The sequence below is a fragment of the Streptomyces sp. NPDC026417 genome (genome assembly GCF_055567695.1).
This window is the reverse complement of the sequence record NZ_JBVHPY010000008.1, coordinates 105,901-162,566: the sequence shown is the minus strand read 5'-3', so window position 1 is coordinate 162,566 and position 56,666 is coordinate 105,901. Positions and strand designations below refer to the sequence as shown.

Below are 56,666 nucleotides of genomic sequence, written 5' to 3'. Positions count from 1 at the left end.
GCACCCTCGCCGAACACCTCGGCATCCCCCACCTCGCCGGACTCTTCGTCATCTCCGGCGCCGCCTACGCCCTGGCCGCAATCGTCCTCGCCCTCTGGCTGCGACCCGACCCGCTACTCCTGGCCCGCACCATCGCCCGGGCCAAGGAAGCCGACGCTGTAGCCAACCCGGCCGCCGCCGATGACGCCGACACCAGCGAGGGCCGCGGAGGCGTAGTCCTGGGCGCGCTGGTCATGATCCTCACCCAGCTCGTCATGGTCGCGATCATGACGATGACGCCAGTCCACATGCACGACCACGGCCACCCCACCGCCGCCTCCGGCCTCGTCATCGGCATCCACATCGGCGCCATGTACCTGCCCTCACCCCTGACCGGCTGGCTCGTCGACCGCTACGGCCGCATGAGGATCGCCGCAGCCTCCAGCATCACGCTCCTGGCCGCCGGCCTCCTCGCCGCCGCAGCCCCCGGCGACTCCGTCGCCCTCCTCGCGCTCGCGCTCGCCCTGCTGGGCCTGGGCTGGAACTTCGGCCTCGTCTCCGGCACCGCGATCATCACCGACACCGTCCCGCTCGCCACCCGCGCCAAGACACAAGGACTGGTCGACGTCTCCATCGCCCTCGCCGGCGCCACCGGCGGCATCACCTCGGGCATCATGGTCGCCGCCACCAGCTACCCCGCCCTCGCCCTCACCGGCAGCGCCCTCTCCCTCGCCCTCCTGCCCGCCGTCGCCGCCACCGCCTACCGCCGATGACCGCGACGAGCCCCGACATCCCCGCGCCCGACATCACCGTCGACGGCACCGGCCTGCTCTGCGTCACCCTCCTTCTCCGCCTGCGCAAAGAGATCGACGGCGCGAAGCCGGGCATCGTCGTCCACGTCATCGCCACCGACCCGGCCGCACCACTCGACCTGCCCGCCTGGTGCCACATGACCGGCCACGAGTACCTGGGCCCCGTTACGGATGACGACCGCTATGTCTACGCCCTCCGGCTCACCAGCCAGGCGCATGTGACCCGTCCTGATGCGCCATGGCGTCGGGCTGAGCCCGACCGCTAGACGATCTCGACATTATGTCGCCGGACGGTTGACGAGACCTCCAGTTCAGACACGCCTTCCTCGGGCGACGTCCCGCCCGGAATCTCAGTTACGCCCCTGTAAACGTAGGCAATCCACCGTGCGCTCGGGGCGAGCAACGCCGACGTAGAGATCGTTCCCACCTTGACCTTCGAGTCGAACCGAAGGTTTACCGTCGACGGCGTGACGACCTCCCACATGTCACAGCTCGCCGAGCGCTCCGGCCACGACGTGCGCTTCTACGAGGAACTGGCCGCGACCACAGGACTCTGACCTCATCATGGCCGACGTCTCACCGGGGCAGTCTGGTGGTGCGCTCAGGGTGGGCGGCGGCGACGTACCGTTGGAACAGAACGGTCGGTGATCTTGCCACTTACCGGGAATGAAGACAGAGCCTCTGGTGCAGCTCGTTGTCGAGACCGTGGACTCTCGCAAGGACAACGGCTTCTGACTTGGACCGGCTCCTCAGGGGCGGTTGTCCCAGCGGACGGGACGGCTCATCGCTGAATCAGCCAGATCAGCCAGATCAGCCAACCGATGATCGCCGCCCCCGCTGCCGAGGCGGCCCCGCCGACGGCGTTTCGAAAGATGAGCCGGAGCAGGGGGCTCAACCGTCGAGACTGCCTCTTCGGCGGCTGGGAAGTGGTGCATTGCTCGGTGGCAGGCTTAGGGTCGTTACGGTCGGCACTCATCGTTCTCTCCTGAATGTGGTGTCGCATGGTCAGGGACCTGCCCGCGGCGGTGCCGGCAAGCTCAGGCCGCTGGTAGGTCCCTGATTTCATTGCTGAGCCTACGAATTGGAGCTCTCGAGAAGTACGGGTAAGCCGCTCGGATCCGATGTAATTTCCAGAGGTGATTAGCGAACCGGGCACGATCGACGATCTGGTCGCCGATGCTGCGGCGGTAGGTCACCAAGTGACCAAGCGCCTCGTCCATGACTGGGTGGCCAGGGGGCTGCTGGCTCAACCCCAGCGCCGGCGGACGGGACAACGCGGCTCAGAGAAGGCGCTGCACACCGGTGCTCAACGGACGCTCTTCCTTGACCTGTTGCGCAGGAGGCAGTCGTCATCCGTCCGGCCGTTGGCTGAATTCGTGCTTGTGTGTTGGCTGTTCCTCGGTGATGACGATGTGGTGAGCACGCGACAGGCCCTCCGTGCTCTCCGCACGTACGTCGGTGACCCTCGCGGTAGCCGAGCGTGGGCGAAGACTAGGGCTGCTCAGTTCGTGCATCCGCTGTGCGACCCGAGACTCGGCACCGCTCGTAGCCGCCGCGAACTCCTGAAGGCTTTTACCGAAGCCTTCTACGCGGGCACCTACAACCGGGAAGACCTCATTGCGAAGTGCGCCCCTCAGTTCGAAGACAAGAGCGCATTCGGGGACGTGCTCCGGTCACTCAAGCGTGGACCAGTCCCAGGGCAGCCCGAATCGCTCCTGATGCACCTTGATGTCGTCCTCCAAGCAGGAAATGCAGTTCAGGCTGGCGAGGTCGATCAAGATGTCCTGGAGGAAGCCAGGGTCCAGTACCTGCAGATGCGTAGGGCCGATGCTGACTGGCCGACGCAGAGCGACTTTGAGGACGCCATGTCCCTGCTGCTTGTGGGGCTTGGCCTTGTCATCCTCACCCGATCAGGCGGGCTGTCGCCTGTCTGACCCGAATCGGGATGTCCGCTGCAGCTCCTGGAATCTGAGAAACCATTGTCGTGACGATCTTGGTGGATGAGTTCCTGGCACAGTTCGATCGGGTGATCTTGCCGCTGGGCGGACATGAAGACAGGGCCTCGGGTGCAGTTCGGGGCTGTCGAGACGGTGAGCACGCCAATCGCGATCCGCGATGCCGCCTGACCGGCCGCCCCGCCTCACGGCAGGGCGGGGAATCCAGGCCCTCGGTTCGATCTCATCGTTGTCCTGGTGCGAGAGTCCAATGCGCGTCGCCTGAGTCGGGGCAGATCCGCCAGGCTTCCAGAACGCCACTGTCCGTCAGGCGGGCCATCTCGCCGGCTAGTTCTGGACCGGGCATACCGCAGTCACGCAGGACTTGGTCGCATTCGCGCATTCCCTCTCCTGAGCACGGATCGCTGTGAGCCGTGAGGTAGATACCCAGCAGCCGCTGGCGGGGCTCCGCCCCACCCGTCCGTGCCGGGCTCCCTCTGCGCAGCGCCCAGTCCGCAGCCTGCCGCCGGTCGGGACGGGCGGGTGGCTGAGCCAGCAGCGCGGGATCGCGCAGCTGCGCGGCAATCCCTTCCGTGCCGGGGTCGTCCACCATGCTCAGCCACCGCGCCTGCTTCAGCTCGCGGCAGGCTTCCGCCGCGTCGACGCCAAGGCTGCGCAGCATGCCCGCGGGGAGATCGATCCGCATCCACGTGTTCATGCGCAGTGCACACTGAAGGGCGAGAAGCCTTGCCTCGGCTGTCACGTCCGCGGGCAGGGCCACGGCGAGGTAGCTGAGGATCTCGCCCACTCGCACGCGCTCGCTCGGTCCCCTCGTAGGCCGGGGGCGGCGCGGCCGCGCGGAAGGCGGGCGGAGGGGACCGGCGAGCAAGGTGTTGGGGACGACGGCGGCCCGGGCTGTTGCGGCGGCGCAGGCGCCGCAGGCATCGGCGAGGCGCCATACACGGCCGCCGCGTTCGCAGGCCAGGAGCAGGCGGATGGGCCCGTCGCACCCGCGGTGGCGGCGGTGCCAGCGGCAGCCGCGCTCATGGCAGTGGCACGTCCGCAGATGAGGCGCTCTCAGATCGCCGCGGGCGTGCCGAGCGAGGTGGGCCAGTGCCGCCGAACGAGCGGAGGCTGCGGTGACTGGCCTGTCAGCCAAGGGGCACTGCTGACACGTCAGGACCAATCGGCCGGACTGGGACCGCAGCTCCACCGTCCAGGCGCGCGGCGCCGCAGGACTCGCTGTGCGCAGTCGCATGGACAAGCGCCCCTCCTTCCCGATCCCGCACCGGCCCCTCCTCGCGTGTGGCGGGCGGCCGTCACCGTAGTGCAGACCTCTGCCCTCGCGCCGCCAGGACTGTCGAGAGAAATAGGGCAGAGGTCTGCACTGACAGGGCAGGGGTCTGCACCGTCGGATGGTCTGGTGACGATCTTGCCGCCCGATCCGGACCTCGACGCGCTACGGCTGGAGCTGGCGCGATTGCGGGCCGCCCGCGGGTGGAGCTACGACGAGCTCGCGGCCCGCAGCGGCCTGGCCAGGCGCACTGTGATCGAGATCGAACAGGGGCGCACCGTCGGCACGCTCAAGACGTGGCACGCCCTCGCCCATGCATTTGGCACGCCGTTCGACGAGCTCTTCGCCGCCCTCTGCCACGACCATGAGCCGCCTATGGGCACCGACGGCTGATCAGGGGGTGGCTGGGCTGGCGCGAATCACCCGAACCGGCAGCGCGGCATCGAACACGTGATCAGTAGTTCGCACTGCTGTCGCCCCACTTTGGTCTGTCCGGGGGAGCCGGCGGGCCAGGTGCTGTCGGCGCGGCGTGTTGGCTGACAGCTTCGCCCGCATGTGCTCTTCGCCTCATCCTTCTGCGTGGCGCTGGGACGGCAGCCGCGCGAGCGCCCCTTTGCGCAGGTCCTTGCGGGTCGACCCGGAGGGCGTCAGCCGGCTGCTGCGCTGCGGCCAGACCGCGTCCTGCCGCGAGTGCGGCAATCCGATCGAGTGGTACGTGCGTAGCAACGAGCGCCGAGTGCGGCTGCATCCGCACGAGATGCCCGCCAACCGGGTGCCGGAGCCCTGCCAGTGGCACGTCAGCTCTGGTGTCGCTCATCCCTCTGGCGACGGGAGCAACTGGTGCCGCCTGCCGCATGCCGTGCTGTGTCCCGCTCGTCCGGCGCCGCCGGAGGCACCGCAGCTATCCGGGCTGCGGCGTTCTCTTGCGCTGCGCACGCGCAGGCTGCTGGATGCGGGGGTCTTCGTCCCGTCCGCGGCCCCGCCACCGAACGGCCAGCGACCGGGTGAGGAGGTCTGCCGCCCGGCCAGGCCTGTGGTGCAGCTGCTGTACCTCCGCTACCTGGCGTCCTGCCCGGTCGAGGAGATCCAGTGCGTCACCCAGACCCGGCGGCGCGTGCGCTGCAGCGCCAAGGTCCTCGGCCCTGGTGCTCTGCGTGGCGCGTGGAGTCTGGTGCCCGTGAGCGTGCAGCGCGGTCAACTGGCACTGCCGTCGGAGGTCATGGCCGTCTACAGCCTGTCCGCGCTGCCGTACCAGGAGCAGTTGCGCTGGCGCAGTCAGCGGTGTCTTCAGCATGACGCCAGCCCTACTGCCGGTGATCTCGCCGTGGCGGACTGGGAGCCCTTCGACCCGCTTCGCCACCACGAACACATCCACACCCGCCTGCCCGCATACCGGCGCCGTCAAGGTCCTGGCAGTCCCGCACGACGGCAGGCCCACTCGTGACGATGCGCCAGTATGCCGTCGAGATCTCCCTGACCAGACCCGCTACTACCCGGGAGCTCGACCGGGCCCGTCGCAGGGTGTTGTTCGCCGCGAACGCCGATCGCATGCGGCTTATGACGGTGCACAGCAGCACGAGTCCGGGCCGCGCGCTGCACCGGCTGCGGCGCCGGCTGGACGACGTTCTGCCGATCGACGTGCTGACCACGCACTACCCCGATCGCGATGGCCGTGTCCTGCTCAATGTCGCCCTCAGCCGGGACGTCGATGCCGCGATCCGCCGGGAGGCGACCGCGAGCGGCCGACGCCCTCGGAACGTCCTGAGCGAGCGGATCACAGCCGGCCTCGCGCGCGAGCGACGCGAGAGGCAGCACCGTCTTGAGTCGCAGTTGCACGGCTTGCTCGCCCAGCACACTCCGCAGGACGTGCTGGCCTGCGCGGCCGCGCTCCTTACGAGGGCACCGGACTGCGTCAGCCCACCCAGCCCACGTCGATCACCTCGATGCCACCGAGGAACGCGGTGAACGACACCCACGAGCGCGGCCCGAACACCACCGCCGCATGCCACCCGCCGGGCTTGGGCCACGCGCGTGGCCGCACCAGCGCCGCGGCAATCGTCTCCATGACCTCCTGCCGTCCCTCCGGAGGCAGTTCATCCAGCGCATCCTCCGCCCGGATGGCCAGGTCAACCTCGTACGGCACAACGCACCCCCGTGCTTGTGATCAGCGAAGCCCACACCGTACGGGCCTGCCGCCAGTTACGCGCCAGCCTGTGGATAACCGTGCTGCGCGAGACTTCAGGCCCCCTCCCACGCAGCAACTCGGCCAGGGGCCGCGGGCGAATGCCCCGCGACGCACCCGTTGTGTCCTGACAGTGCGGTATGCCGGCGGTGGAGGCAGGCAGCCGGCGCGGGACGCTATGGCCCGCCGACGTAGGGCTGTTGGAGCTGGCCGAACCAGATGCGCCAGGCGAGGTGAGGGTGGACAGGCCGACCGAGAGAACGGGGATCCACAGAGCCCAGGGCGGCCTCCCTGTCGACCGCGTGGCCCCCGACCACTAGATTTAGAACGAAAGTTCGAAAATCGAGGCGAGGAGAACGGTCGGCAACTGCCGCAATACCGAGCAACAGGCCCCGGTACTCCCGGGATGCGGGCATCGTTGGGCAGCACGCCGCGCTTGTCCCTGGTGACGGGTGTGAAAACGCGCATGGCAGGAGGAAACCGGTGAGTGACCGCAGCACCATCGAGTGGACCGAGGCGACTTGGAACCCGACCACTGGGTGCGATCGCGTGTCGGCTGGCTGCGACAACTGCTACGCGCTCACGCTGGCAAAGCGCCTGAAGGCGATGGGGTCGGCGAAGTACCAGAAGGATGGCGATCCACGGACCTCTGGGCCGGGGTTCGGCCTGACCGTGCATCCGGATGCTCTCCAGGTCCCTTACGGCTGGAAGAGTCCGCGGACGGTGTTCGTCAACTCGATGTCGGATCTGTTCCATGCTCGCGTGCCACTGGACTTCGTCCGTCAGGTTTTTGAGGTGATCAGCGACACGCCGCAGCACACCTATCAGGTGCTGACCAAGCGGGCGCGGCGGCTGCGGCAGGTCGCCGGCCGGCTTGAGTGGCCGGCGAACCTGTGGATGGGGGTGTCGGTGGAGAGCGAGAAGGAACTCGCCCGGGTCGACGACTTGCGCCAGGTGCCAGCTGCTGTGCGGTTCCTGTCGTGCGAGCCGTTGTTGGGGCCGTTGGAGGGCCTGGACGTTTCCGGCATCGACTGGGTGATCGTCGGCGGGGAGTCCGGGCCACGCTTCAGGTCGTTGGAGGCGGAGTGGGTGACCGGTATCCGAGACATCTGCCAGGAGGCCGGTGTGTCATTCTTTTTCAAGCAGTGGGGCGGCCGGACCCCGAAGGCGGGGGGCCGTCTGCTGGAGGGACGGCAGTGGGACCAGCTTCCGCTGACCGCGGCGGTCAGTTCAGGCTGACCCGGCTTTTGCGGGTGAGTTTGCCGGTGCTCAGCACCGTGGCGACGCCATCGTTACGCAGTTCCTGGACAGCGGCGAGCGCATGCTTGGGCAGCCAGCGGGAGGTCTCGGTCAGTAGCCACTGACCGATATCCTCCACCGTCGCGACTCCCTGGGACAGGCGTTGGTGGACCAGTTCCAGCAATTCGGGGTCGACCACGTCGGCGCCGGCGAACAGCGTGGACTGACCGGGGAGGACCCCGTCGCGGGTACGAGGGTCCTTGAAGCTCATGCCGTCGCTGACGTCGACCTTCCACATGGCCTCTTTCATCGCCTCCAGGCCCTTGGGGTGGCCGGTGCCGAAGACGAGGTACAGGGGCTGGCCGGTGCGGGGCAGGAGCCGGAACTGCAACTGGGAGCGGAACCCGGCCCGGCGCAGGGCGTCACGGTAAGTGGACAGCCACACACGCCACCGCTCGTCAGACCGGAGCTCTGCATCAGCGGGAGACCAGAACTTGCGGCCGCCGAAGACCCTGTCAAGGATCTCGGGGTTGAAGTCCTCACTGGCCATCTGCCGTCCCTGCTCGCGGCTGAACCAGTTGGGACCGAAGGTGGTGATGACCTCGCTGGAGGGGTTATGGGCGATGCGGGCCATGAGGGACAACGGCACGTTGATGTTGCCCCAGCTGTCGAAGATCCCCAGGATGGGGTGGCCCCAGGCGTCCAGTTTGGTCAGCAACTCGCCGCTGTCCTGTCCGGCCTCGCCATGGTGCACTTCGACGTGTACAGGCAGGTTCTCCAGCGGCCCGAAACAGCGGACGAGCTCGGCACACAAGTGCTCGTACCGCGGGCGCTCCTTCTCGATGAAGATCAGACGCACACGCTGCCGACTGAGGTTCATGCGGTCGACCGCAGCGTGATTCAGCAGCTTCCTCAGGATGAAGACGGGCGAGCCCTCTTCCCCGCCCAGATAGCGGCCCGGGCCGGCGAAGGCGTCCAACAGCGTGACGCGAGGACGGGAGTATCCGGTGCGGGCGGAAGTCTGCAGAAGGATCGGCCACCAGGCATCCAGGTACTGCTTGTACAACCGGTGCTTCGCCTCGGTAGCTGGTTCCAGCTTCCACAAGACGCCCATTCCGACCCCCTACACGCGTTGTCCCCCGGGGCAGTCGGCAGCCCGACTGACCAGACCCTGGTCACCGATGGTGAGTGCATATGCGTTTCGGGTAAAGACCGCGTACATAAGCGGCGGACCGGTCGCGCTGACATGGCGACAACTCCGACCTGGCCAGGCTCAGAGCTGCGGACCAAGAGGGACCTCCAGCCGACCGCCCGCGATGAGCCTCTCCACGGTATGGCGGCCAGAGAGCTGCCGTGATCATCTGGCAGATCTCCCCGCCCCACACGAAGATCATCGTGAAGGGCGGCGGTCTTCGGAACACGGCCTAACCAGCCCGCCCCGGTTTCGTCCACGAAGTCACTCGCGGACAGGACCTTGAGTGCTGATCAGCGTCGTGGCGTCCCTCCCTCCACCTCCTGGGCAGCGCTCGTTCTCATACGCGCATGAGGTCGGCGGTACCCGCCGCTCGGAGCTTCCTCCGTCCTGACCGTGCAGGAGGAGCACGAGAAGTGTCACGACGACGGCCCCCACGGTGAGGGGAGTTGCCAGATCCTTCCACTTGTAGGCCGCGTAAGCGGTCAGCAGACCGACCAGGAGCAAGACAACGAGGTCTAGGTCGACGTGCCAGGTATCCATCCCTGCACCTCTCGGCTCGTGCCTGCTCACAGCGCTGTCCAGGCGGGGAGCGAGCAGGCTCTGCTCGTAAGCACCTGGCCGGAAGTGCCAGGAGCCCTGCGCTAAGGCTCGCGACCATCACCGGCAGATCCTGGCCGACAAAATCGGGGGTCTTCTGCAGGACGACGGAAGGCCATCGGACACCGGACACTTGCGATAGTGGACACGTGGCGTCGGGAGCATTGACCAACCAAGGCCTCGTCCTGCGAGACCTCTGCGGGTGGCCGGGGTGGGTAATCGAGGTCGATATCAGCTGGCGGACCTGGAGCGCCGGGGAGGTTCGGGACATCCCTCCACCGCGCACCAGGCGCAACGCCCGGCGGCCATGCGACGACCCTGAGCTGGTTCAGCGGATCAAGAAGGCTGCCGAGGCGTCCTATGAGGCGCCCCGCAGCTCGATCTGGCTTGTCTCACTGGGACTTCCCTCGCCCCACGGGAAGAAGAAGAACGGGGTGCGGCTGCGCGCCGAGACCATCGCAACCCTGTACGGGTACGCGCTGCACCTTGGGCTCTCTCCCAAGCGCGCTATCTCCGAGGTCTACGGGCTCCCCGTCACAGAAGCGCCCGGTGAACGTGCGCAGTACTCCCGCAAGTTGGAGCGGTGGATCGAACAGGCCCGCAAGACGGTTAACCCGGTAACAGGCCGACCGTACCTGTCGGCCTACGACTCCGAACGGCATGCGCCGCGATTGTGGCCTATCGGCCGAGGGCACCCACTTGAGCCCCGCCGCGCCCAGCCAGCGCTGCCGGAGCCGGTCCGGGAGGGACCATACGTCGGGCACACACTGACCTTGCGAGTGACACGGACGCCGCCGCCCGCACGGCAGGCCCAGGAGGCTCACGAGCAAGGGTGGCGAATGATCGGTCCAGACCTGGTCGTCGAGGGGCAATGGTCGAGCGGCGAGGAACCGCCATCCCTTCCACTGCTGTGCGGAGTCAGCCCTGGTGAGACACCCCTCCGGGTGCAGTCTCTAGTCAAGGAACTGGAAGAGCGCTACCCCGGAGCCAAGGTCCTGGCAACGGTCACCGCGCAGGCGATGGGGCAACCCGGCAACGTGAACTGACCTTGGCGAGCGTCGATCGTTGACAACCTCCTAGGCCCCGGAGCTGGCCTGTCAGGCGAACCACGGTCGTCTTATCGGCGAACGCTGCCGCTGCGCAGCTCAACCGGCTCCCCACCATGATCACAGCGCCGAGCGGTATCCCCATTACCGGGTCTTACCTTCACGTCCACGCCCGATGGACCACAATCACCCTGGGTGAGCGCACTGAAATCTTTTGTGCGCTACTGAAATCTCCACTGAAATGAATCTTGCGCTACTGAAATCTTCAGAGCCATCCGACAGCAGCCGCCCTCGTGCCCCGTGTTCAACGCGGCCAGCAGCGCCACGACTTCGGGTCCCCGCACCTCGCCGACGACCAGCCGGTCCGGTCTCATGCGCAGCGCCTGCCGCACCAGATCCCGCAACTCGACCTGGCCGACACCTTCCTGGTTCGCCGGCCGGCCTTCGAGGCGGACCACGTGCGGATGGTCGGGGCGCAGTTCGGCCGAGTCCTCGGCGAGCACGATCCGCTCACCGGGGCCGACCAACCCCAACAGCGCGCTCAGCAGGGTCGTCTTGCCCGTCCCGGTGCCGCCGCTGATCAGGAAGGAGAGCCGTGCGTCCAGCAGCGCCCGGAGCACCCGGTCCCCACCGGGCGGGACCGTGCCCGCGGTCACCAACTCGTCGAGTGTGAAGGCCCGCGGACGGACGACCCGGAGCGAGAGGCAGGTGGAGCCGACCGCCACCGGTGGCAGGACCGCGTGCAGGCGGGTGCCGTCCGGCAACCGGGCGTCCACCCAGGGACGGGCGTCGTCGAGCCGCCTTCCGGCCACGGCCGCCAGACGCTGCGCGAGGCGCCGTACGGCCGCCGCGTCCGGGAAGGAGACGGCCGTCAGCTCCAGGCCGCCGCCCCGGTCCACCCACACCCGGTCCGGCGCCGAGACCAGGACGTCGGTCACCGACGGATCGGCGAGCAGCGGGTCGAGCGGGCCGCTGCCGATCAACTCGGACCGCAACGCATCGGCGGCACCGAGCACTTCGGCGTCCCCGAGCACCCGCCCCTGGGCGCGGAGCGCCTGTGCCACACGAGCGGGCGTCGGCTCGGCCCCGCTCTCGGCGAGCCACTGCCGGACGCCGTCCAGCAGCCCGGAACACGCGCCTGCGCCTCCAGGCGCGTCGAGTCCCGCCCGCATGCCCGGCCTCGTCGGCGTGCCCGGCACCGCCCAGGCGGCCGGACCGGCGGTGCCGCCCGACCCCGAAGCGGAATCGCCCCGGACTCCGCCCACCGCTCCGGTCTCCCTCCTGGTCCGGCGTCCTCCACCGGTTTCCGCGCGCGTGTGGCGCCCGGTGGCTACGCCCCGACCCGGCTCCAGGCGCCCGGTCATACGCCCCCTCCTTCGGCCGGCATGCGCTCCCAGAAGGCGGTGCAGAAGCGGGCGAGGGGGCTCCGGGCCGCTCCGCCGGGCGGCACGCCGCCGTCCGGGCGCGGGGTCTCGGCCGGCACCTCACCGATCAGGGGCAGTCCGAGCAGCCGGGCCACCTCGCGGTCGTCAAGACCCAGTCCGTACGGACCGCGGACCGCCACACGCAGGTCGCGCAGGACCATGCCGACGGCCGAGGCGACCCGGCCGGCGGACGCGACGGCGCGCAGTTCGGCCGGGACGACCAGGACCCCGAGGTCGAGTTGGGCCAGTGCCTCCGCCGCGCCCTCGTCGATCCGCCGGGGCAGGTCGACGACGACCGCGCCGCCGCGCCGCCTGGCCGCGGCGAGGACGGCCCGGACGGCCGGGGGCGGGATGGCCACCGCGTCTCCGCGGTCCCAGCTCAGGACCCGCAGCGCGTGCAGCTCGGGCAGCGACTCCTCCAGTGCGCCGCCGCCGACCCGGCCGCGCGAGGCGGCGAAGGCAGGCCAGCGCAGACCTTCGGCGGTCTCGCCGCCGAGGAGTACGTCGAGTCCGCCGCCCAGGGGGTCGGCGTCCACGAGCAGGGTGCGCCGGCCCTGCCGCGCCGACGTGACCGCGAGGGCACACGCCAGAGTGGAGGCCCCTGCACCGCCCCGGCCGCCGATCACGCCGACGGTGAGCGCGGGCCTGCCGACGCCCTCGGCCACGTCGGCGATGCGGTCCACCAGCCACCGCTCCCCGTCGGGCAGCATCAGGACATGGTCGGCGCCGATCTCGACGGCCCGCTGCCAGACCCCGGAATCGTCCTGATCCCGCCCGACGAGCACCACGCCCCTTCTGCGGGTGGCCCCGCGCACCCGGGCGGCGGCATCGTCCCCGACGAGGACGAGCGGTGCCGCCTCCCATCCGCCGCCGCGCTCCGGCACCCCGGGATGGACCTCCGGCCTGGCGCCCGCCGCCGCGCACAGGCGCAGCAGGTCGTCCAGCAGTTCGACGTCCTCCGTGACGATCAACGGTCCGCCCTGCCGCCCTTCGGCGGTGGGCGGCCGGCCGTGTGTGATGGCTCCGGCCACGATCTCCAGCCCCCTTCGCTGCTGCCTCGGCGGGGCGCTGAGCGACCCCGCGATTCCCACTCCCGTGAAGGACCGGCAAGCGGCCTCCATATGAACGGCCGATACGAACCGGCCAAACGCATCCGGCAAACGGAACCGGCCATGAACTCGCCACGAGCGGACGCGCTGGAATCACGGTGCAACGAACACGGAAATCGTGTGGATCTTGGTCGGTAACTGTGGACAACTCGATGGCTGTGAATATCGCCTTCACCCAAACCGGTGACCGTTGTACGACTTCCACAGAGCAGCGATACAACTACGCACAGTCACGAATCATGGGCGCACGACGGCACCCCCGAGGATGGTCAGGGGGTGCGGACAGACTGCGAACGTAAAGGGGAAAACCCACCCGGACATGCGACGACCCCCGCCGGGGGGGAGAGCGGGGGTCGTCCCCACGGCCGACTCGGGGGGGGAGGAGTCGGGCCGGGTTAGCACGGTCGCGAACGATCCGTGACTTCCATGGTGTACCCGAGAGCCCCCTCAGGCAAACCCACACGCCCCACACTACGCCGAATGGTGGGCGCCTATGCTCAGCTCGTGGAAAACCACTCCTTGCCCCGTACAGCGGCCTTCTTTGACCTGGACAAGACGGTCATTGCGAAGTCGAGCACCCTCACGTTCAGCAAGTCGTTCTACCAAGGCGGCCTGATCAACCGAAGGGCCGCGCTGCGCACCGCATATGCGCAGTTCGTGTTCCTGGCGGGCGGCGCCGATCACGACCAGATGGAGCGGATGCGGAAGTATCTGTCCGCCATGTGCCGCGGCTGGAACGTCCAGCAGGTGAAGGAGATCGTCGCCGAGACGCTGCACAGCCTGATCGACCCGATCATCTACGACGAGGCCGCCTCCCTCATCGAGGAGCACCACACCGCGGGACGCGACGTCGTGATCGTCTCCACCTCCGGGGCGGAGGTGGTCGAACCGATCGGCGAGCTGCTCGGCGCGGACCGCGTGGTGGCGACCCGCATGGTGGTGGGCGACGACGGCTGCTTCACCGGCGAGGTGGAGTACTACGCGTACGGCCCCACCAAGGCCGAGGCGGTCAGGGAGCTGGCCGCGTCGGAGGGGTACGACCTGGAGCGGTGCTACGCCTACAGCGACTCGGCGACGGACCTGCCCATGCTCGGCTCCGTCGGTCATCCCCATGCGGTCAACCCGGACCGCGCGCTGCGCCGGGAGGCGCTCGCCCGGGGGTGGCCGATCCTCGACTTCCACCGGCCGGTCCGGCTCAAGCAGCGGCTCCCCGCGCTGTCGGTTCCACCCCGTCCCGCCCTTGTCGCCGTCGCGGCACTCGGGGCGGCAGCGGCCACTGCGGGGCTCGTCTGGTACGCGAGCAGGCGCCGGGCCCCGGCCGGGTGAGGCCCGGCAGCGAGCAGCGAATCAGGCCCCTCCGCACCGCGGTCCCATTCGCACCCTTTTGACGCCAATAGTAAAGAAGTACGGCGAGGGGTTCCGCTTCCTCCGGACCTGGAGTACAAAGGGGTTAACGGCCCGCGAGACCAAGGACATCCGAGAGGATCACCTTCAAACGCAATCAAGGCCCCACGGACCGAGCATGGACACCAGGCACCCACGCGACGTCGACCCGTCGATTACGGGCCAGCCGCACCAGGTGACGGGCCACAGTTCCCGACCTGATGGGCAACACTACGAGGACGCTTGGTAACCCGGTGGACATGCCAGCGGCGGTACGAGAACTCGTACCGCCGCAACCCTGTTCAGCGCCTTTTCCGCTCTCCTGAGGGAGGGCTTTTTCGTGCTCTACGCCGCGCCGCGCTGCAGCGCCTCGCACACCGCCGTGGACTCCCGGGCGCCCAGCTCGACCGCCCTGCCGCAGTGGGCGATCCACGCCGCCATGCCCTCCGGGGTGCCGGAGGCGTAGCCGTCGAGTGCCGCCACGTAGGCGGCCCGGCCGAGCTCGCCGTGACCCACCTCCGCCGGACACACCGACTTCGGGTCCAGGCCGCTGTTGATCAGCACGATCCGTTCGGCGGCGCGTGCCACCAGGCCGTTGTGCGAACCGAAGGGCCGCAGGGCGAGCAGCTCGCCGTGCACGACCGCCGAGGTCACCAGGGCCGGTGCCGAGCCTCCGGCGATGATCAGCCGGGAGAGGCCTTCGAGGCGTCCGGCGACCTCGTTCGCGTCCGGCAGGGGCAGCTCGACGAGCGGTTCGTCGACCGGCTCGCCGTCCTTGCGGGGCCGTCCCACCTCGTCCGCGGCGTCGGCGGCGGCCACCAGGTGCAGCCGGGCCAGCACCCGGAGGGGCGACTGCCGCCAGATGGAGAGAAGCTGGCCCGCCTCGGCGGTCAGCCGCAGGGCCGCGCCGACCGTGCGGGCCTCGTCGTCCCCGCTGAAGTCCGTACGCCGGCGCACCTCTTCGAGGGCCCAGTCCGCGCCGGACAACGCGGCCGAGCCGCGCGCGGCGCGCAGCGCGGCCTCGGAGGTGATCTCGGTGCTGCGGCGGCGCATGATCCGGTGCCCGTAGACCCGGTCCACCGCCTTGCGCACGGACTCCACGGACTCGGCCACGCCCGGAAGCGAGCCGAGGGCCGCGAGCGGATCTGCGGTCGCTCCTGTCGTACTCATGAGTACGACCCTACGCACCCCGGACGTCCTCCCCACGAAGGAGTGGTCTTCTTCACGTCCTCACGCGCGTGGGCACCCCCTCCGCACTATGTTCCTGAACATGAAAATTGCTTTCGTTGGGAAGGGCGGCAGCGGCAAGACCACCCTGTCCTCCCTTTTCGTCCGCCACCTGGCGGCCGCCGGCGCGCCCGTCGTCGCGGTGGACGCCGACATCAACCAGCACCTCGGAGCCGCGCTGGGGCTCGACGAGGACGAGGCGGCGACGCTGCCTGCGATGGGGGCGCATCTGCCCCTCATCAAGGACTACCTGCGCGGCTCGAACCCGCGGATCGGGTCCGCCGAGGCGATGATCAAGACGACTCCGCCCGGCGCGGGCTCACGGCTGCTGCGGGTGCGCGAGGAGAACCCGGTGTACGACGTCTGCGCGCGGCCGGTGGAACTCGACGGCGGCACGGTCCGTTTGATGGTCACGGGACCCTTCACCGAGGCCGACCTCGGGGTCGCGTGCTACCACTCCAAGACGGGAGCGGTGGAGCTCTGCCTGAACCACCTGGTCGACGGCCCCGGGGAGTACGTGGTGGTCGACATGACGGCGGGTTCGGACTCCTTCGCCTCCGGCATGTTCACCCGCTTCGACATGACGTTCCTCGTCGCCGAGCCGACGCGGAAGGGGGTCTCCGTCTACCGCCAGTACAAGGAGTACGCCCGCGACTTCGGCATCACCCTCAAGGTCGTCGGCAACAAGGTGCAGGGCCGGGACGACATCGACTTCCTGCGTGCCGAGGTCGGCGACGACCTCCTGGTCACGGTCGGGCACTCCGACTGGGTGCGTGCCATGGAGAAGGGGCGCCCGCCCCGGTTCGAGCTCCTGGAGGACGCCAACCAGCGGTCCCTGCGCACGCTGCGAACGGCCGCCGACGCGACGTACGAGCTGCGCGACCGGGAGCGCTACACCCGCCAGATGGTCCACTTCCATCTGAAGAACGCCGGGTCGTGGGGCAACGCGAAGACCGGTACGGACCTGGCGGCCCAGGTCGACCCGGGGTTCGTCCTGGGCGAGGAGGCGACGGCAGCCGTGTCACCGGCCGCCGTCGACGCCACCGTGTAGCCGCTACGGCCGGACCGCAGGGGCCCCGGGGACTCCCTTGGGTGCCGGGGCCGGGTGGCCGGAGAGATAGGACGCCCAGCCCTCCTTCGGGGCCTCGCCGATCTTGAGGCCGCGCAGCTTCTCCAGGGTTGCCGGGTCCTGGGCGTCGAGCCAGTCGGCGAGCTGCCGGAAGCTGACACAGCGCACCTCGGACTTGGTGCACACCCGCTCGATGACCTCGTCCAGGGCACGCATGTAGGTGCCGCCGTTCCAGGACTCGAAGTGGTTGCCGATGACCAGCGGCGCGCGGTTGCCGGCGTAGGCGCGCTCGAATCCCTGGAGCAGGCCGTCACGCATCTGGTCGCCCCAGTACTGCTGCTTGGCGGGGTCGCCCTGGGTCGTGGTGCCCGACTGGTTCACCATGAAGTTGTAGTCCATGGTGAGCGTCTCGAAGCCGCGGCCCGGGACCGGGACGAGCTGCATGGACAAGTCCCACAGCCCCTCCTTCTTCTTGGGCCACACCTGGTCGTTGACGCCGCTGGTGTCGTAGCGGAAACCCAGCTGGCGGGCGGCCCGCATGAAGTTCTTCTGCCCCTCCAGACAGGGGGTGCGGGCGCCGATGAGCTCCCGGTCGTAGTCGAAGGGCAGCGGGGACGCCTTGGTCAGACCGGTGTTGGTCTTCCACGACTTCACGAACGACTTCGCCTGGGCGATCTCGCTCTTCCACTCCTTGACCGACCACTCTCCGACCCCGCCCCCGCTCCCGCAGAAGTGGCCGTTGAAGTGGGTCCCGACCTCGTTGCCCTCCAGCCACGCCAGGCGCAGCTGCTTCACGGTCTCCTCGATGCCCTCCGTGTCGTTGAAGCCGATGTCGGAGCGCCCGGGGGAATGCTGCGGCGGCTTGTACAGGTCGGCCTTGTCCTTCGGCAGCATGTACACGCCGCTGAGGAAGTACGTCATCGTCGCGTTGTTGTCCTTGGCGACCTTGCGGAAGTGGGAGAACAGCTTCTGGCCGTCCTCACCCGCGCCGTCCCAGGAGAAGACCACGAACTGCGGGGGCTTCTGGCCGGGCTTCAGCCGCTCGGGCCGGGGCAGATGCGGCTGGGCTCCGGTGTACGCGGTCGAGCCGTCGCCGATCAGGCGTACCGCGCTCTTGGGCGCCTGGACCGCTGCGGGCTTCTTCGCGCCGGGCGCGCCCTCATCGGAACCGGTGGTGCCGGTGGCACAGCCGGCGAGTGCCGTGGCGCAGGCCGCGGCGAGTGCGACGCCCGCGGCGATCCTCTGGGTGGCGGCCATCTTCCGCCCACCTTCTTCCTTCAGTCAGGGCAACGCTGCTCAGGCGTTCCGGGTGATGTGCAGGGACATGCCGTCAGCGCCGTCAAGGTCGCACGGACCTCGGAAGAGGTTTGTATGACAAGCCGATGAAAATCCACATTCACTCGGGTGAGTGATTTATTGACCTATTTGCCGGTATTGCCCGCACCTGCCCTTTACTCGGCATTACGATCCATTTACCGAGCGTTGAATCATCCCGCCGCTGCACGCCGTGACCCACGGCCGCGACCCGCCCCCCGCCGTCGAGCGGGGGACCACCTGTTCCGCGACCGCGCTGCCCCGGAGGAGACGGGAACCATGTCTGCCTGCGTCCCCACCCGCGCCGCCGACCCCACTCGGCCCCCGCGCATCCACCAGTCCCCCAGCCCCCCGCCGACCCCGCCCCGCCGATTCCGTATCGCGGGCGCCGACGTGTCGGCCTCGATCGCGGTCTTCCTGATCGCCCTGCCCCTGTCCCTGGGCATCGCCCTGGCCACCGGCGCGCCGCTCCAGGCGGGCCTCGTCGCCGCGGCCGTCGGCGGACTCGTCGCCGGCCGGTTCGGCGGTGCGCCGCTCCAGGTGAGCGGCCCGGCCGCCGGTCTCACGGTGGTCACCGCCGAGCTGATCCACCGCTACGGATGGCGCACGACCTGCGCCATCACAGTGCTCGCCGGCGTCGCCCAACTGGGTCTCGGCTGCCTGCGCGTGGCCCGCACCGCGCTCGCCGTCAGCCCCGCCGTGGTGCACGGCATGCTCGCCGGCATCGGTGTGACCATCGCCGTCGCCCAGCTCCACATCGTGCTGGGAGGCACTCCGCAGAGTTCGGTCCCCGACAACCTGCTGGCCCTGCCGGCGCAGTTGGCCCGGCTGCATCCCGCCGCCGTGTCGGTGAGCGCGCTCACTCTGACGCTGCTGTTCGCCTGGCCGCGGCTCCCGGGCCGCGTCGGGCTCACCCTGCGCAAGGTGCCCGCCGCGCTCGTCGCCGTCGCCGGAGCCACCGCGATCGCCTCGCTCCTCGGACTGAGCCTGCCCATGGTCGACCTGCCGTCCTGGAGCAGCCACGCGCTGGCGGGACTGCCCGAGGGCCCGGTCCTCGGTCTCGTCGCCGCCGTCCTCACCGTCACCCTGGTGTGCAGCGTGCAGTCGCTGCTCGGCGCCGTCGCGGTGGACAAGCTGGCGGCCGGACGACCGGAACTGCACGCGCACGTCGGCCGCTCCGACCTCGACCGCGAGTTGCTCGGCCAGGGCATGGCCAACGTCGTCTCCGGAGCGCTCGGCGGACTGCCGGTCGCCGGAGTCGCCGTGCGCAGTTCCGCGAATGTGCACGCGGGTGCCGTGAGCCGGAACTCCACGATGCTGCACGGCGTTTTCGTAGTGTTCGCCGCGCTGTTGATGGTCCCGCTCCTGGAGCTGATCCCGCTCGCCTCGCTCGCCGCCCTGGTGATGGCCGTCGGCATCCAGATGGTGTCCCTGCACCACATCCGCACGGTGACCCGCCACCGCGAGGTGCTGGTGTACGCCGTCACCACGCTCGGCGTCGTGGCCTTCGGCGTCCTGGAAGGCGTGTCGCTGGGGGTCGCGGTGGCCGTCGGCGTCGCGCTGAACCGCCTGGCGCACACCCGGATCACGCACGAGGAGAGGGAGGGAGTCCATCACGTAGGAGTACGGGGGCAGTTGACGTTCCTCGCCGTGCCGCGGCTGAGCCGCACGCTGCATCTCGTGCCCCGCGGCTCCTCGGTCGTCGTGGAGCTGGACGGCTCGTTCATGGACCACGCGGCCTACGAGACGCTGCAGGACTGGCAGAACACGCACGTCGCCCAGGGTGGCGAGGTCGAGCTCGCCGGGCGCCGGCCCGGGACCCGGATCGCCGAGCCGACGGCCGGGTCGCACTGCCGCTGCCGCCCCTGGACGCCGTGGCGCAACCACCACTGCGAACCTCCGGCGAGCCCTCAGTCCGCCGCTGCCGACTGTCGCCGGGACGACCCGCAGGGCTCCGACGGGACATCCGCGTCCTCCGGGCGCAGCAACCACCAACTGGCCCGTGGCATCAGCGCGTTCCAGCGCAACACCGCACCCCTGGTGCGGGGGGAGCTGGCCCGCCTGGCACGAGAGGGGCAGCGGCCGTCGCAGCTCTTCCTGACCTGCGCCGACTCGCGTCTCGTCACGTCCATGATCACGTCCAGCGGCCCCGGCGACCTCTTCGTCGTGCGCAATGTGGGCAACCTCGTACCCCCGCCCGGCGAGGAGAGCGGCGACGACTCGGTGGCCGCCGCGATCGAGTACGCGGTGGACGTGCTGAAGGTGCGGTCCATCACGGTGTGCGGGCACTCCGGGTGCGGGGCGATGCAGGCCCTGCTCAACGCGGAACCCGGCGGGGCGCAGACGCCGCTGAAGCGGTGGCTCCGGCACGGGATGCCGAGCCTGGAGCGGATGGCGGTGGCGGACCGGCCCTGGCCGCGGCTGGCCGGGCGGGCCCCGGCCGACGCAGTGGAGCAGCTCTGCCTGACCAACGTGGTGCAGCAGCTGGAGCATCTGCGGGCGCACGAGTCGGTGGCCCGCGCCCTGCAGGCAGGGGCGCTGGAGCTGCACGGGATGTACTTCCACGTGGGCGAGGCGCAGTCGTATCTGCTGGCCGACGCCGACGCCGACGACGGTGCCGACGCGGCCGAGCTGTTCGACCACGTGGACGCGCCGGAGGACCTGCCCAGTCCCGCGTGAACACGCCGGGGCGCGGCCGGACGACGGCCGCGCCCCTCCCCCCACGACCTGTGCAGGCGCACCCGGCCGTCCAGGACCCGTGCAGCCGCACCCGGCGGCCTCGCTCCCCCGGATGCCTCGTTCCCCCCGGATACCGCACCCCGCCCATCACGGCACACCGCTCCCGGCGTTCGCCGCACCCTCACCGGGCGGACCGGACAGGCGCGCCACCCATGCCCCCGGCTCACGGCGCCACCGCGACGACCACGACCCCTCGGACGCCCGCGCGCCCCGTGGCGCTGCCGGGCCGGTGCGTCCCGGCGGCAGCAGACTGAACCCGACCACCCGCCCGTACGTGCCCCTGAGTGACCTCACAGCCTGAATAGGTCTAAACCAATTTCGGATCGGCCCTTGTCATCGGGCCCTCCGGTCTGATGAGCTGTGGCCTGGGACACAACGGACACCCTGGGAAAGGGAGATGTCGTGAGCAACGAAAGCCTGGCCAACCTGCTGAAGGAAGAGCGCAGGTTCGCGCCGCCCGCCGACCTGGCCGCGAACGCCAATGTCACCGCGGAGGCGTATGAGCAGGCCAAGGCTGACAGGCTCGGCTTCTGGGCCGAGCAGGCCCGCCGGCTGACCTGGGCCACCGAGCCCACCGAGACCCTCGACTGGTCGAACCCGCCGTTCGCCAAGTGGTTCAAGGACGGCAAGCTCAACGTCGCGTACAACTGCGTGGACCGCCACGTGGAGGCCGGCCACGGCGACCGGGTCGCCATCCACTTCGAGGGCGAACCGGGCGACAGCCGCGCGATCACCTACGCCGAGCTCAAGGACGAGGTGTCGAAGGCCGCGCACGCACTGACCGAGCTGGGCGTCCGCAAGGGCGACCGGGTCGCCGTCTATCTGCCGATGATCCCCGAGGCCGTCGTCGCGATGCTCGCGTGCGCCCGCATCGGCGCCGCGCACTCCGTCGTGTTCGGCGGGTTCTCGGCCGACGCGATCGCGGCCCGGATCGCGGACGCCGACGCCAAACTCGTCATCACCTCCGACGGCGGCTACCGGCGCGGCAAGCCGTCCGCGCTCAAGCCGGCCGTCGACGACGCGGTGAGCCGCTCGGCGGGCGTCGAGAAGGTGCTCGTCGTGCGCCGCACCGGGCAGGAGGTCGACTGGACCGAGGGCCGGGACGTCTGGTGGCACGAGATCACCGGCAAGCAGTCCACGGAGCACACGCCCGAGGCCTTCGACGCCGAGCACCCGCTGTTCATCCTCTACACCTCCGGGACGACGGGTAAGCCCAAGGGCATCCTGCACACCTCCGGCGGTTACCTCACGCAGGCGTCTTACACCCACCACGCGGTCTTCGACCTCAAGCCCGAGACGGACGTGTACTGGTGCACGGCCGACATCGGCTGGGTCACCGGGCACTCGTACATCACGTACGGGCCGCTCTCGAACGGCGCGACGCAGGTCATGTACGAGGGCACGCCGGACACCCCGCACCAGGGCCGCTTCTGGGAGATCGTCCAGAAGTACGGCGTGACGATCCTCTACACGGCGCCGACGGCGATCCGGACGTTCATGAAGTGGGGCGACGACATCCCCGCGAAGTTCGACCTGTCCTCGCTCCGCGTCCTCGGCTCCGTCGGCGAGCCGATCAACCCCGAGGCGTGGGTCTGGTACCGCAAGCACATCGGCGGCGACCGCACCCCCATCGTGGACACCTGGTGGCAGACCGAGACCGGCGCGATGATGATCTCGCCGCTGCCGGGCGTCACCGAGACCAAGCCGGGTTCGGCACAGCGGCCGCTGCCCGGCATCTCCGCGACCGTCGTCGACGACGAGGCGAACGAGGTGCCGAACGGCGGGGGCGGTTACCTCGTCCTCACCGAGCCGTGGCCGTCGATGCTGCGCACCATCTGGGGCGACGACCAGCGGTTCCTCGACACGTACTGGTCGCGCTTCGAGGGCAGGTACTTCGCCGGGGACGGCGCGAAGAAGGACGAGGACGGCGACATCTGGCTGCTCGGCCGGGTCGACGACGTGATGCTCGTGTCCGGGCACAACATCTCGACCACCGAGGTCGAGTCGGCGCTCGTTTCGCACCCGTCCGTCGCCGAGGCGGCCGTGGTCGGCGCCGCGGACGAGACGACCGGCCAGGCCATCGTCGCCTTCGTGATCCTGCGCGGGACGGCGTCCGCCGAGGACGAGGGACTCGTCGCCGCTCTGCGCAGCCACGTGGGCACCGCGCTGGGCCCGATCGCCAAGCCCAAGCGGATCCTGCCGGTCGCGGAGCTGCCGAAGACCCGTTCCGGCAAGATCATGCGGCGGCTGCTGCGCGACGTCGCGGAGAACCGCGAGCTCGGTGACGTCACCACGCTCACGGACTCCACGGTGATGGACCTGATCCAGGCGAAGCTGCCGGCGGCGCCGAGCGAGGACTGAGGCCGCGGCCGAGAGGCCGAGCAGCCACCCGAAGGGCACCCGGCAACGCGCCGGGTGCCCTCTTTGTAGCTAATGTGACGATCACCGGATCCGTCCCACAGCACCTTGGGTAGGCTGAAGAGCACGTCAACAACCGCATACGTGGACCCGAGGTGCGCCGGGAAGTCTGGTCGGCAAGTGCTCAGCCCTGCCCACCGACCGGAGGCCTCCCCCGTGACCGCGCCCAGCACCGCCACCCGCAAGTTCCTCGGCCGGCTCTCCCTGCCCGAACGGAACTTCGTCGCGAACGCGCTGCGCACCGAGACGGTCGGCGGCGTCCTCCTCCTGATCGCCGCGATCGCGGCACTGATCTGGGCGAACGTGCCCGCGCTGCACGACAGCTACGAGAGCGTCCGCGACTTCCATCTCGGTCCCGCCGCGCTCGGCCTGGATCTCTCCGTCGAACACTGGGCGGCCGACGGCCTGCTCGCCGTCTTCTTCTTCGTCGCCGGCATCGAACTCAAGCGCGAGCTGGTCGCGGGCGATCTGAAGGACCCGAAGGCCGCACTGCTGCCGGTCGTTGCCGCGGTCTGCGGCATGGCCGTCCCGGCTCTCGTCTACACCCTGGTCGTCGTCACCGGCGGAGGCTCCCTGCAGGGCTGGGCCGTGCCGACCGCGACCGACATCGCCTTCGCGCTCGCCGTCCTCGCCGTCATCGGCACGTCCCTGCCGTCCGCTCTCCGCGCCTTCCTGCTGACGCTCGCCGTCGTCGACGACCTCTTCGCCATCCTGATCATCGCGGTCTTCTTCACCGACCAGCTGAACTTCCCGGCGCTCGGCGGCGCCGTCGCCGGCCTCGCCCTCTTCTGGCTGCTGCTGCGCAAGGAGGTGCACGGCTGGTACGTGTACGTGCCGCTCGCCCTCGTCATCTGGGGGCTGATGTACAACAGCGGCATCCACGCCACCATCGCCGGCGTCGCGATGGGCCTGATGCTGCGCTGCCACCGCCGCGAGGACGCGGGCCCCCACGGGCAGCCGGAGGAGCAGTCCCCCGGCGAGCGCATCGAGCACCTCGTCCGCCCCGTGTCGGCGGGACTCGCCGTCCCGCTCTTCGCCCTGTTCAGCGCCGGCGTCGCGATCTCGGGCGGAGCACTGGGCGACGTCTTCACCCGGCCGGAGACGCTCGGCGTCGTCCTCGGCCTCGTCGTCGGCAAGGCGATCGGCATCTTCGGCGGCACCTGGCTGACGGCCCGCTTCACCCGGGCCTCCCTGAGCGAGGACCTGGCCTGGCCGGACGTTTTCGCCGTCGCCACCCTCGCCGGCATCGGCTTCACCGTCTCGCTGCTCATCGACGAACTCGCCTTCACCGACGACCCGGTGCTCGCCGACGAAGGCAAGGCGGCGGTCCTGGTCGGCTCGCTCATCGCGGCCGTGCTCGCCACGACGCTGCTGAAGATACGGAACGCCAAGTACCGCGCCCTGTGCGAGGCGGAGGACCGCGACGAGGACCTCGACGGCATCCCGGACATCTACGAACTCGACAACCCGGAGTACCACTTGCGCATGGCCGCCATCCACGAAGGGAAGGCGGCCGAGCACCGCAGGCTGGCCGCGGAGAAGGAGGCCGAGCGACGCGCGCTTGCCGAAGTGACGGGCGGGGCAGGCGAGGAGAACGCCGGTCCGGCATGATCTGACAGGACCGCACGATTACATGCAGAAGAGGGAGATCGCGATGAGCGCACCCGACGGCAGCCCGGTCGGCGCCGAACGCAGCATCGGCCAGCTGTTCGCCTCGGCGACGACCGAGATGTCCGCGCTGGTGCACGACGAGATCGCGCTGGCGAAGGCGCAGCTCAGGCAGGACGTCAAGCGCGGTGCGGTCAGCGGCGGAGCGTTCTCCGCGGCAGGCGCGGTGCTGATCTTCTCCCTGCCGATGCTGAGCTTCGCCCTGGCGTACGGCATCCGGACCTGGAGCGACTGGAACCTGGCCGTCTGCTTCCTGCTGTCCTTCGCAGCGAACGTGCTGGTCGCCGGGGTGCTCGCGCTGATCGGCACGGTCTTCGCGAAGAAGGCCAAGAAGAGCCAGGGCCCGCAGAAGGTCGCCGCCTCGATGAAGGAGTCGGCGGGCGTCCTGCAGAACGCCAAGCCGCACCCCCGCGAGGTGGCCGCGCAGCACCGTGTCCCGGAGGCCATCGAGGCTGTGGCACGCTCATCCTCATGACGGACCCCGCCACACCTTCGGCTCAGCCCGCCTCCTCGGTCGTACGCCTCGACGTGCCCGGCGGGAAGGAGCTCGTCCACCGGGACGTCGCGGCCAACGGCGCGCGCTTCCACATCGCGGAGCTGGGCGACGGGCCGCTGGTCCTGCTGCTGCACGGCTTCCCGCAGTTCTGGTGGGCCTGGCGCCATCAGATGGTGGCCCTCGCCGACGCGGGGTTCCGGGCGGTCGCCATGGACCTGCGGGGCGTCGGCGGCAGCGACCGCACCCCGCGGGGCTACGACCCGGCGAACCTCGCGCTCGACATCACCGGCGTCGTCCGTTCCCTGGGCGAGCCCGACGCCGCGCTGGTCGGTCACGACCTGGGCGGATACCTGGCGTGGACGGCGGCCGTGATGCGGCCGAAGCTCGTACGCAGGCTCGCGGTGTCCTCGATGCCCCACCCCCGGCGCTGGCGCTCGGCGATGCTCTCGGACGTCAAGCAGACGACCGCGGGTTCCTACATCTGGGGGTTTCAGCGGCCGTGGGTCCCCGAGCGCCAACTCGTCGCCGACGACGCCGCTCTGGTGGGCCGTCTGATCCGGGACTGGTCGGGACCGCGCCTTCCGGACGACGCCGCCGTGGAGACGTACCGGCGCGCCATGTGCATCCCGTCGACGGCGCACTGCGCGATCGAGCCGTACCGCTGGATGGTGCGCTCGATGGCCCGCCCCGACGGCATCCAGTTCAACCGGCGCATGAAGCGGCCGCTGCGGGTGCCGACGCTCCATCTGCACGGCTCGCTCGACCCGGTGATGCGCACGCGCAGTGCCGCGGGATCCGGGCAGTACGTCGAAGCCCCGTACCGCTGGCGGCTGTTCGACGGACTGGGGCACTTCCCGCACGAGGAGGACCCGGTGGCGTTCTCCACCGAGCTCATCAACTGGCTGAAGGATCCCGAACCCGACCGGTGACGCCTTTTCAGGGTCCGTTCGGTGACCGTTTGGACACGTTCGGCACCCACGGGTGAACGCTTGTCCTTCGAACAGCCAAATGCCTCGCGCATAGGCCAATTGGGGGTCCGGCGAGCGATTACCGACCATGAGGCCCGGGCAGACGTCGGGGTATGGGCTGGACGCACGACTACAGTGACGCAGCACGCACCCGTCGCTCGGCCATGAGCCTGAGCTCTCACCAGAGGGGTGCTCCGCAGCTGCCGGGCACGGACCTCAGGTTGGGGATCCCGCACATCCTGCGCCGCCGGGCCCGCTGGGTCTCGGCACGACTGCGCCACCCCCGCGGCTGACCGGCCGACCGGGCCTCACGACTCTCCGGCCCGGCCGACGGGGCGGCACCCGCCGACCCGCACGGCCGTCCCGCGCCGCGGCTGCTCGTGTCAGAGCGCGCAGCTGTCGCTGTCGACCTGCTGGTTGGCCGTACGCCCCTTGGTGACGTCCTCCCGGACCTCGTCCGCGGTGAGCGCGTAGCCGGTGTCGTCGTCGTCGAGGGACTTGGCGAACACCACGCCGTACACCTTGCCTTCGGGTGTCAGCAGCGGACCGCCGGAGTTGCCCTGCCGCACGATGGCGTACAGCGAGTAGACGTCGCGCCGGACCGTGCCGCGGTGGTAGATGTCCGGACCGTTGGCGGTGAGCCGGCCGCGCACCCGCGCGGGCTGCACGTTGTACGACCCGTTCTGCGGGAAGCCCGCGACGATCGCGCCGTCGTCCCTGGTCGCGTCCTTCGACGTGAACTGCAGGGCGGGCGCGCGCAGGTTCGGCACGTCCAGTACGGCGATGTCGCGCTCCCAGTCGTACAGGACGACCGTGGCGTCGTACTTGCGGCCCTCGCCGCCTATCTGGACGGTGGGCTCGTCGACCCCGCCGACCACGTGCGCGTTGGTCATCACGCGGCGCTGGCCGAAGACGAACCCGGTGCCTTCGAGGACCTTGCCGCAACTCTGCGCGGTGCCCATCACCTTGACGATGGACTTCTTCGCGCGGGCCGCCACCGGGCTCTTGGCGAGGGCCGGGTCGGGCGGCTGGACCTCGGTGATGGGCTCGTTCGCGAACGGGCTGAAGACCTGCGGGAAGCCGTTCTGCGCGAGGACCGAGGAGAAGTCGGCGAACCACGTGTCGGCCTGGGCGGGCAGCGCCCGCGAGACGCCGAGCAGCACCTTGGAGCTGCGCACTTCCTTGCCGAGCGTCGGCAGCGTCGTCCCGGCGAGGGCCGAGCCGATCAGCCAGGCCACGAGCAGCATCGCCACCACGTTGACGAGGGCGCCGCCCGTCGCGTCCAGGGCGCGGGCGGGGGACCAGGTGATGTACCGGCGCAGCTTGTTGCCGAGGTGGGTGGTGAGGGCCTGGCCGACGGAGGCACAGACGATGACGACGATGACCGCGACGACGGCGGCGGTCGTACTGACCTCGGAGTCCTCGGTCATGGCGCCCCAGATGACCGGGAGCAGGTAGACCGCGACGAGACCGCCGCCCAGGAAGCCGATCACCGACAGAATGCCGACGACGAAGCCCTGGCGGTAGCCCACGATCGCGAACCACACGGCGGCGACCAGCAACAGGATGTCCAGCACATTCACGGAGGCCACCCTGTCATGCGCGCCAGTCGAGAGGGACCTGCTTGTCGCGGTCCCAGGGCAGCTCCCAGCCCGCGAAGTGCAGGATCCTGTCGATGATGCCGGCGGTGAAGCCCCACACGAGGGCCGATTCGACCAGAAATGCCGGACCTCGGTGGCCGCTGGGGTGGACCGTCGTCGCCCGGTTGGCCGGGTCCGTGAGATCCGCCACGGGGACGGTGAAGACGCGGGCCGTCTCCGCCGGATCGACCGCGTCGACCGGGGTCGGACGGCGCCACCAGCCGAGCACCGGGGTCACCACGAAGCTGCTCACCGGAATGTAGAGCCGGGGCAGAACGCCGAAGAGCTGGACGCCGCTCGGGTCGAGACCGGTCTCCTCCTCGGCCTCACGGAGAGCGGCCCGCAGCGGCCCGTCGCCCTCGGGGTCGCCGTCCTCCGGGTCGAGGGCGCCGCCGGGGAAGGAGGGCTGGCCCGCGTGCGAGCGCAGCGAGCTCGCCCGCTCCATGAGCAGCAGCTCGGGGCCGCGCTCCCCCTCGCCGAACAGGATCAGGACGGCGGACTGGCGGCCCGCACCGTCGGCGGGCGGCAGGAAGCGGCTCAGCTGGCGCGGCTGCACCGTCTCCGCGGCGCGCGCCACGGGCCGCAGCCAGTCGGGCAGCCCGTCCGTGCTCAACGCGACCGCACCGGCGGAGACGCCGAGGCTCTGCTGCGCGCCATGGCCCTGGTGCGTGCCGTGGCCGTGGTGCGTGTGGCTCGCGTGCGTCATCGCCACCCCCGTTCTGCCGGTCTCAACGCGTGCGGGGCCGCGGATCGTTCCGCGCCGCACGTCATCCGTTGCCCAGCGGAGGTGCCGCGATGCCACCGGCGTCCAGGTAGGCCTGCGGGGGCTTGAGGCGCTGGCCCGGGAAGCCGCCCTTCTCGTACTTCAGGAGCTTCCCCGCCTTCTCGGGGTCCGTCTCGCCCTCCCCGTACGCCGGGCAGAGCGGGGCGATGGGGCAGGCGCCGCAGGCGGGTTTGCGGGCGTGGCAGATGCGGCGGCCGTGGAAGATCACGTGGTGCGAGAGCATCGTCCACTCGCTCTTCGGGAAGAGGGCGCCGACGGCCGCCTCGACCTTGTCCGGATCGGTCTCCTCCGTCCACTGCCAGCGGCGCACGAGCCGGCCGAAGTGGGTGTCCACGGTGATCCCGGGCCGCCCGAAGGCGTTGCCCAGCACCACGAAGGCGGTCTTGCGGCCCACTCCGGGCAGCTTGACCAGGTCTTCGAGGCGGTCGGGGACCTCGCCCCCGAAGTCGTCCCGCAGGGCCTTGGACAGCCCTATCACCGACCTGGTCTTGGCCCGGAAGAACCCGGTGGGGCGCAGGATCTCCTCGACCTCCTCCGGGTTGGCGGCGGCCAGGTCCTCGGGGGTGGGGTACTTGGCGAACAGCGCCGGGGTCGTCTGATTGACCCGCAGGTCGGTCGTCTGCGCGGACAGCACGGTGGCGATCACGAGCTGGAACGCGTTCTCGAAGTCCAGCTCCGGGTGCGCGTACGGATACACCTCGGCCAGCTCGCGGTTGATGCGGCGGGCCCGGCGGACGACGGCGGGGTCCGGCTTGGGCGGCTGCTGCGCGGAGTTCCTCGCCGCGGTCTTCGCGGCCTTCTTCGCCGGTGCCGCCTTCTTGGCGGGTGCGGCCTTCTTCACGGGCGCGGCCTGCTTCGCCGGTGTCGCCGTCCTGGTCGCCTTCTTGGCGGCGGCCTTCTTCGCGGGAGCCGCCTTCCCGGCAAGTGCCTTCTTCTTCGCGGGTGCGGGCGTCTTCTCGGCGGGCGCCGGCTTCTTCACGGTGGCCTTCGTCTTCTCGGCGGGCTTCGTCTTCTCGGCGGGTTCCTCGGGGGCGGCCTTCACCGGCGCCGAAGCTGCCGCTTTTGTCGGTTTGCTGGTTCCGTCCGTGGCCTGTTCGCCCACAGCGGAATCTCGACGTACAACCACCCGCCCAGCCCCCTTGGCCTGTGCTCTCACCGGCGATTTGGACACCCGGCCAGCCTAAAGCCCGGCACCGACATCCGCCCCGGACCCTGAAGATCGGCCCCCAATTGGCCCCCTGCCGCACTCCCCAGGGCGCCTGTGCGGCAGACTTGTGACTGATCACACTGTTTGGACCGCCCGGCAAAATGGGGAACACGGTCCCCTGGCACACGGGGGAGCAAGATCCCCTGAGCAGGTCGACAAGGAGAGAACTCGTGGACGACGTTCTGCGGCGCGCCCCGCTCTTCGCGGCGCTCGATGACGAGCAGGCCGCGGAGCTCCGCGCCTCCATGAGTGAGGTGACCCTCGCGCGCGGTGACGCTCTCTTCCACGAGGGCGACCCCGGGGACCGCCTGTACGTGGTGACCGAGGGCAAGGTGAAGCTCCACCGCACCTCCCCCGACGGCCGGGAGAACATGCTGGCCGTCCTGGGCCCCGGCGAGCTGATCGGCGAGCTGTCGCTGTTCGACCCGGGTCCGCGTACGGCCACGGCCAGCGCGCTCACCGAGGTCAAGCTGCTGGGCCTCGGCCACGGCGACCTCCAGCCCTGGCTGAACGCGCGTCCCGAGGTGGCCGCCGCCCTGCTGCGCGCCGTCGCCCGGCGCCTGCGCAAGACCAACGACCAGATGTCCGACCTGGTCTTCTCGGACGTGCCGGGCCGGGTCGCCCGCGCGCTCCTGGACCTCTCCCGCCGCTTCGGCGTGCAGTCGGAGGAGGGCATCCACGTCGTGCACGACCTGACGCAGGAGGAGCTGGCGCAGCTGGTCGGCGCCTCGCGCGAGACGGTCAACAAGGCCCTCGCCGACTTCGCCGGCCGCGGCTGGCTCCGCCTGGAGGCCCGTGCCGTGATCCTGCTGGACGTGGAGCGGCTCGCCAAGCGTTCGCGCTGACGCGTCCCTCGCCGTACGACGACGGGGCCCCGCCTTCCCAGGAGGCGGGGCCCCGTCGTCGTGAGGCGGAGGCGGGTGCGACCGGGGACGAGCCGTCGTGAGGGCAGAGGGGTCGGGCGCAGTGGTGGAGACGGCCGGAAACGGGCGGCGCAGAGGACTGGACGCCCAGGGGCACATGGAGCGCGAAGGATCCCTGGAGCGGATCCCGCCGGCGTTCCGGCCCCTCGTCGCCGCGGCGCGGGACCGGGTGACCGACGTCTTCGGGGCCCGCCTGCACAGCGCCTACCTCTACGGTTCGATTCCCCGCGGCACCGCGCGCGTGGGCCGCAGCGACCTGGACCTGCTGCTGGCCTTGCGCGAGGAGCCAACGGAGGACGACCGCGCGGACGCCCGGGCGCTGGACGAGGCCCTCGACGCGCGGTTCCCGCAGGTCGACGGCTCGGGGACGCTGCTCGTCGGCCGGGAGACCGTGCTGAGCGACCTGGAGAGGTACGACCTCGGCTGGTTCGTCGCCTGCCTCTGTACGCCCCTCCTGGGCGACGATCTGGCCCGGCATCTGCCCCGCTACCGTCCGGACTCGCGGCTGGCCCGCGAGACGAACGGCGACCTCGCGCTGGTGCTGCCGCGCTGGCGCGATCGGATCGGGGACGCGGCGGACACCGACGAGGCACGGCGGCCGCTGGTGCGCTTCATGTCACGCCGTCTCGTCCGCACCGCGTTCACGCTCGTCATGCCCCGCTGGAACGGCTGGACGAGCGACCTGCACGAGATGGCCGAAGCCTTCGGGCGGTACTACCCGCAGCGCGCCGCCGACCTCCGTACGGCGGCCGTCCTCGGATACTCCCCGACCGGTGACCCCGGGGTGCTGCGCTCGTACGTGGACGACCTCGGCCCGTGGCTCGCCGGGGAGTACGCGCGCGTGCACGGCGTCAAGGCTCCGCGGCCTGCCCCGAACGGCGGATCCGGGGCCACGCCCTAGATGAGGCCGTGCTCCTGGAGGTACTCCATCTGGGCCCGTACGGACAGCTCCGCCGCGGGCCACAGCGAGCGGTCCACGTCCGCGTACACGTGGGCCACCACCTCCTCCGGGGACCGGTAACCGTCCTCGACCGCCGTCTCGACCTGGGCGAGGCGGTGCGCGCGATGGGCGAGGTAGTACTCGACGACGCCCTGGGCGTCCTCCAGAACGGGTCCGTGGCCCGGCAGGACGATGTGGACGCCGTCGTCGACCGTCAGGGACCTCAGCCGCCGCAGCGAGTCGAGATAATCCCCCAGGCGGCCGTCGGGATGGGCCACCACGGTCGTCCCGCGCCCGAGGACGGTGTCCCCGGTCAGCACGGCCCGGTCGGCCGGGAGATGGAAGCACAGCGAGTCGCCGGTGTGCCCGGGCGTCGGCACGACCCGCAGCTCCAGACCTCCGACGGTGACGACGTCCCCGGGGGCGAGTCCCTCGTCGCCGAGCCGCAGCGCCGGGTCCAGGGCCCGCACCTTCGTGCCCGTCAGCTCCGCGAACCGTCCGGCGCCCTCCGCATGGTCCGGATGCCCGTGGGTGAGCAGGGTCAGCGCGACCCGTTTCCCCGCCCTCTCCGCCGTGTCGAGGACGCTCCGCAGATGGGCGTCGTCCAGCGGTCCCGGGTCGACGACGACCGCGAGCTCGGAGTCCGGCTCGGACAGGAGCCAGGTGTTGGTGCCGTCCAGGGTCATCGCGGACGCGTTGGGGGCCAGGACGTTGACGGCCCGCTCGGTGGCCGGGCCGGACACGACCCCGCCCCGCGGCCGGCCCGGAAGGGCTGCTGCGTCCGTCATGCGGGGGCTCCACCGGTCGGGATGTGTTTGGTGAACTCGTCGTGCCCCGGCCAGGAGAGGACCACTTCGTCGTTCTCCAGGCGGGCCTGCGCCAGGACGGGCGTCAGGTCGCGGGCCGGCGCGGCGGCGAGGGCCTCGGCGGCCGTGGCGTACGGCAGCAGCTGGCGGAGCGTCGCGATCGTGGGCGGCATCATCAGGAGCTCGCCCTTGTCGTAGCCCTCCGCCGCGTCCGCGGGCCTGATCCACACCGTGCGGTCGGCCTCCGTGGAGGCGTTGCGCGTGCGCTGCCCCTCCGGGAGCGCGGCGACGAAGAACCAGGTGTCGTAGCGGCGTGGTTCGAACTCGGGGGTGATCCAGCGGGTCCAGGCGCCGAGCAGGTCGGACCTCAGCACGAGCCCCCGGCGGTCCAGGAACTCGGCGAAGGAGAGGTCCCGGGCGACCAGCGCCGCACGGTCCGCCTCCCAGTCCTCCCCTGTCGTGTCGCCCACCACGGTGTCCGCGGTGGGCCCGGCGAGCAGGACGCCGGCCTCCTCGTACGTCTCCCGCACCGCCGCGCACACGACGGCCTGGGCGGTGCTCTCGTCGACCCCGAGACGGTCCGCCCACCACGCGCGCGTGGGGCCCGCCCAGCGGACGTGGTGCTCGTCGTCCCGGGGGTCCACCCCGCCGCCCGGATACGCGTACGCGCCTCCGGCGAAGGCCATGGACGCGCGTCGGCGCAGCATGTGCACCACGGGGGCGGCGTCGGTGTCCTTGAGCAGCATGACGGTGGCCGCCCGTCTCGGCGCGACCGGTGTGAGCGTGCCGTCCGCGAGCGCACGGATCCGCTCGGGCCACTCCGGGGGGTACCACTGCCCATTCGCCATGGCCGGAGGCTATCTCGTGGTGCGCTGATGTTCGAGAGGCGGCTGTCCGTGCCCGGGAGGGGCAAGGACGGAACAGCGTCCCCGGGGCGGTCCCGGTCGGCCACCCGCCCCGAGCGGGCTGTTCCGGACGGGGACCGGCCTCGGGGGCCGGGTCTCGGACAGATCGCGCATCGCCCGGGGGGCGTGTGCCGGACGGCTCGCCCGCCGCTCCGGGGACACGTCGCGGCGGCATCGCCCGCACCTCGGGGACGCGTCCCGGACGGAACTCCGGGGGACGCCTCGGGGGCGTGTCCAGGGCGGAACTCCGGGGGATCCCTCGGGGCGTGTTCCCCGGGCGCGACTCCGGGGGACGCCTCGGGGCGTGTTCAGGGTGGCTCGAAGGTGGCTCGAATGTTCCCCGAGGGCTGGTCTCGGACAGGTCGACCGCCCTCCCGGGGGTGCGTCTGGAACCGGACGCGTTCCCCCGGGTGGCCGCCTACGCCCCGGTCAGCTCCACCTGGATCTCGACCTCGACCGGCGCGTCCAGCGGCAGGACCGCCACGCCGACGGCGCTGCGGGCGTGCACGCCCTTGTCGCCGAGGACCTCGCCGAGCAGTTCGCTCGCGCCGTTCAGGACACCGGGCTGGCCGGTGAAGTCCGAGGCGGAGGCCACGAAGCCGACGACCTTCACGACACGCGCGATGCGGTCCAGGTCGCCCGCCACCGACTTGACCGCGGCGAGCGCGTTCAGGGCACACGTGCGGGCCAGGTCCTTGGCCTCCTCGGCCGTGACCTCCGCCCCCACCTTGCCGGTCACCGGGAGCTTGCCGTCCACCATCGGCAGCTGGCCGGCCGTGTAGACGTACACGCCCGACTGCACGGCCGGCTGGTACGCGGCCAGCGGCGGCACGACCGCCGGCAGGGTCAGGCCGAGGTCCCGGAGCCTGGACTCGACGACGCTCATGCCTGCCTCTCCCGCTTCAGATAGGCCACCAGCTGCTCGGGGTTGTTCGGCCCGGGCACGACCTGGACGAGCTCCCAGCCGTCCTCGCCCCAGGTGTCCAGAATCTGCTTCGTGGCATGGACGAGCAGCGGCACGGTTGCGTATTCCCACTTGGTCATGTGGCCGACTGTATCCGCTGTTATCCACAGCCTCCCGCGTAGCCCGGGCCTGGACTGGTTAGGCTCGAAGACGTGAGCAGGCTCCAGGTCGTCAGCGGCAAGGGCGGTACCGGCAAGACCACGGTAGCCGCCGCCCTCGCGCTCGCCCTCGCGACCGAGGGCAAGCGCGCCCTCCTCGTCGAGGTCGAGGGCAGACAGGGCATCGCGCAGCTCTTCGAAACCGAAGCGCTGCCCTATGAGGAGCGGAAGATCGCCGTCGCTCCCGGTGGTGGGGAGGTGTTCGCACTGGCCATCGACGCCGAGCTGGCCCTTCTGGACTACCTCCAGATGTTCTACAAACTCGGCGGCGCGGGACGCGCCCTCAAGAAGCTCGGCGCCATCGACTTCGCGACCACGGTCGCGCCCGGAGTGCGGGACGTCCTCCTCACGGGCAAGGCCTGCGAGGCCGTCCGGCGCAAGGACAAGAGCGGCCGGTTCGCCTACGACTACGTGGTGATGGACGCCCCGCCGACCGGACGCATCACCCGCTTCCTGAACGTGAACGACGAAGTGGCGGGCCTCGCCAAGATCGGCCCGATACACAATCAGGCGCAGGCCGTCATGCGCGTCCTGAAGTCCGCCGAGACGGCCGTCCACCTGGTGACGCTGCTGGAGGAGATGCCCGTCCAGGAGACCGTGGACGGCATCGCGGAACTGCGCGCGGCCGGGCTGCCGGTGGGGCGGCTCATCGTGAACATGGTGCGGCCCTCCGTCCTGGACGGAGCCGATCTGGCGTTCGCCGAGGTGACTCCCCGGAGCGCCATCGCGAAGTCCCTCTCCGCGGCCGGGCTCGGCGGCGCCCGTCGCGGCGGGCTCGCCGAGCGACTCGTGGACCCGCTCCTGCAGCAGGCCGCGGAGTACGCCGAGCGCCACACCCTGGAGCACGAACAGCGGGCGGTGCTGCGGGAGTCGGGCCTTCGCCTGCACGAACTCCCGCTGCTCGCCGAGGGCCTGGACCTGGCGGGCCTGTACGAACTGGCCAAGGAACTGCGTCAGCAAGGGATCTCATGAGTTCGGACCCGGCACGCGCCCAGGGCCACGGCCCCGCACACGATCCGGCCCGCGCGATCGACTCCGCGCGCCCGCTGGACGTCGATCCGCTGCTCGACGACCCCGGGACCCGCATCGTGGTGTGCTGCGGCTCGGGCGGCGTCGGCAAGACGACCACGGCCGCCGCGCTGGGGCTCCGCGCCGCCGAGCGGGGCCGCAAGGTGGTCGTGCTGACCATCGACCCGGCGCGCCGGCTCGCCCAGTCGATGGGTATCGACTCCCTCGACAACACCCCGCGCCGGGTGAAGGGCGTCGAGGGCGACGGCGAGCTGCACGCGATGATGCTCGACATGAAGCGCACCTTCGACGAGATCGTCGAGGCGCACGCGGACCGTGAGCGGTCGGCCGCGATCCTGAACAACCCCTTCTATCAATCGCTTTCGGCGGGCTTCGCGGGCACGCAGGAGTACATGGCGATGGAGAAGCTCGGGCAGCTGCGCTCCCGCGACGAGTGGGACCTCATCGTCGTCGACACCCCGCCCTCGCGCTCGGCGCTGGACTTCCTGGACGCGCCCAAGCGGCTGGGCTCGTTCCTGGACGGCAAGCTGATCCGGGTCCTGATGGCGCCGGCGAAGGTCGGCGGACGGGCGGGGATGAAGTTCCTGAACGTCGGGATGTCCATGATGACCGGCACCCTCGGCAAGCTGCTGGGCGGTCAGCTGCTCAAGGACATCCAGACGTTCGTGGCCGCCATGGACACGATGTTCGGGGGCTTTCGCACGCGCGCCGACGCCACGTTCAAGCTGCTGCAGGCGCCGGGGACGGCGTTCCTCGTGGTGGCGGCCCCCGAGCGGGACGCGTTGCGCGAGGCCGCGTACTTCGTGGAGCGGCTGGCCGCCGAGAACATGCCGCTGGCGGGCCTGGTCCTCAACCGGGTGCACGGCAGCGGCGCGGCCCAGCTGTCCGCCGAGCGGGCGCTCGCCGCCGCGGAGAATCTGGACCTCGCCGCGGCGGAGAACCGCGAGGCCGGGACCGGGGACGCGACCGCGGACGGCGGCGGTTCGGGGGCCGCGGAGAGCGATGGCTCGGAGGCCGGAGAAAATCTTGCGGACGCCCGCATTGTGGATCAGGGGGACGGGAAAGCTGGACTTCGTAACTCTCCCGACACGTACGGCAGTTCAGAATCCTCCGCCGATCCGACCCCCGCTTCCGCCGAAGGCTCCCCCGCCACGGACGGAGCCGTCGAACAGCTCACCGCAGGTCTGCTGAGGCTGCACGCCGAACGCATGCGGCTGCTCGCCCGGGAGCAGCGCACACGCAACCGCTTCACCGCGCGCCACCCCGAGGTGGCGGTGGCCGAAGTGGGCGCGCTGCCGGGCGACGTGCACGACCTCGCGGGGCTGCGCGACATCGGCGACCGACTCGCGGCCCACCGGCAGGAGCTGCCCGAAACCGACGTCTGAGCGCCCGAGGACCCGACCGACCCGCCGCCTGACCAGAGCCACGACCACCCGGCCCCCGACGGGAGCCACAAGCGCCCCGGATACCTGTCCACGCCGGGCGCCCCGGAGACGCGCCCCACGCCGAACCGGCGTCGGGCCCCGGTCTCAGTCGGCGCCGGCGCGCGGCCCCGATCCCAGTCGGCGCTGCGCCCGATGCCCCGGGCGCGGTCGGCTCCTCATCCGGCTCACCGGGACGAGGCGAACCGGCTTCGCCGGGACCGGGCCGCGGGCACGGCAGGCCACGGGCTCGACAGGCGCTGCACGTACGGCGCCTGTGCCCGAAGGCCCGTCAGACCCGCCGCCGCTGTCCCGAGGGCGCGGCATCCAGGTCCGAGGGACACCCCTCAGACCACCGCCGCGTAGTTCTCGTACACCTCTTCCTCATCGAGGGGCAGCAGGCCGGCACCACGCTCGTACTCCGTACGCGCGGTCTCCAGCAGCCGGCGCCACGACGTCACGGTCGGTCGCCTGCGCAGCAGTGCGCGGCGCTCGCGCTCCGTCATGCCACCCCACACGCCGAACTCGACGCGGTTGTCCAGCGCATCGGCGAGGCACTCCGTGCGCACCGGACATCCGGTGCACACCGCCTTCGCCCGGTTCTGCGCTGCTCCTTGAACGAACAGTTCATCCGGATCGGTAGTGCGGCAGGCCGCCTGCGCACTCCAGTCGGTTACCCAGCCCATACCGGCGCCGTCCTCTCCCGAATCGAGGCTCCCCCACGGCGGCAGCGGCATATTCACCGCCGCCAGTTGAGGACGTTACGGAAGGTGGGCACAGCGCAACACCCCCTTCGGGCCCAATCTTGAATGGTCCGAACGGACTATGCGTAAGCGGCAGATCACCCGGGGGAGTGAGCGGTGGACATACGTGAGCTTCCCGGCGAACCGGGACAGTTCAGTTGAGTCACAACGGACGCCTGCTGACACACAAGGCGGATTCGGACACGCCCCCAACAAAAAATCGGGAGACCTCCGGAACGATTCGGGGTCGCCGGACGTACTTGATACGTGGCCCTACTGCTGTGACAGTTGGGAGCAGCTTAGGCCAAGGCATATACGCGTGTCCGGCGAATGAGAACGTAGGCTGCCCTCATGCCAAAGAAGCGCTCGGGCGGTGGTCTGTCCCCATCGCAGCAGGCCGCCAAGTTCCTCGGTGTCAGTGTGCTCGCCGGAGCGGTGCTGGCCGGCATCGCGCTGCCCGCAGCCGGCGCGCTGGGTCTCGCGGCCAAGGGTTCCGTCGAGGGCTTCGACGAGATCCCCGCAAATCTCAAGCGCCCTCCGCTGAGCCAGCGCACCACCATCCTGGACAACCAGGGCGGCCAGATCGCGTCGGTCTACTCGCGCGACCGCACGGTGGTGGACCTCAAGGACATCTCGCCGTACATGCAGAAGGCGATCGTCGCCATCGAGGACTCGCGCTTCTACGAGCACGGCGCCGTGGACCTCAAGGGCATCCTGCGCGCGCTGAACCAGAACGCGCAGAGCGGCGGGGTCGCCCAGGGCGCGTCCACGCTGACGCAGCAGTACGTGAAGAACGTCTTCGTGGAGGAGGCCGGCGACGACCCGACCAAGGTCGCCGAGGCCACCCAGCAGACGCTCGGCCGCAAGATCCGCGAGCTGAAGTACGCGATCCAGATCGAGGAGAAGCTCGGCAAGAAGCGCATCCTCGAGAACTACCTGAACATCACCTTCTTCGGAGAGCAGGCCTACGGCGTCGAGGCCGCGGCCCAGCGCTACTTCTCCAAGTCCGCCAAGAAGCTGAACATCCAGGAGTCCGCGCTGCTCGCGGGCATCGTCCAGTCGCCCAGCCGGTACGACCCGGTCAACGACGAGGCGGAGGCCACCAAGCGGCGCAACACCGTGCTCCAGCGCATGGCCGAGGTGCACGACATCACCCGGCAGGAGGCCGAGAAGGCGAAGAAGAAGCCGCTCGGTCTCCACGTGAGCAAGCCGAAGAACGGCTGCATCACGGCCGTCAAGGGCGCCGGCTTCTTCTGCGACTACGTGCGCGAGGTCTTCCTGACCGACCCGGTCTTCGGCGAGACCAAGGAGGCCCGCGCCAAGGTCTGGAACCAGGGCGGCCTGACGATCCGTACGACACTCGACCCGCAGGCGCAGCGGTCCGCCCAGGCGTCGATCAAGGAGCACGTGAACAAGAGCGACGACGTGGCCACCGCCGCCACCGTCGTCGAGCCCGGCACCGGCAAGATCCTCGCGATGGGCCAGTCGCGTCCGTACGGCTTCGGCAAGCACGAGACGCAGATCAACCTCTCCGTCGACAAGGACATGGGCGGCGGAGCGGGCTACCAGCCCGGTTCCACGTTCAAGCCGATCGTGGCCGCGGCCGCGGTGGAGGGCGGCAAGCCGGCGACACAGCAGTACGCGTCGCCGTACGAGATGCAGTACCCGAGCCCGGTCTCCATCTGCGGCGGCAAGAACTGGACCAACCTCCAGGGCGAGAAGCTGACCAACGAGAACGAGTCGGAGCGCGGCCCGTACGGGATGAAGGAAGCGACCGCCAAGTCGGTCAACACCTACTACGTGCAGCTGATCAGCGACATCGGCATCTGCCCGGTGACCGACATGGCGAAGAAGATGGGCGTGGAGCGCGCCGACGGCGGCAAGATGGCTCAGGCGCCGTCGATCGCGCTCGGCACGCAGGAGATGTCCCCGCTGACGATGGCGAACGCCTACGCGACCTTCGCCTCCCGCGGGACGTACTGCACGCCGATCGCCATCGAGTCGATCAGCCAGACCGTCGGCGACGACAAGAAGTCCCTGCGGGTGCCGAAGTCGACCTGCTCGCGGGCGATGTCGGAGGGCACGGCCGACACCATCAGCACCCTGCTGAAGGGCGTGGTCGAGGACGGTACGGGCACGGAGGCCGGACTGTCCGGCCGCGCCAGCGCCGGCAAGACCGGTACGACCGACTACCGCTACGCGGCCTGGTTCGTCGGCTACACCCCGAACATGGCGGGCGCCGTCTGGGTCGGCGACCCCGCGCACAAGCGCCGGATGACCAACATCACCATCGGCGGCGTCTACCGCGACAAGGTCTACGGCGGTGAGGTCCCCGGACCGATCTGGCGCGACATGATGACCGGCGCCCTGCAGGGCAAGCCCGCACCGAACTTCAACCTCGTCGACATCCCCGACCCCGAGCCCGACAAGGGTCGCGACGACGGAGGCAACGGCGACGACGGCAACGGCAACGGCAACGGCCATGGGAACGACGGCGGTATGACGACCGACGGCGGCACCGACGGCGGCGCCTTCCCGACGCCCTCCTTCTCGATCCCCGAGGGCTTCATCCAGGGCCAGGGCAACGGCGGCAACGGGCCCGGAGGACGGAAGGGCTAGTGGCGGGGGCCGGGGTCCGGCTCCGCGCCCGGCGCGTACGACGGTGGGGGCGCCCCTGGTGAGGGGCGCCCCCACCGTCGTCGTACGGCACCGTCGTCGTACGGCCTCGGGGGCTGTGGCGCAGGGCCTCCGAGGGGGCGGGACCCGAGCGGGGCCCGCCCAGGGGGCGGCGCAGCCGCCCCCTGGGCGGCCGGAACTCAGCCGCCCGCGAGGAGCTGCTTGACCGTGGCGGCGACGCGGCCGCCCTCGGCCAGCCCGGCCACCTTCGGGTTCACGATCTTCATGACCTGCCCCATGGCGCGCGGACCCTCGGCACCGGCCGCCCTGGCCTCCTCGACGGCCTGGCCGACGATCTGCCGGAGCTCGTCGTCGGACAGCTGCTTGGGCAGGTACGCGGCGAGGATCTCGCCCTCCGCCTTCTCCCGCTCGGCCGACTCGGCGCGCCCGCCCTGCGCGAAGGCGTCCGCCGCCTCGCGGCGCTTCTTGGCCTCGCGGGTGATCACCTTCTGGACTTCGTCGTCGGAGAGCTCGCGCTTCGTCTTGCCCGCGACCTCCTCCTTGGTGATCGCGGCGAGGGTGAGCCGGAGCGTCGAGGAGCGGAGCTCGTCGCGCTCCTTGATGGCGGAGTTGAGGTCTTCCTGCAGCTTCGACTTGAGCGTGGTCATGGCGTCGATTGTCGCAGGTGTGGCGACACGAACGCCCGCTGATTTAGCGGGCGCCTCCGCGTTGCCCGTTCCGGGAGTTGCCCCGGCGCATTGATCGGAACGTTGCGGGGACTTCCGGGAGTACAGGCTCCCCACCCTGTCCACAGGCGTGCGTCGGTGCTGCCGGGGTCTGACACGATGGACGTATGCGCGCGCGATACGGAGTACCCCTGGGAATCACGGCGGTGGGCGCCGCCGGTCTGTTGTACGCGGCGGGTTTCGAGGCCCGCTCGTTCCGACTGCGGCGGGTGACGGTCCCGGTCCTGCCACCGGGGATGCGTCCGCTGCGGGTGCTCCAGGTCTCCGACATCCACATGGTGAGCGGCCAGCGCAAGAAGCAGCACTGGCTGCGTTCCCTCGCGGGACTGCGCCCCGACTTCGTCCTGAACACCGGGGACAACCTCTCGGACCCGGCGGGCGTCCCGGAGGTGCTGGACTCGCTGGGCCCCCTGATGGAGTTCCCCGGGGCGTACGTCTTCGGGTCGAACGACTACTACGGCCCGACGCTCCGCAACCCGGCCCGGTACCTGTTCGAGAAGGCCCAGGGCCGACACGGCTTGAACGGCAACGCCCCGGCGTCCAACGTGGTCCACAACCCCTGGGAGGACCTGCGGGACGGCTTCGACTCGGCGGGCTGGCTGAACCTGACGAACACCCGCGGGACGCTGAAGATCGAGGGCGCCTCGGTGGAGCTGACCGGCGTCGACGACCCCCACATCAAGCGTGACCGCTACGCGCGTGTGGCCGGCGGTCCCTCGGAGTCGGCGGACTTCTCGATGGGCGTCGTGCACGCCCCGTACCTGCGCAGCCTGGACGCCTTCACGGCCGACGGTTACCCGCTCATCCTGGCCGGGCACACCCACGGCGGCCAGATCTGTCTCCCCTTCTACGGCGCCTTCGTCACCAACTGCGACCTGGACACCGACCGGGTCAAGGGACTGTCCCGGCACCACGCGGAGGGCCGGACGTCGTACCTGCACGTCTCGGCGGGCTGCGGCGCGAGCCGCTACACGCCGGTCCGGTTCGCGTGCCCGCCGGAGGCGTCGCTGCTGACGCTGGTGCCGCGGAAGTAGGGCGCCGGGGGGGCGGGGGCGACGCTGCTGACGCGGGCGGGGGGCCGCGTCGCCCGGGGCCGGCCTCGCCCCGGTCCCGCCAGAGGGGTCGGGACGGCACCTTGTTCACGCCACCGGGTTCGGGAGGGCACCGAGGTGGCCGTGACGTCGCTGACGCGATGATGTCGGTGACCCAGTGACCTCGGTGACCTCGGTGAACGAGGGTTTCCCCGGGAACGTAACCCACTCAGCTTGTCCCGTATCGCCCGAATCGTGACCCCCACTTAGCGTGGGGCCATGACCGCCCCCATACCCAGGGACATACCGGATCTCCCAGCGATCCCCGGCATCCCCGCACCGGCCCCGTTCATCGTCCCCGCGAGCGCGGTGATGGCGCCCGCACCCCGCCGCGCCACTGCCGTCTTCCGCCTGCTGGTGGCCCTGGCGGCCGTGGCGGGCATCGCCATGGAACTGAGGTGGGCGACCCCCGTCCGGGTCCTGAGCTACTTCACGATCCAGAGCAACCTCCTGCTGGCCGTGGTCCTCCTCGCTTCGGCCCGGCGCGCCTGGGCGGCCCGCCGTCCGCTGCCCCCGCTGCTGACCGGCGGAGCCCTGCTCTACATCGTGATCACGGGTCTCGTGTACCACGTGATCCTGGCCAACGCCGCCAGCCCCTTCTCGATGACGGGCGACGCGCCCGGAGGCTGGCACGCGGTCGCGAACCATCTGCTGCACACGGTGACACCGATCGCGGCGGCGGTGGACTGGCTGCTGCTCACCAGTCCGGCGCCGGTACGGGTGAGCCAGGCGGCGGCCTGGCTGCTGTACCCCTTGGCCTACCTGGCCTTCTCCGTCGTCCGCAGCGCGATGATCCCCTCGGGCTCGTCCGCGCGGTACCTGTACCCGTTCCTGGACATGGACCGCCACGGCCAGCTCGGCGTTCTCAGCAACGCCCTGCTCCTGGGCCTGGCCTTCTACGCCCTCGCGCTGCTCCTGGTCGCCGTCGACCGTCTCCGCCCCGACCCGGTCCGCCGCCGCGCGAAAACCGGATTTCGTCTCCAGCCACCGGTGGGCTAAAGTAAACGACGTCGCCGCGACAAACGGCGACGATCGGGGTGTAGCGCAGCTTGGCAGCGCGCTTCGTTCGGGACGAAGAGGTCGTGGGTTCAAATCCCGCCACCCCGACACAGGTCAGAGGCCACATACCAGTCTTGGTATGTGGCCTCTGTCGTGCTCGAGGGGCCAAACGAATTTGATCAGGTCACCGCGTCGCCCTCTTCGTCGTCCTCCGCAGCCCCTCCTTCCTGCTCTTCGGCGAAGATGTCGTCCATCGCTTCGGCACCCTGCGTGATCACAGTTCGGAGCTGCTGCGGTAGACCGCTTCTGTGGCCGTCTGACTGCTGTGACCGACTAGGAGCGCGATCCGCTCCAGGGGGATGCCGTGGTCCGAGAGCAGGGACACGAAGCTGTGCCGGCGTTCCCGGGGGGTCCACTCAGCTCCAGTCCGGCTTTCTTCACGATGACCTTGAAATCTCGCCGGACGTTGGCGGCGTCGAGCGGCTCACCGCTCCGGGTGGTGAAGACGCGGCCGGTCAGGAGGTCTCACCCTGTCTGGTGACGCTCAGCGCCAGCGGGGAGCAGTTCGGGAAGCTCCCTCTCAGTCAGGTGGATCCAGCGCAGTGCCTCAGAGGACTCAACGCTCTGGTGTCCCCCAACCCCTACGATCTCGAACCGATCCGCCCCATCGTCGAGTTCGACCTGTCGAAGTACCGGCTCATGGACAGCATTGGATGTAGTTGCCGGCCTGTACAGCCGGCCCGTGCTGGTGAAGCTGACGCCCACCGAGTTCGAGCACCTGATTCGCCGACTGTTCGAGGCGATCGGCATGGAGGCCCGGGGCCATTGACGACCAACGATGACTACCGGGCGGCGCACGAGTCAACGGCCCCTGAACAGCAAACCCAGCACACCAAGATCCCCGACAAGGCCCAGGGCAAGACGAAGCAAGTAGATTCCCTCAATCATCAGTGGCGGTCACACCGAGCCCATGCGTCGAACAGCGTCCGGCAGCCTCATCAGCGAAAGCGCAGAGCTGGCCGATGAACTCACGGTAGTTGTCGGGGGTGTCGCGGTCCTGCTGGGCGGCCCGTCGATCCACTACCGCCAGAGCCCGTTCGCAGCGAGGAACCGCACCGTGTGGTCAGCACCGAGCTTGGCGTCGAGCAACAAGAGCGCGCCGAGGGCGGCCGCCTGGTCGTGGTAGAGGTCAGGGCGAGGAAGGTACCGGTCCAGGTATGTGACCAATGGGTCAGAGTCGGCAGAGGTGCCGAAGGTCGCCAGCGCGACGCAGTACGCCTGCCCCGCGTAGGGGCCTTCACTGGCGAGCAGGAGTTCACCGAGGCACTCCCGGAACTCGGTCCTGCCGCCCACGGCGATCAGCCAGGCTGCCGTCTTGCGCTCACGGCATCCTCCATCGAGCAGCCCGCTCAGTTCACGAGGGCTGATCTCGCTGGCAGCCTTGCCCGGCTTCTGCATGAACTTCGCTGCACCGCGCCCACTCATACCCAGGAGAACCTCCCGCCGGTCGGAGGCGCCACTGCGGCATTAAGTCTTTTGGAATTCAACATTACAGGCAATGCGTTCACGCCAATGGCTGGTTCTCGTCGCCATGGAACGAAAAGCTCAAATGATCCTCAAATTCCGAAACTCAATTGACACGCTTTTCATTTTCCTCATAGGTTGTGGATGTTCCTCATGACCAGGGGAACGGAAACCGAAACAAACGGGGATCTGAGTGCGCACGAAAGCAAAGATTATTCTCGCGGGATCCGCAATGCTCGGCCTGGTGCTCTCGGCGCCCGCCACGGCGTCGGCCGCCGCTTCGGGGCGGCCGACGGGCTGCACGCAGCAGGTCGCGGGCGACAAGATGACTGTGGCGAGGTGCGCCAGCTCGCACGGCGGACACTACCGCGCCACCGCGGTGTGCAAGGACACCGATAACGGCCGCATCTATCTCTTCGATGGCGACTGGCGGAATAACGGCTCGTTCTCCAAGGCCTACTGCCAGGGATCGTCAAGGGTGCAGAGCGCCGGCATCGAAACCAAGGTGACCTGAGGTGAGGCGTCTGCCTCCCACGCACGGAAAAACCTCCGAACACCGCACAGCGAAAGGGTCCACACCCATGAAGAAATGGTCGATTCTCGCTATGAGTGGCGTGGTAGCCGCCCTCTCCCTCGGATTTCAGGGTGCGGCATCCGCAGCGCCCACGGGGGCGACTGCTTGGCCGACGGGTTGCACCTACAAGACCAATTACAACAACGGTGCCATGGCCAAGTGCGATGACAACCACGGTGGCCACTACAAGGCCAGCGCCAACTGTAAGCGCCTGGACGGTGGCGGCATTGTCGTCATCGATGCTCCCCGCTGGCGTTCGAACGGCTGGTCGCAGGTCTTCTGCCCGCCACTGACGAAGTTCACCTCGGCCGGGATCATCACCAAGGCCTCCTGAGGGGAACGCCTGGGGGACCCGACCCACTCCCCTGCGGCGGTAAGTGTTCAACTGCGTGACGGAGGGGCCCCCGCCGGGTTGGCGGGGGCCCTCTGGTGTCGGCGCCGCGGTGGGTCGGTACGGGTGTGGAGCTACTGGGCCGGTGTCGGTGACGTGCCTCTTCGCTTCAGGGCCGTGATCACCGCCGACACCGCCGCCGTTGCCCCCAGGCTTCCCAGCATGACCAGCCCCACGCCGATCACGAAGAGACCGCTGCTGTCATCCGACCAGTCGTAGTACGCGGCGGCGGTCAGGCCGGCCGTGGTGCCGAGGACGACGCTCGGGACATGGCCCCGGAAGGCCGCCCAGCAGACCGAGGCCAGCAGGGTCAGGACCAGGCCGATCACCTGCCATGCCTCGTACGGGCCGGTCGTCGAGCCGTCGGGGTGCACGTCGCGGTGCTGGTCCCAGCCCAGCCAGGCGGCCCAGAGTCCCACGCTCACCCCGGCCAGGACGAGGAACGTGATGAGCGGGCGGATGTCGGTCGGTCGTCGTTGCTCCATGTCCCCCAGCCTCGCCGTCGGCCTTGTCCGCGCACAGAGTTCCCGTACTCAGGTGCGTCCGAGTACTTCGCTTCATTTCCGTCGGCACCGGCGTCCCTTCGTGTCCTCCCGTGCCCGTAGAGCCCGATCTCAGAGAGGGTCGGGCCCTCGGCGTCGTCGCCACCACCGAGGCGACCCTCCACTCCGTCGCCTGCCATCGGAGGAGAGTGCCCGCCCCGCCCGGTCCCGCCGGCTTCACGCGTGATCCGAGGCGGCACCTCCCGGGTCGGAGGTTCTGCGGCGGAGAGTCGGGCCTCGGCAGTGCGGCACTCAGTCGCGCAGGGCGCTCCACCAGGAACGGTTCTCCCGGTACCAGGTCACCGTGGAGACCAGGCTCTCGTCGAAGAGGTGCCGAGGCTCGTAGCCCAGTTCGTTGCGGATCTTGGACCAGTCGACGGAGTAGCGGGCATCGTGGCCCTTGCGGTCCTCGACGTGCACCACACTCCCCCAGTCCCGGCCGCAGGCGTCCAGGAGCCGATCGGTGAGCTGCTTGTTGGAGAGTTCCGTACCACCGCCCACGTTGTAGACCTCGCCGGGGCGGCCGCCTTCCAGGACGAGCCGGATGGCACGGCAGTGGTCGTCGACGTGCAGCCAGTCGCGGATCTGCCCGCCGTCTCCGTACAGCGGGACGGAACGCCCGTCGAGCAGGCGGGTGACGAAGAGCGGGATGATCTTCTCGGGGTACTGGTACGGCCCGTAGTTGTTCGAGCAGCGCGTGATGCGTACGTCCAGGCCGTGCGTACGGTGGTAGGCGAGGGCCAACAGGTCGGAACCCGCCTTGGCCGCGGCGTAGGGGGAGTTGGGGGCGAGGGGCTGCTCCTCGGTCCAGGAGCCGACCGGGATCGAGCCGTACACCTCGTCCGTGGAGACGTGGACGAAGGTGCCGAGGCCGGCGCGCACGGCCGCCTCCAGCAGGGTCTGGGTTCCCAGCACGTTGGTGGAGGCGAAGCCGGCGCCCGCGGCGATCGAGCGGTCGACGTGCGACTCGGCGGCCAGGTGCACCACCGCGTCGTGCTCGGCCATCAGCTCGGCCACCCGTCCGGCGTCGAGAATGTCCCCGCGGACGAAACGCAGCCGAGGATCGCCCGAGACGGGCGCCAGGTTGGCCGGGTTGCCCGCGTAGGTGAGCACGTCCAGGACGGTGACGGCACCGGTGGCGGGGTCGGACAGCAGCGACCTGACGAAGTGCGAGCCGATGAAGCCGGCCCCTCCGGTGACAAGGATTCTCATGGCGGGAGTCGCGGTCTTTCGTGTCGGAGGGGAGGACTTTTGCTGGGTCCGGAGGCGCCTGTGGACCTCCTGCGGAGGGCCGTCGAAAAGATCCTCCGGTGGAACTTCGGCAGCTCTCCGAGGGCGCCCGGAGGGTGTCTCGGGGGATGTTTCAGGAAGCGATCTGGATCTGGCTGTGGTCACCGAGGACCAGCCGGTGTGCCCTCGGCGCCCTCACCGCTCCGGATACCTGGACGTGGCGGCCGATGAGCGAGCCCTCGATCCGGCCCGCGTCCTCGACGCGCGAGCCCTGGAGGACGATGGAGAACTCCACCTCGCTGCCGCTGATCCGGCAGTCGTCGGCAATGGAGGTGAAGGCCCCGATGTGAGCGTCGCTGACCAAGGTGCCGGCGCCGATGACCACGGGACCGACGATCCTCGACCGTACGATGCGGGCGCCGCGCGCGATGCTGACCCGGCCCACGATCTCACTCGCGTCGTCCACCCACCCCGCGACGGAGGGTTCCAGGGTTTCCAGCACGGCACGGTTGACCTCCAGCATGTCGGACACGTTCCCGGTGTCCTTCCAGTAGCCGGTGATGGTGGTCGCGCCGACGGTGTGCCCGGAGTCGACCAGCCACTGGATGGCGTCGGTGATCTCCAGCTCGCCGCGCGCCGAGGGCACGCAGGCGGCGACGGCCTCGTGCACCGCGGGGGTGAAGAGATAGACACCGACGAGTGCCAGGTCGCTGCGGGGTGCCGGGGGTTTCTCCTCCAGGCGCAACACGGCACCGTCCGGGCCCAGTTCGGCGACGCCGAACATCGAAGGGTCCGCGACCTTGGTGAGCAGGATGCGTGCGTCCGGCCGTTCGCGACGGAACTGTCCCACCATGTCGGCGATCCCGCCGACCACGAAGTTGTCACCGAGGTACATCACGAAGTCGTCGTCGCCGAGCCAGTCCCGGGCGACGAGCACGGCGTGAGCCAGCCCCAGCGGGGCTTCCTGCTCCAGATACGTGATCCGGGCCCCGAAACCGGATCCGTCGCCGAGCGCCGCCCGTATCGCCTTCCCGGTCCCTCCGACGACGACACCGATCTCCGTGATGCCGGCCGCCACGATCGACTCGATGCCGTAGAAGAGCACGGGCTTGTTGGCGACGGGAACCAGCTGCTTGGCGGCGGTGTGGGTGATGGGCCGCAACCGGGTGCCCGTGCCGCCGGCGAGGACGAGTGCCTTCATCGGCTCGCACACTCCGTCCGGTCCCCGGCGCACTCCGCGGCGGCCGCGTCGAGGAGCGCGAACAATCTCGGCTGGCTCCGTCGCACCGACGACGCGATGCGCTCAGCGTGTTCCGTGGTGGCGCAGCGCAACGGCTGGGCCACCGTGTAGCGGGCCCCCTGTCTCACGACCACGAGGTCCGCCCAGAGGTCCTGAGCGGCGCCTCTGGCCCGGGCGAGGTCGGCTGCCGGGTCGCCCTCCCAGCCCAGGGGCCTGATGAAGCGGTCGTCCGCCACCAGGCGGGCCAGCCAGTCGTCGGTGTCCGCGAGCTGCGCTGCCCGGTAGCGGGCTTCGTCCCGCCCGGAGCGCAGCAGCCGGAGCATCGCGCGCGCCGTCGCGGGCTCGTCGAAGACGGCCAGTGGCAGCCACTGGCGTGCCGGTATCCGGTGCCGGCGCGTGGAACTGTCGTCCAGCAGTACGGCCGTGCGGTCGGACACCGTGGTGAAGCGCGCACCCGCGTCGGTCATCCGCAGCCACAGGTCCCAGTCCTCGAGGCCGGCCCCCGCCCGCCAGCCGCCGGCACGCTCCGCGAGGCCCCGCCGATGTGCCACCCGAGACGGCTCGAAGACCACGCCGAGCAGCTGGAACTCGGGGTGCCAGCACATCTCGTACGGCTGCGAGGCCGCCGTGCGCGTGCCGTCGCCGGAACGGAGTTCGAAGCCGGTGGCCACGAGCTCCGCACCGCGATCGATCAGCGGGAGGATCACCTCCAGGTGGTCCTCCCGCCACTGGTCGTCGTGGTCGAGATAGGCCACGGTCCCACCCCGCGCCGCGGCCAGCGCGACGTTCCTGGGGCCGCTGGGGTGGCCGTGTCGCCGGGTGCGCAGCAGTTTGATCCGCGGATCGGTGCGGGCGGCGCGGCGTACCCACGCGTCGGTGTCGTCGGTACTGCCGTCGGACACCACCAGGAGTTCCCAGTCGGCAATCGTTTGGGCGCTCACCGATGCGAGGGTGTCCACAATCGGGCGGGACCGGTTGTACGTGGGGCAGATCACCGATGCCCGGGGCCCTGCGGAGTTCTCCATATGTGCAACTTTCCGCGCCGTGAGACCGGAGTTCCTGTGTGCTGCGCCGGTCCGGTGGGATTCCCCACGGGGGCGTGTCGCATTACCTGGAAAATGACGAGTCGCCACTTCTCGGAATTCGTGGCGCGGACACCTGCGGCGCATTTCGAGGTTAGCGGCCCGCGCCGAGCGCCACACCCACCGGCGGACGAGTCCTTCCCCTCCTCGGGGAGGGGGCCCGGTCACGCCGCGAAGTGAACCGGCAACGCCTGTGAATGCCAGCGAACGGCGAGCTGGGCGCGGTCCCGGCAGTGCAGTTTGCGCAGCACGTTCGACACATGGAACTTGACCGTGCTGCGCTCGATGGTGAGCTGCTCGGCGATCTCCACGTTGGAGAAGCCTTCGGCGACCAGCATGGCGACGCCCTTCTCCCGGTCGGTGAGCAACGTGACGTCGGCCGACGGCGGTTGGGGCGGCAGGGGGCGCCCCGCGCGGCCCGAGAGCAGAGCAGGTACCAGTTCCGGCGAGATCCAGCCCCGCCCGTTCAGTACCTCACGTACCGCGGTGACGTATCCGTGGTCGGCGTCGTCGCGGTCGATGATCCCGGCGATCCGGACGTCGACCGGCGACCGCCAGAACGTGTCGCCCCTGCCGTCGACGAGGACGATGATCCGCGTGCCCCAGCGGGCGAGCGATCCCTCGGCGGCCACGGCGCCCGATTCAACTATCGTCACGTCGCCGGGATTTATGGACTGGGCCGCCCTGCCCCGCTCCTGGTGTCCGACGACGAGCCATCCGGGCACGGACAGTACGTCGGTCATCCTTCGCCGGAGCGACGGAGAACTGACGGCAAGACAAATGCGATTCACGCTTCCCCCGAAAATCTGAGCACATCGCGGTGGGAAACCCGGGCTGGTCAGGCTCGGTTGTGCCCCCGCGGCAACCTTGATCAGTAGCGGGAAGTTAACACATGCGTACACAGGCACCAATGGCCGGTGGCGGCAGGCACGGAGAATTTGAGGAAGAACTGAGGAACCCCGTCCTCAGTCGTTCCCGTTCTCCCGCCAGGCCTCAGTTGCCGGTATTGACCACGGCTACCGCCGTCGATGCCGAGTAGGTCGACAGGGCCACGTACACCGAATCGACCAGTTGCTTCATGACGGGCTCCGCCCAGTGCCCCTCGGCCACTTCGGCCATCCGCTTCTTCACCGCTGCCTGATCGGCGTCGGCGAACACCAGCGTGTGCAGACCGCCGACGTGGAGCAGCACCACCAGAGCGGCCGTGCGCGCGTCCGGCTCCTCGCCCTCCAGCACCACGGCCGCGAGCTTGTGGCGCACCTGCTCCTCGGCCGTGCCGTCGGCCTCCGGGTAGCGGCTCGTGGGAAAGACGCCCCAGCGCCGCGTCTTCTCCTCGCGTATGACGCCCTTGGCGAGCAGCCCCTCACGCGCCCCCTCGGCGGCTTCCTTCCGCAGTCGGAAGATCCACGCCTGAGCGTCCTCCCGCTTCTCCTGTGCCGCGATCCGTTCGAGCGTCTCGTCGAGCACGGGAATACCCAGCGGCGTGGGATCGGTGACGACGAGGTGGCCGCCCTCCAGGCGAACCCGGTTCGCGAGCGCGAGTTCCAGGATGGAGGCGCTGGAGATCATGTACTCGGACTGCGGTTGCAGGTGGGGCGCTCCGGTGGTGTCGTCGAGCGACAGGAGCATGATCTGCTCGCCGAGTGTGGTGTCCATGCTGATGGTCCTCTCCTCCTGTTGGTCTGCAAAACGTTTCTGATCAGGGCAACGGATGGGGGCGGTCCCGGCAGGAAGCCCCTGCCGCCGCCGGCAGCCCGGTCCGGGCCTCGGCCGTCCGGAGCCGCTCCGCGTTCCAGCTGAAAACGTGGGACTCGGTCATCCGCAGCTGCTGGTATCCGACCGGGACGACCTTCACCGCGGCCCAGCCCATCTTCCGCAGTGCGGTCGGCAACCGGTGCGTCAGGTCGATCGCGAGCGGGTCCGCCCCGTCGGCGAGCAGTCCCTCGATGATCTCGGGGGTCGTCACCGGCTGTGCCGCGCGCGGGGCCTGCGGCGCTCCGAAGGCGGCCGCCCACTCGCCCACGAGTGCGAAGCACTGCCGGGAGGCGACGTACCGAAGCCGGTCGTCGTCGTCCCTGATATCGGCCGGGGCTTCCCCGTACCCATGGCTCTCGCGCTGGTTCACTACGGCCGAGCGTATCTGGAGGGCCTCCTGGAGCGAGCCGAGCATGCTCCAGCCGACCTCGTCCGTGGCGTTGCAGCCGACGGTCGCCAGAGGCTGCGGGCCGGTCTCGTCGATGACCACCGCGACGGTGCAGACCACGCCGGGAACACCGGTCGGCAGATCCGCGAGGACCGGTTCGAGCCCGGCGGCCCGCGCTGTTCTCCAGAGCCTCAGCAGAGTCCGCCAGTTCGCGTTTGCCTTGCCGGTGCGCACGCGTGCGGCGTCGACGGCCCCGATGTCGATCCGTCTCGGCCGCAGACGGCGCTCCCACGCGACGAGGAGCGCGTCCCGTTCGATCGTCTCCAGCAGAGCGGACCGCAGCGCCATGTCGTACCCCTGCCCGGATGCCGCTCCCGAAGGGCCCTGGTCGAATCCCTCCGCCTCCGCGGCGCGCGCGGGGTAGTCGACCAGGCCCGCGGGGACCAGGACGTCCGCGCCGTCCCGGAGCCGTCGCGCCGGATACCAGGTCAGAGTCCGCTCGGCGGTCCGCGGGTCGCCGAGGGCGACTCCGGGACCGGCGAAGCACAGTGCGCGGGAACCGAGAGCGCCCCGGGTGGCCCGGACGGTCCCCTGCGGCGGCTCGGCCTGCGGGAAGAGCGCGTACCGCTCCACGGCTTCACCCGCGCCCCGGACCAGCGCGTCCATGCGCGAGTGCCCGTAGGCGCCGACGACGCGCGGTGTCAGCGCCTGAGCCGGGTTCTCTGCACGGCTCGTGCCGCAGGAGAGCCTGACCAGGGCTCGCCACAGCAGATCGTCCGGGGGCGCGGGGGGCAGCATCCCCGATGTCTCCGCCAGTCCGTTGCCCGGGTCGAGCGTGGCCAAGAAGTCGATCATCAGCGGGATCCTGCCGTGGGGCGATGGGAGGGCATTTGGAGCGGCGGCGGTCAGAGGAACGGCAGGCGGACGCGACGGTCGCTCCACGCGGCGCTGAGGGCGAGGAGCACACCCGCTGTGCCCGTCGCCAGGTCGGAGGAGATCCGCAGGGACTCCTGACCGAGAAAGGCGGGACTGCCCTGGTGGCGCACGGCATTGAGACCGAGTCCTGTCAGGTGCCGGCGCAGTACGGGGTCCGCCTCGGCGGTGTGCGCCCGGACCGGGGTGTCCGCGGGGGCCTCGTCCGCGCGGACCGCGGTGTCCGCCAGCCGCAGGCGCGTCATGATGACGCCCGCCCGTCCGCTCAGCAGCCCGGCCTGCGGCACGAAGGGGAGCCCGGTCGCCACGAGTACCGCGTCGCGGGCCTGGGCCAGTTCGGGGTCCGGGCGCCGTGCGAGCAGGTCGTGCAGCACCATGCCCGTACCACCGCTGCCCGCCGCGATCAGGGGCAGCCTCCCCGTGGTGCCCTCAGCGAACGGCGCTCCCGGTGTCCAGCCGAAAACGTCCAAATCGCGTCGCAGCGCTTGAACCGCGTAGTCCAGCAGTTCTTCGTCACCCGTCTGTTCGTGGAGCCGTAGCAGGAGCAGCGCGGCGCCGGACTCCCCGCGCAGGAGCCCCGCGGCGGGCCGGCGCTCCGGAGGTGCGGACGCCGCGGGTGCCTGGTGGACGATCCGCTCGGCGATCCGCACCGCGTCGTCGAGGAGCCGGCGCTCGCCGGTGGTTCGGGCGAAGTGCAACAGGGTCAGCCCGACTCCGGCGAGACCGTCGTGAAGGCTGTGGTCGAGGTCCTCGAGGGAGGCCTCCGCGATCCTGCCGACGAGTTCGGCGGCGGCGCCGGTGCGGCCGAGGCGGTCCAACGCGTAGGCGATACCGCCCAGTCCGCCGTAGAGCCCGGGCCGCGCGTCGTTGAGAGCCCGCGCCCGGTCGGTGAGCCAGTCGAGGTGCTCCTCGGGGATGCGAACCCCCGACTCGCCGAGAGCCCACAGCACGCCTGCCGCGCCGTGCGCCAGATTGAGCCCGCCCTCCGGAGTGAAGAACTGCTCGGCATCGCCCGGGAAGAGCCGGTCCTCGCGGCCGGGTTGGGCTGTCGTGAGCACGCCGTCGCCGAGAGCCTGGAGCAGTTCGGGCCGGTCCGCCGGGTCGGGTACGCGCCACGCCGGACCGGAGCGCGGGTCGCCGCCGCTGCCGTCGTCGCCGATCGCCCGGCCGGTCACGGATCCCAGATCGCGGTGGACGCGCTCGGCGAAGTTCTCCGGCACCGGGTAGAAGGACGTGATGACGTCGATCAGCTCGTCGGCCTTCTCCGGCGCCCAGGACAGGACGGCCACCAGCGGAGCGAAGAGCGCGAGCCGCAGACAGCCCAGCGCATAGCGGTCGATGGCACAGCCGGTGTGGCCCGCCGGAGCGATGAAGCCCACCGCGCCCATCGTCTGTGCGGTCGTGGACTCCGGCGAGCCGGCCGTCTCGAAGTCGATGAAGACGACGCGGCCGTCGGGCCGGACGAGGATGTTGCCCGGGTGCAGGTCGGCGAAGACGACACCGCGCTCGTGCATGCCGTCGATGCCCCGCTCGATCTGGTCGACCACGTCCAGGGCCCAGGCCGTGTACCGCTCGATGCTCTCGGCGGAGCAGTGGCCCTGGAGCAGCGGATTGCGCCGGACGAGCTCCTTGGAGAGGGGTGTCCCCTCCACGTACTCCCGCACCAGGAAATAGTGCTCGTGCCCCTTGCGGTAGTCGATCAGCCGCGGGATGCAGGGCAGTCCGGCGAGCCGGCGCAGCGCCCAGTGCTCCTGTTCGTGGCGGGCGACGGCATCGCGTCCTTCCGCGTCGAGACCGGCGTGCGGGCGCGCCTCGCGCAGCAGGACGTCGGTGCCGTCCCGGGTGTCCGTGCCCCGGTACACCCCGCCGCCGTTGGAGAAGTGCACCGCCTCGGTGACGCGGAACGGGAAGTCCCGGAGGGTGCCCGCGTTGCGGGCGGCGATCGAGTCGGCCAGGCAGGCGGGTGGTGTCACCCACTCGGGCGGCCGGAACCCCGGTCCGCGCCGGTCGGGGACGAGCGAGCCGTCCGGCGCCTCGATGCAGTGGATCAGCTCGCCCGACGGTGACCGTACGGCCTGGAGGACGAAGCCTCCGTAGCGGACGTAGAGCGGACCGGAGCGGTACCTGAGGTCGCTGAGGATGTACGGCCCGCTCTCCCCGTCCAGCAGATCGCCGAGTTCGCGGAGGATCTGTCCGAAGTGCGCCTCGTCGAGCGGGTAGATGGTGACGAACTTGCCGCTGCCGCTGCGATCGCCGTACTTGCCGTTACGCCGCTGGAGCAGGCCCGCGCTGCGGATGAACTTGAACATCACCTGCTCGGCACTGCAGTACTTCGCGACGACGTCGAGGATGTGCGCGGCATTGTCCAGGGTCGCCGAGACGTGGATCTTCCAGCCCTGGCGGGGCAGCACCACGCCGGGTGGCGACAGCACCACCCACTCGGTGCCCGGTGTGCGCGCCCAGCCTTCGGGCAGCGTCTCGTGGGTGAGCGCGAAGTCGTCCTCCGCTGCTGCGGCCCGGGCCGGCAGGTCGAAGAACGCCGTGCCGGGCGGGCAGAAGTGCAGATGCCGAATGATGTCCATGACGTCCTGGTTCCTTGTCCCGGTCGGGCTGGGTCAGCGCGTGGCCGGGGCGATGTACGAGAGGTAGAGCCATTCGCCCAGGGAGCGGCTGCCGACGGCGACGCGGGCCGCTCCGATGCGCTCTGCCGGAGCCGTGCCGGTGACGGACAGCGGGAGCAGCACGGCGGGCACGGGGAGGGAGTCGCCCTCCCGCACCGGCACGAAGGCGGACAGGGGGGCGGCGGCCACCTCGGCCCCTCCTCGACCCACGGTCCCGGACCCCGTCTCGGTACGGGTGACCATGCCGCGCCGGTACAGCGTCACCTCGGCGCCCGCGGTCACCGCGTCCCGGTCGGCGGCATCCGACAGCACGAGCGAGGCCCGGCCGTCCTCGACCACGTAGCCCCCGGTGACCGTGTACGGGACCGTCACCGTCGTCAGCACGACGCCGGTCGTGGCAGCAGCCAGGAAGGCCGCTGCACACACCCGCCACATTCGGGCACCGGCCGCGCGTGCCTCGCGCAGCAGCAGCCGACCGCCCTGGAAGGCCCTGTAGACCAGGTAGACGACGCCGACGAGAACCAGCGTCGCGCCGATGAGCCCCATTCCCTGGAGCATGTCGAGCCAGAGGGCGAACGCCATCCCGACGAGATAGAGCGGGAAGAGCATGGAGGCGAGGCCGAAGGGCACCGACCACCACAGGCCGGGCAGCTCACGTGTGTACCTGCCGCCGAGCAGGGCCCTCGCCAGGAAGCGGCGCGCGTCCGTCATCGTCCGGTCCCTGAGGTGCGAGACGTCCAGATGGGTCATCAGCGCGATGTAGCCGTCGAGTTTGACGAACGGCAGCAGATTGAGGAGGCCGGTCGCGTAGGTGGAGACGGCGAGGACCAGCATGCCGTCACGCAGCCCCGCGTTTCCGGAAGCCGCACCGACCGCGAACGACGCGAGCGACACCGAGCCGGCGATGACCATCTGCGTCACGATGCCGGCGAGCGCCACCTGAACGCGCTGCCTGCGGTGGGGCAGCCGCCAGCCGTCGGAGACATCGCAGAAGAAGGCGGGCGTCAGGTAGAAGAGCATCACGCCCATCCGGCTGGGGCGCCCGCCGTGGTGGGTGAGGACCGCGCCATGGCCCATCTCGTGCAGCGCGGTCGCGACGACCGAGGCGCACGCGACACCGAGGAGCACCCCCAGCGGGAGCGGCGATCCCAGTGCCCGCCGGAGTTGCGGAGCCTGTGCCGCCAGGGTCAGCACACCCCCCAGGGCCAGCACGGCCGCGAACACCGCGCCGAACCGATTGGCCACGAGCCGCAGGAGCGGCGCGAGTCGGGCGAGCATCCGTTCCGGCTTCACCACGGTGAACTGGAACGTCAACGGCGGC

The 56,666-nt window shown here is 70.2% G+C and carries 49 protein-coding genes, 1 tRNA gene and 2 pseudogenes (2 of these 52 only partly in view); 25 read left to right on the top strand and 27 right to left on the bottom strand.

The annotated features are described in order from the left end of the window. The 3 genes from ACZ4NT_RS15425 to ACZ4NT_RS15415 all read left to right on the top strand — a co-directional run. Positions 1-752, top strand: the 3' portion of a protein-coding gene (locus ACZ4NT_RS15425; protein WP_467725683.1) for an MFS transporter. The gene continues 511 nt to the left of window position 1, outside the view; 752 of the gene's 1,263 nt are visible here — the last part of the coding sequence; its start codon lies off the left edge, out of view; the stop codon is at positions 750-752. Beyond that, a complete protein-coding gene (locus tag ACZ4NT_RS15420) occupies positions 749-1,057 on the top strand; it encodes a sulfurtransferase TusA family protein (RefSeq protein WP_467725681.1) in 309 nt (102 codons plus the stop codon). Before ACZ4NT_RS15425 ends, ACZ4NT_RS15420 begins: the two co-directional genes overlap by 4 nt. Positions 1,058-1,990: 933 nt before the next feature. Further along, positions 1,991-2,725, top strand: coding sequence for a hypothetical protein (locus ACZ4NT_RS15415; RefSeq protein WP_467725679.1), 735 nt, complete (start codon positions 1,991-1,993; stop codon positions 2,723-2,725). Positions 2,726-2,969: 244 nt separating this feature from the next. Here the strand turns inward: ACZ4NT_RS15415 and ACZ4NT_RS15410 are convergent, their stop codons facing one another. Beyond that, entirely contained in the window at positions 2,970-3,533 is a 564-nt protein-coding gene (locus tag ACZ4NT_RS15410) for a hypothetical protein (RefSeq protein ID WP_467725678.1), read from the bottom strand. 615 nt (positions 3,534-4,148) lie between these two features. Here ACZ4NT_RS15410 and ACZ4NT_RS15405 point away from each other — a divergent pair. Both ACZ4NT_RS15405 and ACZ4NT_RS15400 read left to right on the top strand, forming a co-directional pair. Then, the gene (locus ACZ4NT_RS15405; protein ID WP_467725676.1) at positions 4,149-4,412 is read left to right on the top strand and encodes a helix-turn-helix transcriptional regulator; all 264 of its coding nucleotides are present in this window, start codon (positions 4,149-4,151) and stop codon (positions 4,410-4,412) included. A 220-nt stretch (positions 4,413-4,632) separates the two neighbouring features. Next, positions 4,633-5,463 (top strand): DUF6083 domain-containing protein, encoded by an 831-nt coding sequence (locus tag ACZ4NT_RS15400; protein WP_467725675.1) that lies wholly within the window; start codon positions 4,633-4,635, stop codon positions 5,461-5,463. A gap of 468 nt (positions 5,464-5,931) precedes the next feature. On the opposite strand, the gene ACZ4NT_RS15395 is transcribed toward ACZ4NT_RS15400, so the two are convergent. Then, a complete protein-coding gene (locus tag ACZ4NT_RS15395) occupies positions 5,932-6,162 on the bottom strand; it encodes a hypothetical protein (protein WP_467725673.1) in 231 nt (76 codons plus the stop codon). A gap of 522 nt (positions 6,163-6,684) precedes the next feature. Here ACZ4NT_RS15395 and ACZ4NT_RS15390 point away from each other — a divergent pair. Then, positions 6,685-7,440: a DUF5131 family protein gene (locus ACZ4NT_RS15390; RefSeq protein WP_467725671.1), complete on the top strand. Its 756-nt coding sequence runs from the start codon at positions 6,685-6,687 to the stop codon at positions 7,438-7,440. On the opposite strand, the gene ACZ4NT_RS15385 is transcribed toward ACZ4NT_RS15390, so the two are convergent. Then, positions 7,427-8,554 carry a three-Cys-motif partner protein TcmP gene (locus ACZ4NT_RS15385; protein WP_467725669.1) on the bottom strand — a complete coding sequence of 376 codons (1,128 nt, stop codon included), beginning with the start codon at positions 8,552-8,554 and terminating at the stop codon, positions 7,427-7,429. The two genes, ACZ4NT_RS15390 and ACZ4NT_RS15385, sit on opposite strands and share 14 nt — an antisense overlap. 827 nt (positions 8,555-9,381) lie before the next feature. Here ACZ4NT_RS15385 and ACZ4NT_RS15380 point away from each other — a divergent pair. Further along, complete coding sequence (locus tag ACZ4NT_RS15380) at positions 9,382-10,278, top strand: hypothetical protein (RefSeq protein WP_467725667.1); 897 nt, start codon at positions 9,382-9,384, stop codon at positions 10,276-10,278. 281 nt (positions 10,279-10,559) lie between these two features. On the opposite strand, the pseudogene ACZ4NT_RS15375 reads toward ACZ4NT_RS15380, so the two are convergent. Together ACZ4NT_RS15375 and ssd are read right to left on the bottom strand one after the other, a co-directional pair. Further along, positions 10,560-11,450: pseudogene (locus tag ACZ4NT_RS15375) on the bottom strand (TadA family conjugal transfer-associated ATPase); the annotation flags it as partial. 188 nt (positions 11,451-11,638) lie between these two features. Further along, positions 11,639-12,733, bottom strand: coding sequence for a septum site-determining protein Ssd (ssd, locus tag ACZ4NT_RS15370; RefSeq protein ID WP_467725666.1), 1,095 nt, complete (start codon positions 12,731-12,733; stop codon positions 11,639-11,641). 558 nt (positions 12,734-13,291) lie between these two features. Here ssd and ACZ4NT_RS15365 point away from each other — a divergent pair. Then, positions 13,292-14,137, top strand: a complete 846-nt coding sequence (locus tag ACZ4NT_RS15365; RefSeq protein ID WP_121405227.1) for an HAD-IB family hydrolase — start codon at positions 13,292-13,294, stop codon at positions 14,135-14,137. A gap of 402 nt (positions 14,138-14,539) precedes the next feature. Here the strand turns inward: ACZ4NT_RS15365 and ACZ4NT_RS15360 are convergent, their stop codons facing one another. Next, positions 14,540-15,364 carry an oxidoreductase gene (locus ACZ4NT_RS15360; RefSeq protein WP_121405226.1) on the bottom strand — a complete coding sequence of 275 codons (825 nt, stop codon included), beginning with the start codon at positions 15,362-15,364 and terminating at the stop codon, positions 14,540-14,542. Positions 15,365-15,464: 100 nt separating this feature from the next. Between ACZ4NT_RS15360 and ACZ4NT_RS15355 the strand changes: the two genes are divergently transcribed. Then, complete coding sequence (locus tag ACZ4NT_RS15355; RefSeq protein WP_467725663.1) at positions 15,465-16,472, top strand: ATP-binding protein; 1,008 nt, start codon at positions 15,465-15,467, stop codon at positions 16,470-16,472. 3 nt (positions 16,473-16,475) lie between these two features. Here the strand turns inward: ACZ4NT_RS15355 and ACZ4NT_RS15350 are convergent, their stop codons facing one another. After that, on the bottom strand, positions 16,476-17,747 hold the full coding sequence (locus tag ACZ4NT_RS15350) for a polysaccharide deacetylase family protein (protein ID WP_467725661.1): 1,272 nt from the start codon (positions 17,745-17,747) through the stop codon (positions 16,476-16,478). A 336-nt stretch (positions 17,748-18,083) separates the two neighbouring features. On the opposite strand from ACZ4NT_RS15350, the gene ACZ4NT_RS15345 reads away from it, so the two are divergent. The 6 genes from ACZ4NT_RS15345 (at position 18,084) to ACZ4NT_RS15320 (ending at position 26,386) form a co-directional block, all read left to right on the top strand. Beyond that, a complete protein-coding gene (locus ACZ4NT_RS15345; RefSeq protein ID WP_467725659.1) occupies positions 18,084-20,483 on the top strand; it encodes a bifunctional SulP family inorganic anion transporter/carbonic anhydrase in 2,400 nt (799 codons plus the stop codon). Positions 20,484-20,903: 420 nt separating this feature from the next. Next, complete coding sequence (gene acs, locus ACZ4NT_RS15340; RefSeq protein ID WP_183116968.1) at positions 20,904-22,904, top strand: acetate--CoA ligase; 2,001 nt, start codon at positions 20,904-20,906, stop codon at positions 22,902-22,904. A gap of 213 nt (positions 22,905-23,117) precedes the next feature. Continuing rightward, positions 23,118-24,572, top strand: coding sequence for a Na+/H+ antiporter NhaA (nhaA, locus tag ACZ4NT_RS15335; protein WP_467725657.1), 1,455 nt, complete (start codon positions 23,118-23,120; stop codon positions 24,570-24,572). A gap of 43 nt (positions 24,573-24,615) precedes the next feature. After that, positions 24,616-25,104: a phage holin family protein gene (locus ACZ4NT_RS15330; RefSeq protein WP_121406354.1), complete on the top strand. Its 489-nt coding sequence runs from the start codon at positions 24,616-24,618 to the stop codon at positions 25,102-25,104. Next, positions 25,101-26,054 carry an alpha/beta fold hydrolase gene (locus ACZ4NT_RS15325; RefSeq protein WP_121405220.1) on the top strand — a complete coding sequence of 318 codons (954 nt, stop codon included), beginning with the start codon at positions 25,101-25,103 and terminating at the stop codon, positions 26,052-26,054. The genes ACZ4NT_RS15330 and ACZ4NT_RS15325 overlap by 4 nt, the downstream gene beginning before the upstream one ends. 152 nt (positions 26,055-26,206) lie before the next feature. Further along, complete coding sequence (locus ACZ4NT_RS15320; protein WP_121405219.1) at positions 26,207-26,386, top strand: hypothetical protein; 180 nt, start codon at positions 26,207-26,209, stop codon at positions 26,384-26,386. Positions 26,387-26,476: 90 nt separating this feature from the next. Here the strand turns inward: ACZ4NT_RS15320 and ACZ4NT_RS15315 are convergent, their stop codons facing one another. The 3 genes from ACZ4NT_RS15315 to nth all read right to left on the bottom strand — a co-directional run bounded on the left by ACZ4NT_RS15315 (position 26,477) and on the right by nth (position 29,559). Further along, on the bottom strand, positions 26,477-27,676 hold the full coding sequence (locus tag ACZ4NT_RS15315; protein ID WP_121406353.1) for a MarP family serine protease: 1,200 nt from the start codon (positions 27,674-27,676) through the stop codon (positions 26,477-26,479). A 13-nt stretch (positions 27,677-27,689) separates the two neighbouring features. Further along, positions 27,690-28,439 (bottom strand): NUDIX hydrolase, encoded by a 750-nt coding sequence (locus tag ACZ4NT_RS15310; RefSeq protein ID WP_467725653.1) that lies wholly within the window; start codon positions 28,437-28,439, stop codon positions 27,690-27,692. A gap of 61 nt (positions 28,440-28,500) precedes the next feature. Next, positions 28,501-29,559: an endonuclease III gene (gene nth, locus ACZ4NT_RS15305; protein ID WP_467725652.1), complete on the bottom strand. Its 1,059-nt coding sequence runs from the start codon at positions 29,557-29,559 to the stop codon at positions 28,501-28,503. A gap of 335 nt (positions 29,560-29,894) precedes the next feature. Between nth and ACZ4NT_RS15300 the strand changes: the two genes are divergently transcribed. Further along, positions 29,895-30,569 carry a Crp/Fnr family transcriptional regulator gene (locus ACZ4NT_RS15300; protein ID WP_016642758.1) on the top strand — a complete coding sequence of 225 codons (675 nt, stop codon included), beginning with the start codon at positions 29,895-29,897 and terminating at the stop codon, positions 30,567-30,569. 175 nt (positions 30,570-30,744) lie between these two features. Beyond that, the gene (locus ACZ4NT_RS15295) at positions 30,745-31,548 is read left to right on the top strand and encodes a nucleotidyltransferase domain-containing protein (RefSeq protein ID WP_121405218.1); all 804 of its coding nucleotides are present in this window, start codon (positions 30,745-30,747) and stop codon (positions 31,546-31,548) included. Here ACZ4NT_RS15295 and ACZ4NT_RS15290 read toward each other — a convergent pair. The 4 genes from ACZ4NT_RS15290 to ACZ4NT_RS15275 form a co-directional block, all read right to left on the bottom strand. Next, positions 31,545-32,375, bottom strand: coding sequence for an MBL fold metallo-hydrolase (locus ACZ4NT_RS15290; RefSeq protein WP_467725650.1), 831 nt, complete (start codon positions 32,373-32,375; stop codon positions 31,545-31,547). The genes ACZ4NT_RS15295 and ACZ4NT_RS15290 overlap by 4 nt on opposite strands. Beyond that, the gene (locus ACZ4NT_RS15285; RefSeq protein ID WP_121405216.1) at positions 32,372-33,241 is read right to left on the bottom strand and encodes an NUDIX domain-containing protein; all 870 of its coding nucleotides are present in this window, start codon (positions 33,239-33,241) and stop codon (positions 32,372-32,374) included. Before ACZ4NT_RS15285 ends, ACZ4NT_RS15290 begins: the two co-directional genes overlap by 4 nt. A 475-nt stretch (positions 33,242-33,716) precedes the next feature. Next, a complete protein-coding gene (locus ACZ4NT_RS15280) occupies positions 33,717-34,184 on the bottom strand; it encodes a RidA family protein (protein ID WP_121405215.1) in 468 nt (155 codons plus the stop codon). Then, on the bottom strand, positions 34,181-34,342 hold the full coding sequence (locus tag ACZ4NT_RS15275) for a DUF4177 domain-containing protein (protein WP_010986011.1): 162 nt from the start codon (positions 34,340-34,342) through the stop codon (positions 34,181-34,183). The genes ACZ4NT_RS15280 and ACZ4NT_RS15275 overlap by 4 nt, the downstream gene beginning before the upstream one ends. A 72-nt stretch (positions 34,343-34,414) precedes the next feature. Here ACZ4NT_RS15275 and bagA point away from each other — a divergent pair, with 72 nt between their 5' ends. Further along, entirely contained in the window at positions 34,415-35,392 is a 978-nt protein-coding gene (bagA, locus tag ACZ4NT_RS15270; RefSeq protein ID WP_467725647.1) for an ATPase BagA, read from the top strand. Continuing rightward, positions 35,389-36,834, top strand: coding sequence for an ATPase BagB (gene bagB / locus ACZ4NT_RS15265; protein WP_121405213.1), 1,446 nt, complete (start codon positions 35,389-35,391; stop codon positions 36,832-36,834). The genes bagA and bagB overlap by 4 nt, the downstream gene beginning before the upstream one ends. Before the next feature lie 383 nt (positions 36,835-37,217). Here the strand turns inward: bagB and wblA are convergent, their stop codons facing one another. Beyond that, positions 37,218-37,556 (bottom strand): transcriptional regulator WblA, encoded by a 339-nt coding sequence (gene wblA, locus ACZ4NT_RS15260; protein ID WP_183117030.1) that lies wholly within the window; start codon positions 37,554-37,556, stop codon positions 37,218-37,220. A gap of 408 nt (positions 37,557-37,964) precedes the next feature. Between wblA and ACZ4NT_RS15255 the strand changes: the two genes are divergently transcribed. Then, positions 37,965-40,232, top strand: a complete 2,268-nt coding sequence (locus ACZ4NT_RS15255; protein ID WP_467725645.1) for a transglycosylase domain-containing protein — start codon at positions 37,965-37,967, stop codon at positions 40,230-40,232. A gap of 197 nt (positions 40,233-40,429) precedes the next feature. Here the strand turns inward: ACZ4NT_RS15255 and ACZ4NT_RS15250 are convergent, their stop codons facing one another. Beyond that, entirely contained in the window at positions 40,430-40,897 is a 468-nt protein-coding gene (locus tag ACZ4NT_RS15250) for a GatB/YqeY domain-containing protein (RefSeq protein WP_467725643.1), read from the bottom strand. A 185-nt stretch (positions 40,898-41,082) separates the two neighbouring features. Here ACZ4NT_RS15250 and ACZ4NT_RS15245 point away from each other — a divergent pair, with 185 nt between their 5' ends. The 3 genes from ACZ4NT_RS15245 (at position 41,083) to ACZ4NT_RS15235 (ending at position 43,173) form a co-directional block, all read left to right on the top strand. Continuing rightward, positions 41,083-42,009, top strand: coding sequence for a metallophosphoesterase (locus tag ACZ4NT_RS15245; RefSeq protein ID WP_121405209.1), 927 nt, complete (start codon positions 41,083-41,085; stop codon positions 42,007-42,009). A 276-nt stretch (positions 42,010-42,285) separates the two neighbouring features. After that, positions 42,286-43,065, top strand: a complete 780-nt coding sequence (locus tag ACZ4NT_RS15240) for a Pr6Pr family membrane protein (RefSeq protein WP_467725641.1) — start codon at positions 42,286-42,288, stop codon at positions 43,063-43,065. 34 nt (positions 43,066-43,099) lie between these two features. Continuing rightward, a tRNA-Pro gene (locus tag ACZ4NT_RS15235) sits at positions 43,100-43,173 on the top strand. Positions 43,174-43,244: 71 nt separating this feature from the next. Here ACZ4NT_RS15235 and ACZ4NT_RS15230 read toward each other — a convergent pair. Together ACZ4NT_RS15230 and ACZ4NT_RS15225 are read right to left on the bottom strand one after the other, a co-directional pair. Continuing rightward, a pseudogene (locus tag ACZ4NT_RS15230) lies at positions 43,245-43,578 on the bottom strand (tyrosine-type recombinase/integrase); the annotation flags it as partial. Between the two features lie 567 nt (positions 43,579-44,145). After that, positions 44,146-44,550, bottom strand: a complete 405-nt coding sequence (locus ACZ4NT_RS15225; RefSeq protein WP_467725640.1) for a DUF6000 family protein — start codon at positions 44,548-44,550, stop codon at positions 44,146-44,148. Between the two features lie 232 nt (positions 44,551-44,782). Here ACZ4NT_RS15225 and ACZ4NT_RS15220 point away from each other — a divergent pair, with 232 nt between their 5' ends. Beyond that, positions 44,783-45,103, top strand: a complete 321-nt coding sequence (locus ACZ4NT_RS15220) for a hypothetical protein (protein ID WP_467725638.1) — start codon at positions 44,783-44,785, stop codon at positions 45,101-45,103. Between the two features lie 67 nt (positions 45,104-45,170). Then, positions 45,171-45,497: a hypothetical protein gene (locus tag ACZ4NT_RS15215; RefSeq protein ID WP_467725636.1), complete on the top strand. Its 327-nt coding sequence runs from the start codon at positions 45,171-45,173 to the stop codon at positions 45,495-45,497. 131 nt (positions 45,498-45,628) lie between these two features. Here ACZ4NT_RS15215 and ACZ4NT_RS15210 read toward each other — a convergent pair whose 3' ends face one another. The 9 genes from ACZ4NT_RS15210 to mpaP all read right to left on the bottom strand — a co-directional run. Further along, entirely contained in the window at positions 45,629-46,039 is a 411-nt protein-coding gene (locus ACZ4NT_RS15210; protein WP_467725634.1) for a hypothetical protein, read from the bottom strand. A 309-nt stretch (positions 46,040-46,348) separates the two neighbouring features. Further along, positions 46,349-47,308: a dTDP-glucose 4,6-dehydratase gene (gene rfbB / locus ACZ4NT_RS15205; RefSeq protein WP_467725632.1), complete on the bottom strand. Its 960-nt coding sequence runs from the start codon at positions 47,306-47,308 to the stop codon at positions 46,349-46,351. A 151-nt stretch (positions 47,309-47,459) separates the two neighbouring features. Further along, positions 47,460-48,527, bottom strand: coding sequence for a glucose-1-phosphate thymidylyltransferase (locus ACZ4NT_RS15200; RefSeq protein ID WP_121405204.1), 1,068 nt, complete (start codon positions 48,525-48,527; stop codon positions 47,460-47,462). Beyond that, positions 48,524-49,591, bottom strand: coding sequence for a glycosyltransferase family 2 protein (locus tag ACZ4NT_RS15195; RefSeq protein WP_467725631.1), 1,068 nt, complete (start codon positions 49,589-49,591; stop codon positions 48,524-48,526). Before ACZ4NT_RS15195 ends, ACZ4NT_RS15200 begins: the two co-directional genes overlap by 4 nt. A 221-nt stretch (positions 49,592-49,812) precedes the next feature. Continuing rightward, on the bottom strand, positions 49,813-50,391 hold the full coding sequence (locus tag ACZ4NT_RS15190) for a helix-turn-helix transcriptional regulator (RefSeq protein WP_467725629.1): 579 nt from the start codon (positions 50,389-50,391) through the stop codon (positions 49,813-49,815). Positions 50,392-50,641: 250 nt separating this feature from the next. Next, a complete protein-coding gene (locus ACZ4NT_RS15185) occupies positions 50,642-51,304 on the bottom strand; it encodes a GOLPH3/VPS74 family protein (protein ID WP_467725626.1) in 663 nt (220 codons plus the stop codon). 43 nt (positions 51,305-51,347) lie between these two features. Beyond that, the gene (locus ACZ4NT_RS15180) at positions 51,348-52,646 is read right to left on the bottom strand and encodes a YcaO-like family protein (protein WP_467725624.1); all 1,299 of its coding nucleotides are present in this window, start codon (positions 52,644-52,646) and stop codon (positions 51,348-51,350) included. A gap of 50 nt (positions 52,647-52,696) precedes the next feature. Beyond that, complete coding sequence (lanKC, locus tag ACZ4NT_RS15175) at positions 52,697-55,306, bottom strand: class III lanthionine synthetase LanKC (RefSeq protein ID WP_467725622.1); 2,610 nt, start codon at positions 55,304-55,306, stop codon at positions 52,697-52,699. A 33-nt stretch (positions 55,307-55,339) separates the two neighbouring features. Then, a protein-coding gene (gene mpaP / locus ACZ4NT_RS15170) for a daptide biosynthesis intramembrane metalloprotease (protein WP_121405198.1) crosses the window boundary here: on the bottom strand, positions 55,340-56,666 show its 3' portion. Its footprint extends 347 nt past the window's final position; only the last 1,327 of its 1,674 coding nucleotides appear in the window; its start codon lies off the right edge, out of view — the gene reads right to left on this strand; its stop codon occupies positions 55,340-55,342.

What these genes read in the sequence shown, in the direction of transcription:
- ACZ4NT_RS15420 (WP_467725681.1), top strand. Translation starts at nt 749, where the DNA reads ATGACCGCGACGAGCCCCGACATCCCCGCGCCCGACATCACCGTCGAC.
- ACZ4NT_RS15385 (WP_467725669.1), bottom strand. Translation starts at nt 8,554, where the DNA reads ATGGGCGTCTTGTGGAAGCTGGAACCAGCTACCGAGGCGAAGCACCGG.
- ACZ4NT_RS15365 (WP_121405227.1), top strand. Translation starts at nt 13,292, where the DNA reads ATGGTGGGCGCCTATGCTCAGCTCGTGGAAAACCACTCCTTGCCCCGT.
- ACZ4NT_RS15360 (WP_121405226.1), bottom strand. Translation starts at nt 15,364, where the DNA reads ATGAGTACGACAGGAGCGACCGCAGATCCGCTCGCGGCCCTCGGCTCG.
- ACZ4NT_RS15355 (WP_467725663.1), top strand. Translation starts at nt 15,465, where the DNA reads ATGAAAATTGCTTTCGTTGGGAAGGGCGGCAGCGGCAAGACCACCCTG.
- ACZ4NT_RS15350 (WP_467725661.1), bottom strand. Translation starts at nt 17,747, where the DNA reads ATGGCCGCCACCCAGAGGATCGCCGCGGGCGTCGCACTCGCCGCGGCC.
- ACZ4NT_RS15345 (WP_467725659.1), top strand. Translation starts at nt 18,084, where the DNA reads ATGTCTGCCTGCGTCCCCACCCGCGCCGCCGACCCCACTCGGCCCCCG.
- ACZ4NT_RS15330 (WP_121406354.1), top strand. Translation starts at nt 24,616, where the DNA reads ATGAGCGCACCCGACGGCAGCCCGGTCGGCGCCGAACGCAGCATCGGC.
- ACZ4NT_RS15325 (WP_121405220.1), top strand. Translation starts at nt 25,101, where the DNA reads ATGACGGACCCCGCCACACCTTCGGCTCAGCCCGCCTCCTCGGTCGTA.
- ACZ4NT_RS15320 (WP_121405219.1), top strand. Translation starts at nt 26,207, where the DNA reads ATGGGCTGGACGCACGACTACAGTGACGCAGCACGCACCCGTCGCTCG.
- ACZ4NT_RS15310 (WP_467725653.1), bottom strand. Translation starts at nt 28,439, where the DNA reads ATGACGCACGCGAGCCACACGCACCACGGCCACGGCACGCACCAGGGC.
- ACZ4NT_RS15295 (WP_121405218.1), top strand. Translation starts at nt 30,745, where the DNA reads ATGGAGCGCGAAGGATCCCTGGAGCGGATCCCGCCGGCGTTCCGGCCC.
- ACZ4NT_RS15290 (WP_467725650.1), bottom strand. Translation starts at nt 32,375, where the DNA reads ATGACGGACGCAGCAGCCCTTCCGGGCCGGCCGCGGGGCGGGGTCGTG.
- ACZ4NT_RS15285 (WP_121405216.1), bottom strand. Translation starts at nt 33,241, where the DNA reads ATGGCGAATGGGCAGTGGTACCCCCCGGAGTGGCCCGAGCGGATCCGT.
- ACZ4NT_RS15280 (WP_121405215.1), bottom strand. Translation starts at nt 34,184, where the DNA reads ATGAGCGTCGTCGAGTCCAGGCTCCGGGACCTCGGCCTGACCCTGCCG.
- ACZ4NT_RS15275 (WP_010986011.1), bottom strand. Translation starts at nt 34,342, where the DNA reads ATGACCAAGTGGGAATACGCAACCGTGCCGCTGCTCGTCCATGCCACG.
- bagB (WP_121405213.1), top strand. Translation starts at nt 35,389, where the DNA reads ATGAGTTCGGACCCGGCACGCGCCCAGGGCCACGGCCCCGCACACGAT.
- wblA (WP_183117030.1), bottom strand. Translation starts at nt 37,556, where the DNA reads ATGGGCTGGGTAACCGACTGGAGTGCGCAGGCGGCCTGCCGCACTACC.
- ACZ4NT_RS15255 (WP_467725645.1), top strand. Translation starts at nt 37,965, where the DNA reads ATGCCAAAGAAGCGCTCGGGCGGTGGTCTGTCCCCATCGCAGCAGGCC.
- ACZ4NT_RS15250 (WP_467725643.1), bottom strand. Translation starts at nt 40,897, where the DNA reads ATGACCACGCTCAAGTCGAAGCTGCAGGAAGACCTCAACTCCGCCATC.
- ACZ4NT_RS15245 (WP_121405209.1), top strand. Translation starts at nt 41,083, where the DNA reads ATGCGCGCGCGATACGGAGTACCCCTGGGAATCACGGCGGTGGGCGCC.
- ACZ4NT_RS15240 (WP_467725641.1), top strand. Translation starts at nt 42,286, where the DNA reads ATGACCGCCCCCATACCCAGGGACATACCGGATCTCCCAGCGATCCCC.
- ACZ4NT_RS15225 (WP_467725640.1), bottom strand. Translation starts at nt 44,550, where the DNA reads ATGAGTGGGCGCGGTGCAGCGAAGTTCATGCAGAAGCCGGGCAAGGCT.
- ACZ4NT_RS15215 (WP_467725636.1), top strand. Translation starts at nt 45,171, where the DNA reads ATGAAGAAATGGTCGATTCTCGCTATGAGTGGCGTGGTAGCCGCCCTC.
- ACZ4NT_RS15210 (WP_467725634.1), bottom strand. Translation starts at nt 46,039, where the DNA reads ATGGAGCAACGACGACCGACCGACATCCGCCCGCTCATCACGTTCCTC.
- rfbB (WP_467725632.1), bottom strand. Translation starts at nt 47,308, where the DNA reads ATGAGAATCCTTGTCACCGGAGGGGCCGGCTTCATCGGCTCGCACTTC.
- ACZ4NT_RS15200 (WP_121405204.1), bottom strand. Translation starts at nt 48,527, where the DNA reads ATGAAGGCACTCGTCCTCGCCGGCGGCACGGGCACCCGGTTGCGGCCC.
- ACZ4NT_RS15195 (WP_467725631.1), bottom strand. Translation starts at nt 49,591, where the DNA reads ATGGAGAACTCCGCAGGGCCCCGGGCATCGGTGATCTGCCCCACGTAC.
- ACZ4NT_RS15190 (WP_467725629.1), bottom strand. Translation starts at nt 50,391, where the DNA reads ATGACCGACGTACTGTCCGTGCCCGGATGGCTCGTCGTCGGACACCAG.
- ACZ4NT_RS15185 (WP_467725626.1), bottom strand. Translation starts at nt 51,304, where the DNA reads ATGGACACCACACTCGGCGAGCAGATCATGCTCCTGTCGCTCGACGAC.
- ACZ4NT_RS15180 (WP_467725624.1), bottom strand. Translation starts at nt 52,646, where the DNA reads ATGATCGACTTCTTGGCCACGCTCGACCCGGGCAACGGACTGGCGGAG.
- lanKC (WP_467725622.1), bottom strand. Translation starts at nt 55,306, where the DNA reads ATGGACATCATTCGGCATCTGCACTTCTGCCCGCCCGGCACGGCGTTC.